General features: G+C 61.4%; 58 protein-coding genes (2 of these 58 only partly in view). 24 read left to right on the top strand and 34 right to left on the bottom strand.

The genetic code is table 11. From position 1 onward, the window contains the following. From fliF to ACQKP1_RS02955, 11 genes are all read right to left on the bottom strand, one after another. Nucleotides 1–705: the start of a flagellar basal-body MS-ring/collar protein FliF gene (gene fliF, locus ACQKP1_RS03005; protein ID WP_203019668.1), read on the bottom strand. 990 nt of this gene lie to the left of the window's left edge; 705 of the gene's 1,695 nt are visible here — the first part of the coding sequence; it begins with the start codon at nt 703–705; the stop codon falls past the left edge of the window. Nucleotides 706–876: 171 nt separating this feature from the next. Next, entirely contained in the window at nt 877–1,266 is a 390-nt protein-coding gene (gene cheT / locus ACQKP1_RS03000; protein ID WP_006726291.1) for a chemotaxis protein CheT, read from the bottom strand. 13 nt (nt 1,267–1,279) lie between these two features. Then, nucleotides 1,280–1,834 (bottom strand): chemoreceptor glutamine deamidase CheD, encoded by a 555-nt coding sequence (gene cheD / locus ACQKP1_RS02995; RefSeq protein ID WP_054150868.1) that lies wholly within the window; start codon nt 1,832–1,834, stop codon nt 1,280–1,282. Further along, nucleotides 1,831–2,220 carry a response regulator gene (locus ACQKP1_RS02990; protein WP_006726293.1) on the bottom strand — a complete coding sequence of 130 codons (390 nt, stop codon included), beginning with the start codon at nt 2,218–2,220 and terminating at the stop codon, nt 1,831–1,833. Before ACQKP1_RS02990 ends, cheD begins: the two co-directional genes overlap by 4 nt. Then, the gene (gene cheB, locus ACQKP1_RS02985; protein WP_427274143.1) at nt 2,220–3,266 is read right to left on the bottom strand and encodes a protein-glutamate O-methylesterase CheB; all 1,047 of its coding nucleotides are present in this window, start codon (nt 3,264–3,266) and stop codon (nt 2,220–2,222) included. Before cheB ends, ACQKP1_RS02990 begins: the two co-directional genes overlap by 1 nt. After that, nucleotides 3,266–4,168: a protein-glutamate O-methyltransferase CheR gene (cheR, locus tag ACQKP1_RS02980; protein ID WP_427274142.1), complete on the bottom strand. Its 903-nt coding sequence runs from the start codon at nt 4,166–4,168 to the stop codon at nt 3,266–3,268. Before cheR ends, cheB begins: the two co-directional genes overlap by 1 nt. Further along, on the bottom strand, nt 4,165–4,635 hold the full coding sequence (locus ACQKP1_RS02975) for a chemotaxis protein CheW (protein WP_203019661.1): 471 nt from the start codon (nt 4,633–4,635) through the stop codon (nt 4,165–4,167). The genes cheR and ACQKP1_RS02975 overlap by 4 nt, the downstream gene beginning before the upstream one ends. A gap of 4 nt (nt 4,636–4,639) precedes the next feature. Then, nucleotides 4,640–6,892 (bottom strand): chemotaxis protein CheA, encoded by a 2,253-nt coding sequence (locus tag ACQKP1_RS02970; protein WP_203019659.1) that lies wholly within the window; start codon nt 6,890–6,892, stop codon nt 4,640–4,642. Between the two features lie 16 nt (nt 6,893–6,908). Then, nucleotides 6,909–7,274 carry a chemotaxis response regulator CheY1 gene (cheY1, locus tag ACQKP1_RS02965; protein ID WP_006726298.1) on the bottom strand — a complete coding sequence of 122 codons (366 nt, stop codon included), beginning with the start codon at nt 7,272–7,274 and terminating at the stop codon, nt 6,909–6,911. Further along, on the bottom strand, nt 7,271–7,570 hold the full coding sequence (locus ACQKP1_RS02960; protein ID WP_006726299.1) for an STAS domain-containing protein: 300 nt from the start codon (nt 7,568–7,570) through the stop codon (nt 7,271–7,273). The genes cheY1 and ACQKP1_RS02960 overlap by 4 nt, the downstream gene beginning before the upstream one ends. A gap of 135 nt (nt 7,571–7,705) precedes the next feature. Then, nucleotides 7,706–9,343: a globin-coupled sensor protein gene (locus ACQKP1_RS02955; protein ID WP_427274141.1), complete on the bottom strand. Its 1,638-nt coding sequence runs from the start codon at nt 9,341–9,343 to the stop codon at nt 7,706–7,708. Between the two features lie 415 nt (nt 9,344–9,758). On the opposite strand from ACQKP1_RS02955, the gene ACQKP1_RS02950 reads away from it, so the two are divergent. Beyond that, nucleotides 9,759–10,601: a Ku protein gene (locus ACQKP1_RS02950; protein WP_427274140.1), complete on the top strand. Its 843-nt coding sequence runs from the start codon at nt 9,759–9,761 to the stop codon at nt 10,599–10,601. 1 nt (nt 10,602) lies between these two features. Next, a complete protein-coding gene (ligD, locus tag ACQKP1_RS02945; RefSeq protein WP_427274139.1) occupies nt 10,603–13,185 on the top strand; it encodes a DNA ligase D in 2,583 nt (860 codons plus the stop codon). A gap of 6 nt (nt 13,186–13,191) precedes the next feature. Here the strand turns inward: ligD and ACQKP1_RS02940 are convergent, their stop codons facing one another. Continuing rightward, nucleotides 13,192–13,998 (bottom strand): Ku protein, encoded by an 807-nt coding sequence (locus ACQKP1_RS02940; RefSeq protein ID WP_427274138.1) that lies wholly within the window; start codon nt 13,996–13,998, stop codon nt 13,192–13,194. A gap of 288 nt (nt 13,999–14,286) precedes the next feature. Between ACQKP1_RS02940 and ACQKP1_RS02935 the strand changes: the two genes are divergently transcribed. Together ACQKP1_RS02935 and glgA are read left to right on the top strand one after the other, a co-directional pair. Continuing rightward, nucleotides 14,287–14,550 carry a DUF2934 domain-containing protein gene (locus ACQKP1_RS02935; RefSeq protein WP_006726304.1) on the top strand — a complete coding sequence of 88 codons (264 nt, stop codon included), beginning with the start codon at nt 14,287–14,289 and terminating at the stop codon, nt 14,548–14,550. 128 nt (nt 14,551–14,678) lie between these two features. Continuing rightward, complete coding sequence (glgA, locus tag ACQKP1_RS02930; protein WP_427276385.1) at nt 14,679–16,130, top strand: glycogen synthase GlgA; 1,452 nt, start codon at nt 14,679–14,681, stop codon at nt 16,128–16,130. A gap of 72 nt (nt 16,131–16,202) precedes the next feature. Here the strand turns inward: glgA and ACQKP1_RS02925 are convergent, their stop codons facing one another. Both ACQKP1_RS02925 and ACQKP1_RS02920 read right to left on the bottom strand, forming a co-directional pair. Further along, the gene (locus ACQKP1_RS02925; protein WP_157790706.1) at nt 16,203–16,412 is read right to left on the bottom strand and encodes a hypothetical protein; all 210 of its coding nucleotides are present in this window, start codon (nt 16,410–16,412) and stop codon (nt 16,203–16,205) included. A gap of 2 nt (nt 16,413–16,414) precedes the next feature. After that, nucleotides 16,415–16,693, bottom strand: a complete 279-nt coding sequence (locus tag ACQKP1_RS02920; RefSeq protein ID WP_006726307.1) for a hypothetical protein — start codon at nt 16,691–16,693, stop codon at nt 16,415–16,417. A gap of 101 nt (nt 16,694–16,794) precedes the next feature. On the opposite strand from ACQKP1_RS02920, the gene ACQKP1_RS02915 reads away from it, so the two are divergent. Beyond that, entirely contained in the window at nt 16,795–17,115 is a 321-nt protein-coding gene (locus tag ACQKP1_RS02915) for a hypothetical protein (protein WP_427274137.1), read from the top strand. After that, nucleotides 17,112–17,306, top strand: coding sequence for a hypothetical protein (locus tag ACQKP1_RS02910; protein ID WP_427274136.1), 195 nt, complete (start codon nt 17,112–17,114; stop codon nt 17,304–17,306). The genes ACQKP1_RS02915 and ACQKP1_RS02910 overlap by 4 nt, the downstream gene beginning before the upstream one ends. Nucleotides 17,307–17,324: 18 nt before the next feature. On the opposite strand, the gene ACQKP1_RS02905 is transcribed toward ACQKP1_RS02910, so the two are convergent. Continuing rightward, nucleotides 17,325–17,555, bottom strand: coding sequence for a hypothetical protein (locus tag ACQKP1_RS02905; protein WP_203019645.1), 231 nt, complete (start codon nt 17,553–17,555; stop codon nt 17,325–17,327). Between the two features lie 62 nt (nt 17,556–17,617). Next, nucleotides 17,618–19,309: an HWE histidine kinase domain-containing protein gene (locus tag ACQKP1_RS02900; protein WP_427274135.1), complete on the bottom strand. Its 1,692-nt coding sequence runs from the start codon at nt 19,307–19,309 to the stop codon at nt 17,618–17,620. Nucleotides 19,310–19,410: 101 nt separating this feature from the next. Between ACQKP1_RS02900 and ACQKP1_RS02895 the strand changes: the two genes are divergently transcribed. Continuing rightward, nucleotides 19,411–19,686, top strand: a complete 276-nt coding sequence (locus ACQKP1_RS02895; protein ID WP_427274134.1) for a BON domain-containing protein — start codon at nt 19,411–19,413, stop codon at nt 19,684–19,686. 149 nt (nt 19,687–19,835) lie between these two features. Here ACQKP1_RS02895 and ACQKP1_RS02890 read toward each other — a convergent pair whose 3' ends face one another. Then, nucleotides 19,836–20,090: a hypothetical protein gene (locus tag ACQKP1_RS02890; protein WP_203019643.1), complete on the bottom strand. Its 255-nt coding sequence runs from the start codon at nt 20,088–20,090 to the stop codon at nt 19,836–19,838. Nucleotides 20,091–20,173: 83 nt separating this feature from the next. After that, a complete protein-coding gene (gene treZ / locus ACQKP1_RS02885) occupies nt 20,174–22,021 on the bottom strand; it encodes a malto-oligosyltrehalose trehalohydrolase (protein WP_427274133.1) in 1,848 nt (615 codons plus the stop codon). Between the two features lie 202 nt (nt 22,022–22,223). On the opposite strand from treZ, the gene ACQKP1_RS02880 reads away from it, so the two are divergent. Next, a complete protein-coding gene (locus ACQKP1_RS02880) occupies nt 22,224–22,400 on the top strand; it encodes a hypothetical protein (RefSeq protein ID WP_203019641.1) in 177 nt (58 codons plus the stop codon). A 22-nt stretch (nt 22,401–22,422) separates the two neighbouring features. On the opposite strand, the gene ACQKP1_RS02875 is transcribed toward ACQKP1_RS02880, so the two are convergent. Beyond that, on the bottom strand, nt 22,423–23,517 hold the full coding sequence (locus ACQKP1_RS02875; RefSeq protein WP_427274132.1) for a glycoside hydrolase family 25 protein: 1,095 nt from the start codon (nt 23,515–23,517) through the stop codon (nt 22,423–22,425). 269 nt (nt 23,518–23,786) lie between these two features. Between ACQKP1_RS02875 and ACQKP1_RS02870 the strand changes: the two genes are divergently transcribed. The 3 genes from ACQKP1_RS02870 (at nt 23,787) to ACQKP1_RS02860 (ending at nt 26,065) form a co-directional block, all read left to right on the top strand. Then, the gene (locus tag ACQKP1_RS02870; RefSeq protein ID WP_427274131.1) at nt 23,787–24,326 is read left to right on the top strand and encodes a histidine phosphatase family protein; all 540 of its coding nucleotides are present in this window, start codon (nt 23,787–23,789) and stop codon (nt 24,324–24,326) included. A 393-nt stretch (nt 24,327–24,719) separates the two neighbouring features. Beyond that, nucleotides 24,720–25,229, top strand: coding sequence for an acyl-CoA thioesterase (locus ACQKP1_RS02865; RefSeq protein WP_427274130.1), 510 nt, complete (start codon nt 24,720–24,722; stop codon nt 25,227–25,229). 80 nt (nt 25,230–25,309) lie between these two features. Then, the gene (locus ACQKP1_RS02860; RefSeq protein WP_427274129.1) at nt 25,310–26,065 is read left to right on the top strand and encodes an SDR family oxidoreductase; all 756 of its coding nucleotides are present in this window, start codon (nt 25,310–25,312) and stop codon (nt 26,063–26,065) included. Between the two features lie 24 nt (nt 26,066–26,089). Here the strand turns inward: ACQKP1_RS02860 and ACQKP1_RS02855 are convergent, their stop codons facing one another. Continuing rightward, entirely contained in the window at nt 26,090–26,740 is a 651-nt protein-coding gene (locus tag ACQKP1_RS02855; RefSeq protein ID WP_427274128.1) for a GntR family transcriptional regulator, read from the bottom strand. Nucleotides 26,741–27,115: 375 nt separating this feature from the next. Between ACQKP1_RS02855 and ACQKP1_RS02850 the strand changes: the two genes are divergently transcribed. From ACQKP1_RS02850 to ACQKP1_RS02830, 5 genes are read left to right on the top strand one after another with little or no spacing between them, the layout of a single operon-like run. Continuing rightward, on the top strand, nt 27,116–28,330 hold the full coding sequence (locus tag ACQKP1_RS02850) for an NRAMP family divalent metal transporter (protein ID WP_427276384.1): 1,215 nt from the start codon (nt 27,116–27,118) through the stop codon (nt 28,328–28,330). A gap of 22 nt (nt 28,331–28,352) precedes the next feature. Beyond that, nucleotides 28,353–29,117 carry a LamB/YcsF family protein gene (locus ACQKP1_RS02845; protein WP_427274127.1) on the top strand — a complete coding sequence of 255 codons (765 nt, stop codon included), beginning with the start codon at nt 28,353–28,355 and terminating at the stop codon, nt 29,115–29,117. Between the two features lie 22 nt (nt 29,118–29,139). Further along, on the top strand, nt 29,140–29,946 hold the full coding sequence (locus tag ACQKP1_RS02840) for a putative hydro-lyase (RefSeq protein ID WP_427274126.1): 807 nt from the start codon (nt 29,140–29,142) through the stop codon (nt 29,944–29,946). A gap of 7 nt (nt 29,947–29,953) precedes the next feature. After that, nucleotides 29,954–31,555: a 5-oxoprolinase/urea amidolyase family protein gene (locus tag ACQKP1_RS02835; RefSeq protein WP_427274125.1), complete on the top strand. Its 1,602-nt coding sequence runs from the start codon at nt 29,954–29,956 to the stop codon at nt 31,553–31,555. A gap of 47 nt (nt 31,556–31,602) precedes the next feature. Further along, nucleotides 31,603–33,339: an acetyl/propionyl/methylcrotonyl-CoA carboxylase subunit alpha gene (locus tag ACQKP1_RS02830; RefSeq protein WP_427274124.1), complete on the top strand. Its 1,737-nt coding sequence runs from the start codon at nt 31,603–31,605 to the stop codon at nt 33,337–33,339. A 122-nt stretch (nt 33,340–33,461) separates the two neighbouring features. Here the strand turns inward: ACQKP1_RS02830 and ACQKP1_RS02825 are convergent, their stop codons facing one another. The 3 genes from ACQKP1_RS02825 to ACQKP1_RS02815 form a co-directional block, all read right to left on the bottom strand. Continuing rightward, nucleotides 33,462–33,653 (bottom strand): CsbD family protein, encoded by a 192-nt coding sequence (locus tag ACQKP1_RS02825; protein WP_006726327.1) that lies wholly within the window; start codon nt 33,651–33,653, stop codon nt 33,462–33,464. 280 nt (nt 33,654–33,933) lie between these two features. Further along, nucleotides 33,934–34,761: a p-hydroxycinnamoyl CoA hydratase/lyase gene (locus ACQKP1_RS02820; protein ID WP_427274123.1), complete on the bottom strand. Its 828-nt coding sequence runs from the start codon at nt 34,759–34,761 to the stop codon at nt 33,934–33,936. A 48-nt stretch (nt 34,762–34,809) separates the two neighbouring features. Then, nucleotides 34,810–36,366, bottom strand: a complete 1,557-nt coding sequence (locus ACQKP1_RS02815) for an AMP-binding protein (protein ID WP_427274122.1) — start codon at nt 36,364–36,366, stop codon at nt 34,810–34,812. A gap of 165 nt (nt 36,367–36,531) precedes the next feature. Between ACQKP1_RS02815 and ACQKP1_RS02810 the strand changes: the two genes are divergently transcribed. Further along, a complete protein-coding gene (locus ACQKP1_RS02810; RefSeq protein WP_006726330.1) occupies nt 36,532–37,044 on the top strand; it encodes a MarR family winged helix-turn-helix transcriptional regulator in 513 nt (170 codons plus the stop codon). A gap of 62 nt (nt 37,045–37,106) precedes the next feature. Here the strand turns inward: ACQKP1_RS02810 and ACQKP1_RS02805 are convergent, their stop codons facing one another. Both ACQKP1_RS02805 and pobA read right to left on the bottom strand, forming a co-directional pair. After that, the gene (locus ACQKP1_RS02805; protein ID WP_203019909.1) at nt 37,107–38,552 is read right to left on the bottom strand and encodes an aldehyde dehydrogenase; all 1,446 of its coding nucleotides are present in this window, start codon (nt 38,550–38,552) and stop codon (nt 37,107–37,109) included. Between the two features lie 207 nt (nt 38,553–38,759). After that, nucleotides 38,760–39,932 (bottom strand): 4-hydroxybenzoate 3-monooxygenase, encoded by a 1,173-nt coding sequence (gene pobA, locus ACQKP1_RS02800; protein WP_427274121.1) that lies wholly within the window; start codon nt 39,930–39,932, stop codon nt 38,760–38,762. Nucleotides 39,933–40,034: 102 nt separating this feature from the next. Between pobA and ACQKP1_RS02795 the strand changes: the two genes are divergently transcribed. Then, nucleotides 40,035–40,958 carry a helix-turn-helix domain-containing protein gene (locus ACQKP1_RS02795; RefSeq protein ID WP_427274120.1) on the top strand — a complete coding sequence of 308 codons (924 nt, stop codon included), beginning with the start codon at nt 40,035–40,037 and terminating at the stop codon, nt 40,956–40,958. A gap of 3 nt (nt 40,959–40,961) precedes the next feature. On the opposite strand, the gene ACQKP1_RS02790 is transcribed toward ACQKP1_RS02795, so the two are convergent. Beyond that, nucleotides 40,962–42,563 carry a sulfatase gene (locus tag ACQKP1_RS02790; protein WP_427274119.1) on the bottom strand — a complete coding sequence of 534 codons (1,602 nt, stop codon included), beginning with the start codon at nt 42,561–42,563 and terminating at the stop codon, nt 40,962–40,964. Nucleotides 42,564–42,697: 134 nt separating this feature from the next. Between ACQKP1_RS02790 and ACQKP1_RS02785 the strand changes: the two genes are divergently transcribed. Next, nucleotides 42,698–43,618: a lysylphosphatidylglycerol synthase transmembrane domain-containing protein gene (locus tag ACQKP1_RS02785; protein ID WP_427274118.1), complete on the top strand. Its 921-nt coding sequence runs from the start codon at nt 42,698–42,700 to the stop codon at nt 43,616–43,618. Between the two features lie 8 nt (nt 43,619–43,626). Here the strand turns inward: ACQKP1_RS02785 and ACQKP1_RS02780 are convergent, their stop codons facing one another. From ACQKP1_RS02780 to ribA, 3 genes are read right to left on the bottom strand one after another with little or no spacing between them, the layout of a single operon-like run. Next, entirely contained in the window at nt 43,627–44,385 is a 759-nt protein-coding gene (locus tag ACQKP1_RS02780) for an FkbM family methyltransferase (RefSeq protein ID WP_427274117.1), read from the bottom strand. Then, entirely contained in the window at nt 44,382–45,194 is an 813-nt protein-coding gene (locus tag ACQKP1_RS02775) for a CDP-alcohol phosphatidyltransferase family protein (RefSeq protein WP_427274116.1), read from the bottom strand. The genes ACQKP1_RS02780 and ACQKP1_RS02775 overlap by 4 nt, the downstream gene beginning before the upstream one ends. A gap of 28 nt (nt 45,195–45,222) precedes the next feature. Continuing rightward, nucleotides 45,223–46,329, bottom strand: a complete 1,107-nt coding sequence (gene ribA / locus ACQKP1_RS02770; protein WP_427274115.1) for a GTP cyclohydrolase II RibA — start codon at nt 46,327–46,329, stop codon at nt 45,223–45,225. A 159-nt stretch (nt 46,330–46,488) separates the two neighbouring features. On the opposite strand from ribA, the gene ACQKP1_RS02765 reads away from it, so the two are divergent. Genes ACQKP1_RS02765 through ACQKP1_RS02750 form a run of 4 tightly spaced genes read left to right on the top strand, consistent with a single transcriptional unit; the run spans nt 46,489 to nt 49,736 of the window. After that, nucleotides 46,489–47,490: a zinc-dependent alcohol dehydrogenase gene (locus ACQKP1_RS02765; protein WP_427276383.1), complete on the top strand. Its 1,002-nt coding sequence runs from the start codon at nt 46,489–46,491 to the stop codon at nt 47,488–47,490. 13 nt (nt 47,491–47,503) lie between these two features. Next, a complete protein-coding gene (locus ACQKP1_RS02760; RefSeq protein WP_427274114.1) occupies nt 47,504–47,902 on the top strand; it encodes a 6-pyruvoyl trahydropterin synthase family protein in 399 nt (132 codons plus the stop codon). Beyond that, on the top strand, nt 47,899–48,942 hold the full coding sequence (locus ACQKP1_RS02755; RefSeq protein ID WP_427274113.1) for a glycosyltransferase family 4 protein: 1,044 nt from the start codon (nt 47,899–47,901) through the stop codon (nt 48,940–48,942). The genes ACQKP1_RS02760 and ACQKP1_RS02755 overlap by 4 nt, the downstream gene beginning before the upstream one ends. Next, nucleotides 48,939–49,736, top strand: a complete 798-nt coding sequence (locus tag ACQKP1_RS02750) for a class I SAM-dependent methyltransferase (RefSeq protein WP_427274112.1) — start codon at nt 48,939–48,941, stop codon at nt 49,734–49,736. The genes ACQKP1_RS02755 and ACQKP1_RS02750 overlap by 4 nt, the downstream gene beginning before the upstream one ends. On the opposite strand, the gene ACQKP1_RS02745 is transcribed toward ACQKP1_RS02750, so the two are convergent. The 3 genes from ACQKP1_RS02745 to ACQKP1_RS02735 form a co-directional block, all read right to left on the bottom strand. Beyond that, nucleotides 49,689–50,498: a RibD family protein gene (locus tag ACQKP1_RS02745; RefSeq protein WP_427274111.1), complete on the bottom strand. Its 810-nt coding sequence runs from the start codon at nt 50,496–50,498 to the stop codon at nt 49,689–49,691. The genes ACQKP1_RS02750 and ACQKP1_RS02745 overlap by 48 nt on opposite strands. 21 nt (nt 50,499–50,519) lie before the next feature. After that, nucleotides 50,520–51,056: a cytochrome b gene (locus ACQKP1_RS02740; RefSeq protein WP_427274110.1), complete on the bottom strand. Its 537-nt coding sequence runs from the start codon at nt 51,054–51,056 to the stop codon at nt 50,520–50,522. 143 nt (nt 51,057–51,199) lie between these two features. Beyond that, complete coding sequence (locus tag ACQKP1_RS02735; RefSeq protein WP_427274109.1) at nt 51,200–52,378, bottom strand: hypothetical protein; 1,179 nt, start codon at nt 52,376–52,378, stop codon at nt 51,200–51,202. Between the two features lie 328 nt (nt 52,379–52,706). Here ACQKP1_RS02735 and ACQKP1_RS02730 point away from each other — a divergent pair, with 328 nt between their 5' ends. Next, complete coding sequence (locus tag ACQKP1_RS02730; protein ID WP_203019605.1) at nt 52,707–53,669, top strand: transglutaminase-like cysteine peptidase; 963 nt, start codon at nt 52,707–52,709, stop codon at nt 53,667–53,669. A 32-nt stretch (nt 53,670–53,701) separates the two neighbouring features. Here the strand turns inward: ACQKP1_RS02730 and ACQKP1_RS02725 are convergent, their stop codons facing one another. Next, on the bottom strand, nt 53,702–54,358 hold the full coding sequence (locus ACQKP1_RS02725) for a ribbon-helix-helix domain-containing protein (protein WP_246754060.1): 657 nt from the start codon (nt 54,356–54,358) through the stop codon (nt 53,702–53,704). Between the two features lie 3 nt (nt 54,359–54,361). Continuing rightward, nucleotides 54,362–55,261, bottom strand: the 3' portion of a protein-coding gene (locus tag ACQKP1_RS02720; RefSeq protein WP_203019604.1) for an HlyD family type I secretion periplasmic adaptor subunit. Its footprint extends 393 nt past the window's final position; the window shows 900 of its 1,293 coding nt (coding positions 394–1,293); its start codon lies beyond the right edge, outside the window; the stop codon is at nt 54,362–54,364.

The raw sequence follows: 55,261 nt of genomic DNA, 5'->3' as shown, positions 1-55,261 counted from the left end.
GGACTGAACGACGCCCAGCGAACGAGAAGCTTCGCCGCCCGTCTCGTCACCAGCAGCAAGCAACTGGCCGGTGGAATCGAGAATCGTCACGTCCTCGACGTCGAGGCCCGGAACAGAGGACGCAACCAGCTGACGAATCGATGCGGCGGCCTTGCGGCCGGCGTCCGACGAAGCGCGGATCATGACGGATGCCGTCGGCTTCTGCTGCCCGCGGCGGAAGTTGCCGATGTCCGGCATGACGATGTGGACACGGGCGGCGGCGATGCCGGCGATCTGCTGGATGGTGCGTGCGACTTCACCTTCCAGCGCGCGGACACGCGTGACTTCCTGCATGAACGAAGTCAGGCCCAGCGAGCCGACATTGTCGAAAAGCTCGTAGCCGGCATTGGCGCTATTGGGCAGCCCACGCTCGGCGAGCAGAAGGCGCGCCTTCCCGGTCATGCCGGCACGCACACTGATGCTCTGGCCATCGGCACCGGTCTGAAAATCGACGCCCGATTCGGCAAGAGCGATGCTGATCTGGTTCATGTCGACCGGTTCGAGGCCGACATAGAGCGTCTCGTAGGAGGGTTTGTTGACGTAGAGTGCGCCTGCAATGATGATCGCGAAGGAAACGACAGCAACCCCGGCCATGGCCAGGATCTTCGTCTGGCCCATCGCCGCGAAATTTTTAGGTATCTGAAGTAATTGATTTAACAGATTCATTCTGTCTCGCACCATCTACAAGGAGGGTCTGGGCGCTTTTGCCCTTGGCGCGACAATAGAAATCGAAACTTGTGCGAACGTTTCGCGGGACGGGAAAGCCGAATTCATTTCGGCATATGGCAGATTCAGGATCTGCGGCCCGTGCGTATGGAGAGGGGTTTTGAAGGGAGGTTAAAAGAAGTCGAAGTCGCCTGCAGCCTTGACCAGCGGTTGCGAATGACCATGACGAAGGCCTGCGCCCAGCGCCTTCTGCATGTCGGCAAGCTTCACGAGGCTCAATGCCGTCGTCATGTCGATCATCCAGTCCGACGGGATCGTCCCGGTGATGGTGTCGACAAATTCGGCCAGTCCGCGCGCCTTCTGAACGGCCAGGTCAATGCCCTGCAGAACCTTGAGGCTGTCCGGATGCTCCAGTACCTTCGGGCCGCCGAGTTCGAGAAGGTGCGGTTCCACACGCTCGATCAGATAAGCCACGTCGTGTAGCTCGCTGACGATGCGCATGAGGATTTCCGGAAGTTCTTCCCGCGTATCCTGGTTTCCCGCCAAGTGTTCGTTTTGCATCCGATGTCCAGTACTAGAAGAACTCGATTGAGGTTTCCACCGGCTTCGAAACAGGAACCGGACGCTGCTCCAGCGCCACCGTCTTCTGCGTTTCTGCGCCCGTGAGCGGATACTGTCTTGCCCGGCCGCTGACCGGCCAGAATTCCAGCTTTCGGCCGTGGTCTCCGCCCGTGGAGGACCCGACGACCTTGATGCCTTCGTCGCGCAGGAATTGCTGAGCAAATGCTGCGTTCTGTTCGCCGACATTAGAGAACGTCGCTATCGTCTTGGCGCCACCGAAAACTTTGGCCTCCAAGCGATCCCTGCGAGCGCCCTGCTTCAGAAGGCCGTTGATCAAAAGCTCCATCAGGTGAACGCCGTAGCGGGTAGCGTCGCCGCCACCAGCACCGGGCACTGCCGAACCCGGAAGCAGGAAGTGGTTCATGCCACCTACTCCTGCAATCGGATCCCGAATACAGGCAGCAACACACGAACCGAGGATCGTCGACAGGACCACATTCGGATCCTTGCTGACCTTCCACTCCCCTTGAATAATGTGGACGCGCTTTGCTGCACCGTCTTCAGTCATTTCAGCGCTCCGAATACAGCCTCGATGGCCGCCTTCATCTTCTCGATGGTGAACGGCTTCGCCAAGACGTTGTTGGCACCCAGCTGTGCCGCCTTCTGGACGAGCGCACGGTCGCCCTGCGCGGTCAGGATGATGAAGGCCGCCTTCTTGGTGTTGGGATTGGTGCGAACCGCCTGAAGCAGGCCCAAGCCGTCCATCTTCGGCATGTTGAAGTCCGAGATGACCAGGTGATGGGGCTGCTGCTCCATGATCTTCATGCCCTGCTCGCCGTCACCGGCGGCAGTGATCTGCTTGAAGCCCAGCTGGGTCAGCGCGTCGCTGAGCAGCAGGCGACTTGTGACCTGATCGTCGACGATCAGAACTTTGATTTTTTCGGCTAGGGACATTATTCAATACCTTCTTTTCGGGCAGCAGTGAGTTTGAGGATTTCCTCGCCAATGGAGGTGAGAGGCAGTTGATGCTCGACAGCGCCCAGCTCATAGGCGACTCGTGGCATCCCATAGACCACACAGGTCTTTTCGTTCTGACCGATGGTACGAGCACCGGCGTGACGCATCTTCAGAAGACCGGAGGCGCCATCACGCCCCATGCCTGTCAGGATCACGCCGACCGCGTTGCGGCCAGCAAGCTCGGCAACCGAATCGAAGAGAACATCGACAGAAGGCCGGTGTCCGTTGACCGGCGCGCGCTCGACCAGGCGGCAGCAGGGCGCCGAGGCGTTGGACACCTGCAGGTGACGCTCGCCGCCCGGGGCAAGATAGATCTTGCCGATCTCAAGCCTTGCACCATCCGTGGCCTCCTCCACCACGGGAGCGCAAAGACGGTTCAAACGCTCGGCGAAGCTCTTCGTGAACGTTGGAGGCATGTGCTGCGTGATCACCGTCGGCGGGCAATTGCGCGGGAATTTCTGCAGAACGGCGATCAGCGCTTCGACGCCACCGGTGGACGAGCCGATGGCCACGATCTTACGGCCGACGCGGAAGTCTGCGGCAGGCGCGGCCGCGACGGGCCGGACTTGCGGTGCCGACTGATGCCGGTGCTGGGAACGCGCCGCTGCCTTGACCTTCTCGGCAAGCTCGCCGAACGGACGAGGCTCACCTGGCTGGGGCTTTGCCACACAGTCGAAGGCGCCGATTTCGAGTGCCGCAAGAGTGGCTTCCGCGCCGCGATGCGTCATGGTCGAAACCATGATCACCGGCATGGGCCGCAGCTTCATGATCTTTTCCAGGAACTCAAGGCCGTTCATGTTCGGCATCTCGATGTCGAGGGTTACGACATCGGGATTGAGTTGCTTGATCGCAGCGCGAGCTTCCATGGCATCGCCGGCCTGACCGATGACGCTGACATCCGGATCCTGGTTGAGGACGGCCGTGATCAGTCCACGCATCGTAGGGCTGTCGTCGACGACGAGAACGCGTGCAGGTGCCGCCATTACTTTCGCCCTCCGTTCTTGCCAATGTAGCGATAGGTGGTGATGCCGATGTTGTCGAAGTCGTTCTTCGAGTCACCCGAGACGCGCTCGGAGTGGCCGATATACAGGTGTCCGTCGACCGGCAGCAGATCGGCAAAACGGGTCCAGATGCGCATCTGCGTCGGCTCGTCGAAGTAGATCACGACGTTGCGGCAGAAGATGACGTCGAACTTGCCCTTGAAGGGCCACTGGGCCATCAGGTTCAGCTCGTTATAGGTGATCAGTCGCTTCAGGCGATCGTCGACCTGGAACTTGCGGCGTCCGCCGATCTCGACTTCCTTGAACCACTGCTTGCGGATGGCAGGCGACACGGTTTCGAGCGCCTGCTCGTCATAGGCACCCTGTCGGGCGATGGCGAGGATCTTCGGATCGATATCGGTGGCAAGGATCTTGAAGTCGTAGTCCAGCACGTTCGGAAAGGCCTGGAATACGGTCAAGGCAATCGAATAGGGCTCCTGGCCGTCCGAGCTTGCGGCGGACCAGATGCGTACGCGTCCGCCGGACTTCGCACGCTGAATGAGCCCCGGCAGTACCTCGTCACGAAGATGCTCGAAGTGATGGTTCTCGCGGAAGAAGCGCGTGAAGTTGGTCGTCAGGTGCGAGAGCATCTCGCGGCGCTCGGCCGATCCCTCCGGCGAGGCGACCAGCTGGCAATAGGCGCGGAAACCGGACAGGCCAAGATTGCGGATATGCTTGGACAGTCGCGAGTAGACGAGCGAAGCCTTGCTGTCGTTCAGCGCGATGCCCGCATCCGAGTAGATCATGGCAGCAATCTCGTTCAGGTCCCGTCGGGTCAGCGGGTATTCGCCGCTGGCGAGGACTTCGTCGTCCGATTGACGGGATGTACTCATTGCAAAGGTCATGCAGCCTCGCTTTCGGCGGCTTCGTTGAAAAGTGCACCAAGCTCGACCAGGCAGATCATCCGCTTGTCGATGGCGAGAATGCCACGGGCATATTGTTTTTCGAGGTCGGAGGAGACCTCCGGCGTCGGCTGAATGTCGGTATCGCTCACCGTGAGGATGTCGGAGACGGCATCCACCAGGAGACCCACGACCCGAGACTTGACCTGGGCCACGATGATGACGTGGCGGGCGGTCGGCTCGGCGGGCTTCATGCCCAGACGCAGGGACAGGTCCATGATCGGCAGGACGGCACCACGCAAGTTGATGACGCCCATAACGTAGTGCGGGGAATGCGGTAGCGGGGTTGCCGGGGTCCATCCCCGGATCTCGCGTACCGACATGATGTTTACGCAGAACTCCTGACCGCCAATACGGAAGGCGATGAGCTCCCGATCTCCCTGGACCAAGTTTTTGACCGCATACGACATACTATTACCCTGCGACGGCTAACGACATTTCCTGCTTGAGGGACTGACCACGCGAAGCGGCGACAACGGCATCCACATCCAGGATCAGTGCGACGCGTCCATCACCAAGGATGGTTGCGGCAGCAATGCCAGGAACGTGGGTGTAGTTGGCTTCCAGCGACTTGATGACGACCTGACGCTGCCCCTGGATGGCGTCGACCATCAGAGCGCGCTGGCCACCGCCTTCGGATTCCACCAGGAGGGCGACGCCTTCCATTGGGTTTGCCTGGGTGCCGCGAAAGTTCAGAATTCGGCCCACATCGACCAGCGGGCAGAAGGAGTTGCGGATCGAGATCAGGCGCTGGTTGGCGCCAAACGAATGGATGTGCTGGGCCTCAGGCTGCAGCGTCTCGACGATCGCCGTCAGCGGCACGACGAGAGTCTGCCCGGCGACCGTGACGACCATGCCGTCGAGGACGGCGAGCGTCAGCGGAAGGCTCATGGTGAAGGTCGAGCCCTGCCCCGGACGCGAGGTGATCGAAATGCGACCGCCAAGTGCCTGGATGGAGCGCTTGACGACGTCCATGCCGACGCCACGACCGGAAATGTCCGAGATCTTGTCGGCGGTCGAGAAGCCCGGCGCGAAGATCAGGTTGTCGATCTCTTCGTCGGTCAGGTTTGCGTCGGCTGCGATCAGCTCGTTGTCGATCGCCTTCTGGCGGACACGCTCGCGGTTGATACCGGCACCGTCGTCGACGAGTTCGATGACGATGCGGCCAGAGCGATGCTTCGCCGTCAGCTTGATCGTGCCTTCCGGCTCCTTGCCGGCGGCAGCGCGCTTTTCCGGGCTTTCGATGCCGTGGTCGACTGCATTTCGGATCATGTGGGTCAGCGGCTCGGCGAGCTTGTCGATGACCGTCTTGTCGACTTCGGTGTTTTCACCTTCCGTGACCAGACGGATCGACTTGCCGACCATGTCGGCGACTTCGCGAACGATACGCGACATGCGCTGGAAGACCGGCTTTACCGGCTGCGCGCGGATCGCCATGACCGAGTCCTGGATCTCGCGGGTAAGCTGCTGCAGCTCTTCGAGGCCCATGTTGACGGCCGACGTACCGGTCGCATCGTTTTCGATCACGCTCTGGGAAAGCATCGCCTGGTTGATGACGAGCTCGCCGACGAGGTTGATGAGGCGGTCAACGCGGTCGAGATCGACGCGGATGGTCTGACCGGCGGCGTTGTTGGCCTGAGCGGCGGCGGCGGCTGCGGCAGCAGCGGCTGCAGCAGGCGATTCCTTCTTCTCGGGCTTGGCGGCGCTGGCTGCCATCTTCATGACGTTGGAGGCAGTCTCGGCAGCCTCGACGGCAGCGGCGACGGGCTCCTCGGCGGCTTCCGAACCGTCGTCGAGCGCAGACAGATCGAACGGGACCGGGATCATCGGCAGTTCTTCGGTCGGGGCTGCTGCCTCGGCCTCACGCAGCTTGATGTCGAGGTCGCAATCCCATTCGGCGAATTCGAAGACCTGACGAATGCCTTCCTCGCCCTTTTCCGCCTTGATCTGGATGGCCCAGTGGAAATAGGCGCCTTCAGGATCGAGTTCTTCGAGCGACGGCAGGTCGTCCATGTTGCAGTTGATGCTCATCTCGCCGAGGCGGGACAGATCGCGCAGCAGGAGGGCGGATTCGTTGCCCTTCGAGTAGAGTTCGCGGCGTGGCTTGAAGGTCACGTCGAAGGTCGAGACGCTTGCTTCCTGCTCTTCACCGCCGAAGTCGTCGAAAGTGAAGGGGATCGGCTGGAAGCCGCTATCGTCGCTCGGTGCAGCCGCCGGTGCCGGCGCTGCAGCCTTTGCGACCGGCTTTGCGGCGGCAACCGGTGCTGCCGACGGGGCCGGCATTTCGCCGTTTGCCAGGGCTTCCAGTTCCTTGACCAGGCCGCTCGAGCGGCTTTCGTCGACACTGCCGCCGTCGCGGGAAGCGGTGACCAGGTCGGCCAGAACGTCGGCCGACTTCAACATCACCTTCATGACTTCCGGGCCGGGCTCCAGCTTGTTGGAACGAACGCAATCAAGAGTCGTCTCGAAGACGTGCGCGAAGGCAACCAGGTCATCAAGACCGAAAGCACCTGCACCGCCCTTGATGGAGTGAACCGCGCGGAATACGGCATTGACCGTTTCCGGATCGCGATCTCCATCATTCATTTTCAGAAGACCGGATTCCAGTTCCGCGAGCTGCTCCTCGCATTCCTGGAAAAAGATCTCTTTGATTTCGTTCATATCCATAGGAGAAAATCCCGGCTTAGGCGGTTACACGCTCAATGGCATCGATCAGCTTGGTCGGATCGAAAGGCTTGACGATCCAGCCTGTCGCACCGGCCTGGCGGGCGCGGTTCTTCTTTTCGGCATCGCTTTCCGTGGTCAGGACCAGGATCGGAACCGCACGATACTTCTCGTTCCGGCGAACACCCTCGATAAAACCGAAGCCGTCGAGACGCGGCATGTTGATGTCGGTCACGATGACGTCGGGATTGCATTCTTCGAGCACTTCCAGGCCCTCGACGCCGTCTTCGGCCTGAATGGTCTCGAAGCCTGCGTTGTTGAGGGTGACCAGAAGCATGTTTCGAATGGTTCTGGAGTCATCCACGGTGAGCACTTTTTTCTTCATTGCCGGATCTCCTTAGCGAGCAGATGATCGATGTTCACGCCAATCAGTTGAAGGGTTTTCAGGAAAGCCTCGGAGGCCTTTCCAAATGAGAAGGGATGCTTGTCAGCTTCCCAGGCCTTGGCGGCTGCCATCAGGACCTGCACGCACTGAGCACCGACGCGCTCGACACCGGAGGCATCGATCGTCAAAGGGGCACCACGCAAAGAGAGAATATTGGCCTTGAGATTGGATGCCTCGTTCAGGTCCAATATCGCGGCCAGCTTCAGACTCTTCTGATCGCCTTTCTTACTTGCCATCATTTCTTTCCTTATGTCCCAAGGCTGCGGCAACCAGACCCGAATTTGGTTCCCAGGAGAACCATTCCCCCGGATGGATTGCCGAACTTTCCGCCCTTAACTTCCTTGTGTAGCGCATGGTGGTAAACAATCCCCTCACCCTCCGAGCCCCGCGATGTGGACCGGGAAACCAAAGTCGGCGGATTCGTCTTCCATCGTGTCCGGAGCGGCATAAGCGGTGGCATTCGCAACCGGTGCCCCCTGCTCGCGCTGGCCGGAGAGCTGGATGCGTCCGGCTGTACTGGGCGCCCGGCGGGTCTGCCGCTCGATGTGAAATTCACGGATCGTCGCGCCCAGTTCCAGGATGACCTTGTGCAAATCGTCCGTGCCCTGGCTCGACTGGCGCGCTATAGTTGCTGTGTTGCCGATATCGGCACCGAGCGCCGCGACCGTTCCGGCAATGCCGGCGAGTTCTGTGGCCTGGCGGTCGGTCCTTTCGGCCATGTCGGAAACGGTTCCGCTGATATCGCCGACCTGAAGCACGATGTCGGCGATCGCACCTTGCGTCTTCGCCACCATTTCCACGCCGGCTTCAACCTGGTTTTTCGTCGTCGCAACAAGCGTCTTGATTTCACGGGCGGCGTCGGCGGAGCGCTGTGCGAGTGCGCGCACTTCCTGGGCGACGACGGCAAAGCCGCGGCCACTGTCGCCGGCACGGGCAGCCTCGATCCCGGCGTTCAGCGCCAGAAGGTTCGTCTGGAAGGCGATCTCGTCGATCGCGCCGATGATGTGGCCGATCTGCTCGGCAGATGCTTCGATGTCGGCCATGGCGGAAATCGCCTGTCCGACGACCGCGCCACTCGATTCAACGGAATTTCGGGTCGCGGCCACCGTGGCTTCGGCGCGCTTCGTCTGACCGGCACTTTCGCGCACGCTGCTGGTGAGGTCCTGCAGGGCACGGCTCGTCTCGTCCAGCGCACCGGATTGATCCTCGGCGCGGTTCGCATAGGTGCGGGCAGTTTCGGCCATGCGACCGGTTGCGTCTCGGGCGACTGCGAGCTTCTCCTCGGAGGAGAGGAAGGCGGTCTGGAGCTGCTCGAGCGCCTCGTTCATGCGGCCTGCGAGGTCCGCATAGGCTTCCGGCACATCTACTGCCGTGCGGGCGGTCAAATCGCCTGATGCCAACGCGTCGACGACCGGGCGGAAGACGCTCTCGAACTCGGCGCGATCATGCTCGCGCTGCGCCGCGAGATCGCGGTGGTGTTTCAGGCGCAATTCGTTGAAGCGAAGCGATACCGCTATCTCGACATCGACCATCACCAGTCGCACCAGGGCAGCCACCAGATCGGACACCTCGCGCTGGCGACGACGGCTCGATGGCAACAGGCCGGAGCCTGTCGCGTCGGCGATCGCGCTCGTTACTAGGTGTTCCAGAACCACCGCGTGACCCGCCACATGCCAACGAGGATCGAGACCCATGCGGCTTTCGCTGTCGGACAGAACCTTCACCCGTTCGGCATAGAGCGCATCGAAACGGGCATCGGTGAGGACATCCCAGTGGGATGAAAGAAGATCATGAAGCCGGTCATACTGGCGTTCGCTGCTGAACACACGCGCCGCATCCGGAGAGGACTGCAGCCGCTGGAAAAGATCGCGAAGTGCCGTCTTCAAGGGCTGCGAAAGAGTATGACGGTTCTGCCGGAGAAGCTCGCACTGCGCCTCGTCGAGGCCGGCAAAGCGCAAGCGATCACGCAGGCTGCCCGCCTGTGATCCCGTCGCCCGCTCCGTGGACATCCCCTGACCCGTCATTCGTCCCGCACTATGGCCGCCTATACGGCGGACCTTCCGTCGCTCGACAGTGCTGCAGGCCAGATGGCGGACGAAGGAATTCTGGGGAACCCGTTCCCGCTGCCGTCCGCATCATGGTCTGCCAGCTCATCGAACTGTTTCCATGTGAAATACAGACCGGACCAGAACCGGTACGACGGGATGGCGTCATGCCCGAAGGAAACTCTCAAGCGAGTCCCACTCCGACGTGTCTCCCAATCTTTATGGTTAATTCCTTGCTTGAAGGTTAATGAAATCTCCACTTCAAGCCGCAATCTCTAATATGAGAAAATAACGTTGTATTCCCATATGCCTGAGGTTGCAGCCGGCGGAACAAAGCCCGTCTCCGCGTCGTTGCGCCGAAAAGCGACAGGAGTGGAACGTGAGCGCACGGGCTATCTGGAAAGGGCATCTTGCCATCGGCGATCTCGGATGCGCCGTGGCTCTCTACTCGGCGGTCAATGCTCAGGAGCGAACCTCATTCCACATCATCAACCGAGACACGGGGAACCGCGTCCGACGCGAATATGTCGACGAAGACAGCGGTCGCCCCGTCGGCAAGGACGATCTGGTCAAGGGGTATGACACGGCGGAGGGCCAGACGGTCATCCTCGAGCCCGACGAGATCCGCGATGCTGTCCCCGAAAGCGACAAGCGGCTGGAGCTGTCGGCCTTTCTGGATTGCGACAAGATCGACACCCTCTACCTGGAGCGCCCGTATTTCCTGGCGCCGGCCGACCGGCAGTCCGTCGAGGCCTATGATCTGATCCGCAGCACGATGGAGACGAAGGGTGTCGCTGCCGTTGCCCGGACAGTGTTGTTCCGCAGAGTTCGCAGCGTCCTTGTGCGGCCCCACGGGCGGGGGATGATCGCCACGACACTCAACTACGACTACGAGGTGCGGGATCCGGCCGAGAGCTTTTCCGACATCTCCAAGGTTCGCATCGACAAGGAGATGATGGATCTCGCGCGGCACATCATCGGCACGAAGATGGGTGAATTCGACCCGAGCCAGTACGAGGACCGCTACGAGGCGGCCCTGACCGAACTCGTGAAAGCCAAGATTGCCGGGCGCAAACCGAAGAAGCTGCCGAAACGGAAGCCGGAGAATGTCACAAGCCTGCTCGATGCGCTGCGCAAGAGTGCTGGAGCCAAGGAGGAGAAGTCGGAACCGAAGCGGAAGACGGCCGCCGCATCGACGACGAAGCAGAAGAAGGCGAGCTGACATGTCGCTCTCCGAATATCGTCGCAAACGCGACTTCAAGGCCACGCCGGAGCCGAAGGCCGCAAAGGCCACGAGCAAGGGCAATAGCTTCGTCATCCAGAAACATGCGGCGAGACGCCTGCATTACGACCTGCGTCTGGAGATGGACGGCGTGCTGAAAAGCTGGGCCGTCACGCGCGGTCCGAGCCTGGTGCCGGGCGACAAGCGGCTGGCGGTGCATGTGGAGGATCATCCCCTCGCCTACGGCGATTTCGAAGGCGTCATTCCGCCCGGACAATACGGATCCGGTGAGGTGATCGTATGGGACCGCGGCACCTGGGAACCGATCCATGACATGCGCAAGGGCTATAAGAAAGGCCACCTCGAATTCACGCTGAAGGGCGAGAAGCTTGGGGGACACTGGCATCTGGTGCGCATGGCACGCAAGGAAGACGAAACACGCGAGAACTGGCTGTTGATCAAGGGAGAAGACGAGGCCGCACGGCAGCCTGATGATCCCGATATCGTCGAGGAAAAGCCGTTTTCGGTAAAGAGCGGCCGATCGATCGAAAGCCTGAAGGGCGATGGCAAGGCTGCGGTCTGGAACTCGCGGAAGACTGGAGCGAAGAAAGCCAAACGGCCTGCCGAACGCGGAGGATCGTCCTCGCCAAACGCAGCCTCGATCAAGGGTCGCAAGGCGGGCAGCTTGCCGGACTTCCTGGCGCCGGCGCTCGCCACCCTCGTGAAGACAGTGCCGAAAGGAAGCCGGTGGCTGCACGAGATCAAGCTGGACGGCTACCGGATCCAGGCGCGGATCGATCATGGCCGGGTGCAGCTCCTGACGCGGACGGGGCTCGACTGGACGGAGCGCTTCGGCGAGCGGATCGCATCGGCCCTCAAGGGGCTGCCTGTTCAGACGGCGCTGCTCGACGGTGAGATCGTGGTCGAAAGCGGCAATGGCAGCAGCGACTTCTCTCTACTTCAGCAGGATCTGAGCGATGGTCGCGATGATCGTTTCGCCTACTATCTTTTCGACATCATGCATCTCGATGGCATGGATCTGACCGGTGCCTCGCTCAGGGACCGCAAGGCTCTGCTGGAGCCCTTGATCAGCGAGGCCGGCATACCGCTCAGGTATTCCAGTCATTTCGACGAGAGCGGCGATCTCGTCCTCAAACATGCATGCCGCCTCAGTCTCGAAGGGGTGATCTCCAAGGTCGCCGATGCGCCGTACCGATCGGGCCGTGGGCGGGAGTGGGTCAAGTCCAAATGCACGGCCCGCCAAGAACTGGTCATCGGGGGCTATGTGCCGTCTTCCGTATCCGACAAGGCCATCGGCTCTCTGATCATGGGCGTCAACGAGGCGGACGGACTGCGGCATGTCGGGCGTGTCGGTACCGGATATAGCCGAACGGTGGCCCGACAGGTGTTCACCAGGCTCCAGCCGCTGTTGCGCGACAAGAGCCCGTTCAAAGACAAGCTGACGGGTGCCGAACGCAAAGACGCGGTTTTCGTCGAGCCGGAACTCGTCGCCGAGATCGAGTTTCGTGGATGGACAGGAGACGCTCACCTGCGCCATGCCTCCTTCCGGGGCCTGCGCGAAGACAAGGCCGCACGGGACGTGGTCCAGGAGGAACCGACAGGAAGGGGCTCTGCCAGGAAATCCGGCCCTGGCAATACTGGCTCGGCTGCAGAGAAGAAGCAGAGGGCGGCCGCGCAGGCGGCGCGCCGCGACATCACCCTTACGCATCCCGACCGGCTCTACTGGCCGGAGGCAGGTGTCACTAAGGAGGGGCTTGCGGACTACTACGCTCTGGTCTGGCCCCGGATCGCTCCGTTCATAGTAGACCGACCCCTCGCCTTGCTGCGATGCCCAGAGGGACATGAGAAGACGTGTTTCTTTCAGAAACATGGATGGCGCGGCATGCGCAAGGAGATCATCACCATCCGCGACCCACAAGACGACGAGGGTCACGTCGGCATCCACGATATTGAGGGGCTGCTGTCCCTGGTGCAGGGGGCTGCGCTGGAAATCCACCCCTGGGGCTCACGGGCCGGCGATCTCGAGCGTCCGGATATGGTGAATATCGATCTCGATCCTAGTCCCGATGTCACCTGGGAGCGGGTGATTGACGCGGCCTTCGAGGTGCGTCAACGATTTGAGGACATGGGCCTTACAGGTTTCGTCAAGACTTCGGGTGGGAAAGGCCTGCATGTGGTGGCGCCCCTCAAACCGAAGGCGAAATGGCCTGACGTCAAGGCGGCGATGAAAACACTGGCGGACAGCATGAGCGCTGACAGTCCGACCGATTATGTCTCGACGGTCAGCAAGGCGAAACGCAAGGGCAAGATCCTGATCGACTATCTGCGCAACGGCCGGGGTGCGACGGCGGTTGCGCCCTATTCCACGCGCGCCCGGCCCGGGGCGCCCGTGTCGATGCCGCTCTCGTTCGAGGAGCTCAGCCCCAACATACTGCCCAACCATTTCACGGTCGAAAACGTGCCGACACGGCTGGCGAGCCTCGATGCCGATCCGTGGGACGACTTCCGCAAGGCGGAAGCGCCGCTGGCATTCACCGCCGGGAGAACGAGAAAGACCCGCTAGGAAACGCTACTTCCGCGCCGTCTTTTTCTCCGAAGCGAGGCTTCGCTTGAGGGCTTCCATGATGTCGATGACATTGTCCTTGCGCTCCGGCTCCGCCGCCTTCTTCGGTTTCGTCCGCTTGGACTTCTTCGTGCGGCTTTCGATGATTTCGTGCAGGCGCTCCTCGACCGGATCGCGTACGAGTTTCGGATCCCAGTCTCTCAGGCGCGCTTCCATGAGCTTCTTCATCATGGTTTTGGCGCTGCTCGCGACGTCGGACCGGCCGGCCTCCTTGAAGAAAGGATCGGGTTCGCGAACCTCGTCGCCGTAGCGCATCGTCCAAACGACCATTCCATCGTCGCGGGGGACGAGAAGCACGGCGTGTTCGCGCCGGTAGAGCACCAGACGGGCGATGCCGCCGGTATCGGTCTTGCGCATCGCTTCGCGGATGACGGCGAAGGCTTCCTCGCTCACCTTGTCGGCGGGCGCCAGATAATGCGGGCTGTCGTACCAGATCCAGCCGATCGAACTGCGCGGGACGAAGCTTTCGATATCGATTGTCCGGGTGCTTTCCAGCGCCACATCCTCGAGCTCGTCATCCTCGAACAGGACATAATCGTCCTCGGCTCGCTCGTAGCCTTTCACCTGATCCTCATCATCGACGGGCTTGCCGGTTTCGGCGTCGACATAACGGCTGACGACCCGGTTGCCGGTCTTGCGATTGATGTTGTGAAAACGAAGCTTGTTGCTTTCGGTGACGGCGGGTGTCATGGCCACCCGACAGGTGACGAGGGACAGTTTCAGATAGCCTTTCCAGAACGCGCGCTGCGCCATTTGCCCTACCTCCCGAACGCCATCCAGCCGCGGCACTGCCCCGGAAAACGCCCTCGGCACGGAACAGTTCCGATCAGCGCTCAAATCGCCAGTTGCAACGGGAACCGTTTGCCCCCGATGGCGTTCATCTCTTGCCTGTTCCTCTCCAATGATGAGCCGGAGGATTTGAAGTCGGTATGGGGGTATCGAAGACAGATCTGACCGGGGAGCCGGCGGGTGCGACGAGACCGCGCTCGGCCGAGGACGATTGCGTGCGGAACGGGCATTGGGCGACGACGGAGAATTGCCATGCCTGAACGAGATTATGACTGGATTGCCCGGCGAGCCTATTCGCTTTGGGAAGAGGAAGGCCGTCCCGATGGTCGGGACGAAGCGCATTGGCAGACAGCACTCACCGACTGGGAAACCCTCCAGGCGGCGGCACGCCAGACCACGGCCAAGTCCGGCCAACGGATCGCAGCGGCCCAAACGTCGGCGGAGAACGAGGGGCTTGTCATCACCGAGGAGCCGGTCCTTCCGGCCAAAAAGGCTTCAAGGAGCCGGAAAGGGTGACCAAGGTGGCAGGAGTCGATCTTTCACTGGCGCTCAGCCGGGCGCAATTCATCCAGCGTGTGCGGGAAGCCTATCATCGGGATGAGGAGGAGCATGGACCGCGCCGGCATTACCCGACACGAGTTCCCCTGCATGTGCTGGCGGTAACCTCGGAAATCTATCCGCTGGTCAAGACCGGCGGTCTGGCGGACGTCACTGGAGCGCTGCCGAAGGCGCTTTCCTCCTATGGCATCGAGACCCACACGCTCGTGCCTGGCTATCCGTCGATCCTCGCGCTCGCCCGTCTTCATCCGCCGCTCATGGAGTTCGACGATCTTCTCGGCGAGAAGGCGACCTTGCGCCATCTGGAGATCGACGGTCTCAGCCTCTTCGTCCTTGATGCGCCCGCGCTCTACGATCGTCCAGGCGGTCCCTATGTCGACGAACATGGCGTCGATCATGCCGACAACTGGAAGCGGTTTGCGGTTCTTTCGCTTGCCGGCGCCGAGATTGCGGCCGGGGTCCTGCCAGGCTGGAAGCCGGATCTCGTCCACACCCACGATTGGCAGTCTGCACTGACCTCGGTCTATCTGCGGCAGATGGGCTCCGCAGTGCCCGTCGTGCTCACCATCCACAACCTCGCCTTCCAGGGACAGTATTCGGCATCGCTTTTGCCGCAGATCGGCCTGCCGCCGGAGGTCTATTCCGTCGAACAGATGGAATATTTCGGCGACATCAGCTACCTCAAGGGTGGCCTGGTGACGGCAGACCACATCACCGTCGTCAGCCCCACTTATGCGCGGGAAATTCTTTCGCCGACCTTCGGCATGGGATTGGACGGCGTGCTGAACGCGCGTATGGACAGACTGCAGGGGATCGTCAACGGGATCGACAAGGAGGTCTGGAATCCGGCCACGGATCCTTACCTGCCTTTCCGCTACGACGTGAAGACGGTGCGCAACAAGAAGAACAACAAGGCTCTGCTGCTCGAGCGCTTCAATCTGGAGCCGGGCGACGGGCCGCTCTTTTCCGCCGTTACCCGCATCACGTGGCAGAAGGGCATGGACATGCTGGCCGAGGTCGCGGACGAAATCTTCTATCGCGGCGGCCGGCTCATCGTGCATGGCCAGGGTGACCACGACATTGAGGATGCCTTGAAAGCGACTGCAGCGCGTTTCCCCGGACGCATGGCGGTGTCGGTCGGCTACAGCGAGCCCACGGCGCATCTTATTCACGGCGGCTCGGATGCCATCATCCAGCCTTCGCGTTTCGAGCCGTGCGGCCTGACACAGCTCTATGCGCTGCGTTACGGCTGCGTGCCGGTGGTGTCACGTACCGGAGGCCTGTCCGAGACGATCATCGACGCCAATGATGCGGCGATTTCAGCTCGCGCGGCCACCGGCTTCCAGTTCCATCCGGTTCGACCGGAGGGCCTGCGCCATGCCTTGCGTCGCGCAGTCGATGCCTATGGCGACAAGCGACAGTGGGCAAGGCTGCAGTTGCAGGCAATGCGTGCCGACTATTCATGGGATCGCAGTGCCGAAAGCTATGCCGAAGTTTATGGTCGTCTGACGGAAACCGGTGCCGAGCTCCGTCACTGACCCTTGAAGCAATTCTACATAAACAGAGGGCCCGGATGATACCGGGCCCTCTGTTCGTAATCGGCTGCAATATCAGGGATTGGCCTGCCCATCGGGCCTGCTCTGGCCGGCACCCCCGGTCCCTGTCTGCGGGGTGGGGTCCCTATCGGCTTCCATCGCCGGCAAGGTGTCGGGAGCCACGTCTTGCTGTGAGCCGGTGGAATTGCTGCTGCTGTTGTTGCCGCCATCGCCGCAAGCCGTCAGCAGTCCAAGGACGGCGAGTACGGCCGTCGTTCTCTTCACGTTCATCTCCAATCCTCTCTTTGATAGTCGCCATCGCCATTAACGCGCTCGCGAAAGGCGATGGTGCGTTCGAGCGCTGCAATGTCATCGCTGCTCGCAGGTACCGGGTCTTCGGCGATGGCCTCAAGCACAGCGGGATCGATCGCGCCAGAGCGGATTGCCTGGCGCAGTGTTTCGCGTGTCTGCCGTTCTGCTTCCAATTGGGCGAATAGCGCGACAATCAGCCGGTCACGCGGATCGGGAAAGCGACGCCAGCGTGGCGGGCGCACCGTCTCGGACATGATCCACTCCTTTTCGACAGAAGAAATTGCTCCTTCAGGAAACATTTGGGGCGTCCCAATGTTCCCCTTCCCATCGATGACCAACACAGGGAGTAGACATAGTGGACAGCGATTTGAAGACGCTGGAGGCCCGGCTGAACGCGCACCGGGAAATCCTGGTCTCGCTGCTGAGCGAAATCCTGATCTCACCAGAGGGCGCTCCCGAACTGCTGCGCAATCTCGAACAGGAAGTGCTCCTGCGCGACGGCGCAGAAGATCCCGGCGTAGAGCCGTCTGCCGGGATCGGGCGCGGTCATGAAAAGGGTGAAGCGATCCGGGATATCCTCGACACGGCCAAAGCGCGCGCAGAGGCCCTGAGGCGAACGGCAAGCGATCTCAATCAACCGAACGGTTTCACAGAGGCAATGAAGGAGAAGGAATGATGATGATCAGAGAGATGGTGACGAAGTGGCTTGCGCATATGCGCAAGCCCAAGCGTGACACAGCGAGCAAGGAACATCGGCAGGTTGCTATGCCATTGCGCGCCGACCTGCCGCTTCGGGAGCGCTCCCGCTCGCTCGTGGCGGTCCCCGCACAAATCAATGGTGCGCGGATGGGGTCAGGAAAATTCTGACCTGATCAACCGACCTAATCAACGGCGGTTGGTCTGTTCTCGGATGTCGAAATTGGCGTCCCAGTCTTTCGGCTTGTCTTCCTTCCCCGGAGGCCACTTGTTGACCGTGGCGTCTTCGGACCCTGTCACCACGGTCGGCTTAGCGCTTGCGACACCGTCGCTGTCGCCGCCGGCCTGCGTGCCAGCGAACTGCCCCTTCGCGTCGTCATGGATTTTAGCCTTGTCAGCTTCCCGGCGCTTGTCAGTCATGGTCAATCCTCCAAAGTGGTCATCATCAACCCGATGACGCACCGAAAGGTTCCTGTGCCAGCCTAGTCGGTGGACCCGGCGAGGAAGGAAGAGAGCGGCGCGACCAGCGTCCAGCGCAAGCCGGCGGGATCGAAATCGATCGTGACATCGCCGGCAAACGCGCTTGCCGCATGGCGCTCGATGACGGTCGATCCGAAGCCACGCCGTGTGGGCTTCGTGACAGGCGGACCGTATTGCTCGATCCATTGCAGCCGAAGTCGAGGCTCTTCCTCCTGCGTCTCGGGCTCCAGCACCTCCCATTCGATGCGAAGCCGGCCTTCGAGAACCGATAGAGCCCCGTATTTGACGGAGTTGGTCGCCAGTTCATGAAAAACCAGGCCGAGATTCTGGACGGCGTTCGCGTTGACCAGCAGATCCGGACCGCGACGATGGATGCGATCCACCGATCCCGTGACGGTGGTCAGTTGCAAGTCAACGAGCGACGCCAGCGGAATACCGCCCCATTGCTGCTTGGCAAGCGCTTCGATCGACCGTGCAAGCCCCGCCAGGCGCCCGCTGACGGCCCGCTGAAACTCCTCGACGTCATCGGTGCCGCGGGCCAGCTGCCGCATCATCGCCTGGACCAGCGAGAGGATGTTCTTGGTGCGGTGAACGAGCTCCTGCAGAATGAAGTGGATGCGTTCTTCCGCCTCTGCCCTGTCGAAGGAAGCATTCGACAGAGCCACAGCCACCTGGTTTGCCTCGAGGATCTTGGTGCGCTCCGGCGAGACGATCTCACCATGACCGATGCGCTCCGCCATGCATGCAATCCTTCGGATCGCCGAGCGCAGATGGTGGGCAGCGACCAGAACGATCGCAAGCAGCAAGGCCATGAGAACGAGGCTGCCGATCAGAAAGCTCTGCCAGAGGGAAATGAACGAGCTTTTGAGACTGTCTACGGGTCCCCAGACCAGAGCGCGCCATGGCCAGTCCGCAACTTTCGCGTATCCCATCAGATACTGTCGACCATTCTGGTAAAAGACGGCACTGTTGTTGGAGCCATACATCAGATCCAGCCAACTTTGCTCGATTTCAGTACCGGATGGCTTGTTCTCGGCGCCGTTCGACACGACGATCCGGCCATCGCCATCCACCAGCGCGGACGACCACCCGGCCGGCAACGCCTCGCGCGCGGCAAGGCTTGCAAGGCTTGCCGCATCCTGGGTGAGCACGACGGCGTTAATGCCGTCCGAAGTCCGCGCGGTGACAGGCATGGTCAGGTTGACCACCCAGCGCTCGCTCGTCGCGCCGAAGAAGACGCCCGAAAGCTCGACCTTGCCGGAGCGCAGGGCGGCCATCACCGAGTCCGGATTGGCCATGGGTTTCAGTGTGGCGCCCCAGGGCATCCGCGTGTTGAGGACTTGTACCCCGTCCCGCCGCGCCAGCATGACATAGAGAGAGCTCTCCTTGAGGCTTTCTCCGACGCGCGCATGGAATGCCTGCAGGTCGCCCTGCTGCAGCTCGACGGAATTCGCCACAAGGGCGAGCGTCGTTTCCATGTCGGCGATCTTGCGCTCGACGGCGCGGCTTATGGCCTGGGCATCGTCTGCCACGTCCGTGCGCATGGTCTGAAATTGCGATCGCTCGAGCTGCAACAGCAAAAAGGCGACAAAGGCGAGAAGCGGGACTGTTGCCAGAACGGCCATTGCGGCAAGGTATGAGCCGATCGACGCAGTCGGAAAGAGACCAGCGAACAACCTGCCAACGCGGTTCAAGGCACCGCCCTCCTGCAGCGAGGCCCAGAAATCATGGGGACTTCGGCGAACCAAATGCGCGTGCGGGCGTTAGGATGGTGACCGCGACACAGGAGGTTGCCATGATATTCAAGCCCCAGCGTTTCCATGGAGAGGCCCCCGAGGTGGCTGAAGAGTTTCCAGCCGAGGCTGAGCTCGAGCAACGGGTCGCCGACGCGCTGGCCGCTTCTGACGGTGTGGGGGCGGAAGGCCTTCGCGTCGTGGCGACCGGCAAGGAGATCTTGCTGTTCGGCGGCGTCGCGAAGCGCGAGGAGATGGACAGGGCCGTGGAAGTCGCGCTTGCGGTCCCAGGGGTCGAAAAGGTCACGGTCCGGATGGAAAGCGGCGAAGCGCCATGACACTGGGGAATGGGTCACGCACGTGCCGCGGCGTCGCATAGCGGCCGAACGCCGGGGACAGGCTGCACGCCACTCCCAAGGACCCGCCGGGATCACCTTTGCGTCAATCGGTTTCACCTATATTCCGATTTTTCTGGCCAGACGAAACGTCAGGCGCGTCCACCCATGCCGGTCGTGCCGTCCGGCCCCCATGCCTGCGCAATGCCGGCAATCTCCTGCATACGTCCCCGCAAATCCTGCTGGCGCAGAACCGTCACTTTGCGGATGGAGACTTTGCTCGCGGAATATTCTCGCGCAGCTTCCACCGCGAGCCGATAGCTCGGGTAAACGGCCGACTGTCCTTCCTCCGACAGAAAGCACCAGCCATTGGCTTGGGGAATAATATCGCAATACACCTCAGTCATGCCGCACTCCTCCTGATTTCACTAGAACGTGCGATCGGCTCGAGGGTTCCTGCCAAGGTGCAGTTTTTTTACGTCAGGGCCTTTTAGCCGCAGGCTACAATCAGGCTTGCCGCGGGAAAGCGTGAGAGATCCCGGATGTCTGACTGAGCTTCGGGCGGCATGGCATGGATGGTGGCTCCATGGACCGGCGGCAGCGTTGCAATCTCATCGCTGAAATTTGCCCGCAACTGCCAGCGATGCTCCCCCAGCTGCCAATCGATTGCCAGCCTCCCCTCCTCCGCCATCAGCACAAGGCCGACGCCGCCGCCGACATCTGCAAGCAGAGGCATCAGGTGACGCTTTCGTTTTTCGATCAGGTCACGGCAGATGGTTCGTGAAACCATCCCTCGTTCGGTTTCAGCCTCCTCCCAGTCGAGCTTGGAGGCGATGAAGGTCTCGAGATCATTGGGGTCGCGAATTTCCTGAAGCTCGAGGTCTTCCGTGCCGAAAGCTTTGGCTTCCCGCAGTCGATCCTCGGGAGAGTTCTGATCGAGATCCGGAGGGTAGTCGCTGAAAAAGAAGAACCTGCCGCGTGATCGAAATTCATCGCCCATGAAGAGCATCGGAATCTGCGGCGCGAGCAGCAAGATCGCCATTAACCGCTCGGCAAGATCGGGGTCGATGAGGCTCCACAAGCGATCGCCGCGGCCGCGATTGCCGATCTGATCGTGGTTCTGCAGAAAGTTGATGAAGGTGACGGGCGGCAGGTGGCCGCTTGGTTCGCCCACCAGTGCATCGCCTTTGCCCTCGATCCGCTCACCCTGGATGGCGAAGCCGGTTGCGAGCGTCTTTGCGATGCGTGGCCAGAAGTTCTGGGCGAAAACCTTGAAATGCCCAACATGCTCGCCGGTGGCCCAGGCATGGATGAGGTGGTGATAGCCATCATTCCAGACCGCATCATAGAGGCGGACTGCGTTGTCTTCGCTTCGCTCGTGGAGCGCGGTCATGTTGCGGCTGTCTTCGACCACCAGATGGACGTGACGCCCCGGCAAAGTCTTGCGGATAAGAAGCGCCAGCTCTTCGACGAAGTGCTCGTCGCTGTCTGCGTCTTCAATCCGGTCGACAGCATCGAAGCGGAGGCCGTCGAGGGCAAATTCTTCCAGCCAGTAAAGCGCGTTTTCCGCGATGAGGTCACGCATCGGCTTGCGGGACACATCCGGCCTCGGTCCCCAGGGGGTGCCTTCAGCCATGAAGAGATCCGGCGCGTAGACTTGCAGATGATTCCCATCGAGCCCCAGGTGATTGTAAACGACATCGAGCATGACCATCAGACCGAGGCCATGGGCGGCATCTATGAAGGCCTTCATGTCATCGGGGGAGCCATAAGACGGATGGGGCGTGTAGAGAAGTACGCCGTCGTAACCCCAGCCGCGCTTACCCCCGAAGGCGGCAACGGGCATCAATTGAACCACTGTCACCCCAAGATCTGCAAGGGCAGGCAATCTTGCCGCTGCCGCCGCAAATGTGCCTTCGTCGGTGAAAGTCCCCACGTGGATTTCATAGACTACGGCTTCAGACCAGGGACGGCCCGTCCAGCCTCTGTTCTTCCAGCGATAGGCGGTCGGATCGACAACGAGCGACGGACCGTGAACATCCGATTTCAGAGCGCGGCCGGCGGGATCGGGCACATGTCTCCCATCCGGGAGCACGAAGGCATAAGGCGTCCCTGGCGCGACGTTGGTCGCGAGGAGCTCCCACCAGCCATCGCCCATGGCCGTCATCGGCACCTCTTCATCGATCAGGCGAAGGTTGAGTGTCTCGATGCCCGAGGCCCACAAGCGAAACCTCACCTCGCCGGCAGCGATGTATTCCGCGCCCCAGCTTTTGGGAAACACCCGGTATTCCGGATCGACCGGACGCTCGTCTTCGGGCCTTGATCGCTGTTCGTCCATCCGCTCGCCTTCTCCCTCAGTTCATCCGGTGGATCGAACAATATGGACAAGGGTAAAGTTCCGGCACGGATGCGAGGAGCGCAGAACGGCGGCAATGAGGGCTGCCGGGTTTTCAGGAACAAAGTCGAGGGCGGCGGAATTGCTTCTTCATGATGCCGAACCCGGCCACATTCCGCGGCGGGCGGTTCTCAGGGAGATGATCATGACCACCCCAAACCCTTCGACGCCCTATGACGACCAGCCCCCGATGCCTGCTCCGACCTGGGCTCCGGAAGTCCCCATCGAGGAGCCGCAGCCGGACGTCTTGCCGGACGAGGTGCCGACACCCAATCCCGACGAGACGCGCGATCCGCCCGTGACGGAGCCGTCGCCTATCTGACACCCTTGTGTCGACGCGGGCCTCAACGCAGGCCCGCGACCCTCTCCCAGCTTTTCTTGCCCGCGACCCAATTCTGCCAGTCGGCGACCGAGCCATAGAAGACATTCAGATCGATCTTGCCATTGACGCCCTGGGAGAGGCCGGAGCCGGAATACTGCCAGAAGACCCACTTGCGGCCCGGATAGACCTTGGACGGATGGGCCGCGACCGAGCGGAGCCAGAAGGGGTAGTCGAGGAAGTGGCCGCGCAGATTGTCCTTGTAGAAGTCGGGGGCCGTGTAGATGACCGGCCGCTTGCCGTAATGCCGCTCGAGACGATCCATGAAGACCTGCATCTTTTCGCGCGCCTTTTCCGGCGAGAGGCGGAAGCGGCAGCTGGATTCGCCGTTGTATTCGACGTCTATGACCGGCGGCAGGGCATCCGGATCACGCGGGACGTTGCGGATGAACCAATCCGCCTGCTCCGAGGCGACGCGGCACCAATAGAAGAAGTGGTAGGCGCCGCGCTTGACTCCCGCCTCCTTGGCCCGCTTCCAGTTGGTGTGAAACATTGGATCGAGATGGTCGCCACCATCAGTCGCCTTGATATAGGCGAAGTTGGCGCCCTGGCTGCGTAGCGTCTGCCAGTCGATATTCCCCTGCCAGCGCGAAACGTCCACGCCGTGCACGGCATGATGCTTCGGTGTCACCTTGCCGAAGTTGATCGGCTTGGCATCGCTGAAGCGCTGATTGAAAACGCGATGGCGTCCGTTGGAGCGCTCAGTCGGGTCGCGGGGGGCAAGGACCGCGCGTATCGGCGACGACAGCATGGCCATTGGCCGCTGGTTGGGTACGGGCATGCCGGCGGTCATCTGCGGCGTATCGAAATGCGCCTGGTTCGGCGTGTCTCCAGCCCAGGACAAAGCCTGCGGGTCACTGCCGGATGTCGACGCTACGGATGCAATGGAACCTGTTTGCTCGTCGACGGCGACGGCAGGTGTCGGGGCCGCGGCAGTCTGAACCTGTTGGGGCGCCCGCTTTGAGCCAAGTTGCAGGGCTTCTATCGGATTGGTGCGAGCACTGCAGCCGGCAAGCACCAGACAGCCGATGAGGAGCGAAGGGACAACCTTGGAACGCATGGCACAAGAACTCAAACTAATGCCGGGCGCATTCGAAGTCGGACACCCGGGGGCCTCTGGGAATTGCTAACAAAGCTTTACCGGGAAAAGGTGAATGCAATCTTTACGGGCCGAGCCCAGGTGCCGTGCTTTGAGTTCGAATGTCCGCTCTTCACAGAGATGTGCACCGCGCCGGCGATCTCGATTGTTTCGCGCGCCGTAGAACAAGGTGTTCGGTTTTTCGTGGTGCCCGGGGAACGACAGCCATGCCTTCACGACGCGCTTTTCTGATGACTTCGTTTTTTGTCCTGGCGAGCAAGCCTGCGCGCAGCGCCGATCCCTGGGAGGCGTGGCGCGCCAAGCGGGCCTTCGTGCTTCTGCGGCATGCGATCGCGCCTGGAACGGGTGATCCTGCCGGCATGCGCCTGGGCGATTGCAGCACGCAGCGCAATCTCTCCAATGAGGGCCGGTCCCAGGCGCAGCGCATCGGCTCCTTGCTGCGCGAAAACGGGATCGACAGGGCGGCGGTCCATTCGAGCGAATGGTGTCGATGTCTCGATACCGCACGTCTACTGGACCTCGGGCCGGTGTCGCCGCAGCCGCTTCTCAATTCCTTTTTCGGCCGAGCGGAGAATGGCGCGACACAGACGGAAGCTTTGCGAACTTGGCTGTTAAGCCCGCCTGCGGACCTACCTCTTGTGCTCGTCACGCATCAGGTGAACATCACGGGGCTGACATCGATCGTCCCGCGCAGCGGCGAGCTCGTCTTAACGTCCATCAATCCAGCCGGCGCGGTCAGCGTCATCGGCCGGCAGTCCGCCGGGGCATGACAGGAAAAATCATGCGGCACAAATGGGGACCGCGCGTGATGAAAGGACTTGAAACAGGCTTAGGTGCGGCGGCAATCCAGACATGCCCCGGCGGACGCGCCGGCAGGGTCGGCGGTCGCATATTTCTCCAAATGCGGGCATGACGGGAGTCTAAAATCTGCATCGATCGGTGTCCCCGCGCATTCTGCCCTGTCAATGGGAACAATCCCGAGGTGTCATCGCAGTCACGGCAAAATCGTGCACGCTGTGCTGGCCTCGCAGAGTTGGCAGGAAGCGCGAAGTTCGGCTGCCTCAGGGGTGCTTCAACAACTCTTCTGCCTGCACAGTGTGACACTTGCGCCGATCGCGCCGCACAATACGATGGGGAGCAGAAAAAAGCGCAGAGGGCATTTCATGGACGAACCGCACGACACCAGCCAACTCGAGATGGTGGTCCTGATGACACCCGACATGGCCAATTTTTCCGGCAAGGTGCATGGCGGCGCGCTGCTCAATCTGCTCGATCGGGTGGCCTATTCCTGCGCTTCGCGCTACTCGCAGCAATATGCGGTGACCTTGTCGGTGGATCAGGTCGTGTTTCGCCAGCCGATCCATGTCGGCGAGCTTGTGACGTTTCGGGCGTCGATCAATCATGCCGGTCGGACCTCGATGGAAGTGGGCATTCGGGTCGAGGCCGAAAACATCCGGACCGGCGAGCGGCGGCACACGAATTCCTGTTACTTCACGATGGTCGCTGTCGATGCCGAAGGCAGACCGACGGCTGTCCCTCCCTATGCGGCGCAAACCGACATTCGCAAACGCCGCCAGCGCGCTGCCGAAACACGACGGGCGCTGCGTCTGGAGTTCGAAGCGCGCTTCAGGGAAGCGAGCCTGACAGCGGACGAAACGCTTCCAGCGAACTGAGTAGCCGTCCCCTTGCCTTGACTTTGTTTGAGCCTTGGCCAAGTCCGGGGTGACGATCATTGTGAGTGAGGGTGGATAGAATGCAGAAGCTTTTCGATCTTTCGGGCCGACGGGCGCTGATCACCGGGTCATCTCAAGGCATCGGCTTCGCCCTCGCCTCCGGCTTGCAGCAGGCCGGCGCGGAGATCGTGCTTAACGGACGCAGTCTGGACAAGCTCGAGGTGGCTGCAGCCAAGCTTGGATCCGGGGCGAGGGTCCTGCCGTTTGACGTGACCGATCATGTGGCCGTGCGTGAGGCAGTCGACCGCTTCGAGGCGGACGTCGGTCCGATCGACATCCTCGTCAACAATGCCGGCATGCAGCATCGGGCGCCGCTGGAAGACTTCCCGGCCGAAGCGTTCGAAAAGCTGCTGGCCGCGAATATCTCGAGCGTTTTCAATGTCGGTCAAGCTGTCGCGCGTCACATGATCGGCCGCAGGCGCGGCAAGATCATCAATATCGCCAGCGTCCAGACGGCACTCGCACGTCCGACGATCGCGCCCTACACCGCGACCAAGGGAGCCGTCGGGAACCTCACCAAGGGGATGGCTACCGATTGGGCACGGCATGGGCTGCAATGCAATGCGATTGCGCCCGGCTATTTCGAGACACCGCTCAACGAAGCCCTCGTGGCAGATCCGGAGTTCACGGCCTGGCTGTCGAAGCGCACGCCGGCGGGGCGTTGGGGCAAGGTCGAGGAATTGGCCGGGGCCTGCATCTTTCTCGCGTCCGACGCGTCGTCCTTCGTCAACGGCCATATCCTCTATGTGGACGGAGGCATTACCGCGTCCCTCTGAGCGCCCACCTGGAGGTATCTGTCTTCAGATCCGGGAGAAGGCCGCCAGCACCGTCCGTTCGGACTGCAGGAGATAGGCTTCCAAGGCGGCGGCGGCGCCCTTCGGGTCGCCCGCCACGAGTTTTTCGAGAATGGCCGCATTCATCTCGACATAGGGCGCGTGCAGCAGTTCGGGCTCTTTCAGCAGGCCGAAGCTCAAGCGCAGTTCGGCAGCGATCTGCGCATAAAAGCCCGTCAGTCTTTCACTGTCGGCCAGATCGACGATTGCTGCGTGGAATTTCATGTTCTCGCTACCGACCGCAGTCCAGTCGTTGAGCTTGCTCGCCGCACGGGCGGTCTCGACTGCCGCCTGCATGCGAGCAACTGCGGGATGGTTGGGATAGGCATTGGAAAGTGCCTGACACTCGACCAGGCGGCGAACGCGGTAGATATCGATGATCGAGGCCATGCTGGGCGTTGCGACGAAGACACCCCTGTTCGGTTCGTGCTGAAGCAGACCGTCTTTAGTCAAGAGCCGGAAGGCCTCGCGCAGCGAGTTCCGCGACACAGCAAAGTCGGCGCTCAGGGCAGCTTCCGACAAGCGCTGGCCGGGCTTTAGCTCTCCGCTGATCAATCTGTCGCGAATTGCTTCCGCCAGGCGTGGCGCCAAAGCCGCTGTCGTTTCCGTCTCTGCCATGCTCACTCCCCAAGGTGCCGGCCCCAAGGTGCCGGTTAGCCCGCTGCATCTTCACAAGCCATCCATCGATCGGTGGATAACTCCGCTGCCTTATCGTCCATGTGCGAAATCGCAGCAAGGCGGGAGCCAATCACGGCCAAAAATTGTTCTTGGACAGCGGGAAACTGCTTATCCGAGTATCAATTTGCTCAACATTGCGGCAATCGAGTAGAACGATCAAATAAAATCGTTGAACAATATTGACAGAATTGTGAAACCACGAGAGGCTACCCTTTGCAGGTGAACAACAAGCCCCGCGCAAAGCCGGGACAGGTCAACCGAGAGGGTAACATGGAACAGACTTCGACAGCTCCCGATGGAGCCGCATCCGGCGGTATGTCCGCAAAGACGCGCCGCGGCGCCTTGATCGCCGCAATCTTTCTCATGGCGACGTCCGCCATCGGGCCCGGTTTCATAACCCAGACCGCAACATTCACGACAAGGCTCGGATCCGCTTTTGCGTTTGCGATCCTCGCCTCGATCCTCATCGACTTCGTGGTCCAGCTGAACATCTGGCGGATCGTCACGCTGACCAAGATGCGCGCCTCCGACATCGCGAACGCCGCCATTCCCGGCACCGGCTATGTGCTGGCGATCCTCGTCATCGTCGGCGGGTTGTTCTTCAACATCGGCAATATCGGCGGCGGCGGCCTCGGCCTCAATGCGCTGCTGGGCCTCGACCCGAAACTGGGCGGCTCGATCAGCGCATTGCTTGCGATCGGCATCTTCCTGTCGCACCGAGCAGGTGTGGCGATCGACCGCGTCATCGTCGTCGCTGGCCTGATGATGATCGTATTGACCGTCTATGTCGCGTTTGTCTCGCAGCCGCCGGTGGGTGACGCCTTCTTCCAGACCTTCCTGCCGAGCACCATTGATTTTGCGACGATTACGACGATCGTCGGCGGCACGGTCGGTGGTTACATCACCTATTCCGGCGCCCACCGTCTGCTCGACAAGGGCACGGTTGGTATCGAGAACCTCGGCGCTGTCAACCGCGCGGCCCTGACCGGCATCGCAGTCACCGGCGTCATGCGCTACGTGCTTTTCCTTGCCATCCTCGGCGTCGTCGCAAGCGGTGTCGTCATCGACGTCACCGGCGCTGGCGCCAACCCGGCGGCCCAGGCTTTCCAAGCGGCGGCCGGCGATGTCGGCATGCGCATCTTCGGTGCGATCTTCTGGGCAGCCGCCATCACCTCCGTGATCGGCGCGGCCTATACTTCGGTGTCCTTCGTCACCGTCTTCAAGAAGGACATGACCGAACGCGCCCGCAACATCGCGACCGTCATCTTCATCGCTGTCTCGCTGTTCTTCTACATCATCATCACGACGCCGCCGGCGCAGATGCTGGTCTTCGTCGGTGGTCTGAACGGCCTCATCCTGCCCATTGGCCTCACCATCTTCATCTATGCCGGCTGGGCGCGGTCCGACCTGATGGGCGGTTATCGCTATCCGCGCTGGCTGCTGATCCTGGGCGCTCTGACTTGTGCGCTCACCTGGTACATGGGCTACAAGTCGATCGGACCGATCTTCGCGCTGCTGACCGCGGCCTGAGAACGAGAACAGGGAGGAAGACATGACTGCCATCGATCTGAACAGCGACCTCGGCGAAAGCTATGGCGCCTGGGCCATGGGCGACGACGAGGCGATGCTCTCCATCGTCTCCAGCGCCAATGTCGCCTGCGGTTTTCATGCCGGCGATCCGCTCGGCATCATGAAGACTGTGAAGGCTGCCGCCGAGCGCGGCGTTTCAATCGGGGCACATGTCTCCTACCCGGATCGCGTCGGCTTCGGCCGCCGCGACATGGATGTCACCTCGGCGGAACTCACCGCCGACGTGATTTACCAGATCGGCGCGATCAAAGGCATCGCTGCGGCAGCGGGGGTCAGTGTCGGATACGTCAAGCCGCATGGGGCGCTCTACAACCGCATCGCCCATGACGCCAAGCAGGGACAGGCCGTGATCGACGGCATCAAGGCGATCGATCCTGATCTTGTGATGATGGGGCTTGCGGGGTCACCGATCCTCGAGCTTGCCCGTGCCTCCGGCCTCCAGGTTGTTGCCGAAGCATTCGCCGACCGTGCTTACACACCCGCCGGAGCTCTTGTTTCTCGTCGGGAGGCAGGTGCCGTCCTTCATGATGCCGAACTGATCGCCAGGCGCATGCTGCAGCTGGCACATGAGGGTACGATCGAGGCGATCGACGGGTCCACGATCAAGATCGATGCGCAATCGATCTGCGTGCATGGAGACAGCCCTGGCGCCGTCGCGATCGCACGCGAGATCCGCCAGGCCTTCGAAAAGGACGGCATTGTTGTGCGGTCCTTCCTGACGCGCTGACACTCCAACCAGAGGACATTCGATGATCAATCTCGACACACTGCGGCATGTCGATATGGCGGCAGCGCGGGCGGCCCGAGAGCGCTATCGCAGCGGCGCCATTGAGCCGACTTCGGGCGTGGCACCGGGCTTCACCCAGGCCAATATGATCGTGCTTCCACGCGACTGGGCCTTCGACTTCCTGCTCTATGCCCAGCGCAATCCGAAGGCCTGCCCGGTGCTCGACGTGTCTGATCCGGGCTCGCATGCGACCGTGCTTGCCAAGGGAGCGGACTTGCGTCGTGATGTGCCGCTCTATCGAATCTGGCGCGACGGCCAGCTTGCCGAGGAGGTGTCGGACGCAAGTGCAGCTTGGGCGGAGCATCCCGATCTCGTCAGCTTCCTGATTGGCTGCAGCTTCACCTTCGAAACGCCGATGATGGAGGCCGGCATCGAGATCCGCCACATCACCGACAAGTCGAATGTGCCGATGTATCTGACCAATCGGGCCTGCCGGCCCGCGGGTCGGTTGCAAGGCAATCTGGTCGTCTCGATGCGGCCAATCCCCGCGGCGCGCGTTGCAGACGCTGCCACGATTTCAGGCCGCTTCCCGGCCGTGCATGGGGCGCCGGTGCATATTGGCGCGCCGGAAGAGCTCGGCATTGCCGATCTCGGCAAACCCGAGTTCGGCGACGCCGTGCGGATCGAGCCGGGCGAAGTGCCGGTCTTCTGGGCCTGCGGGGTGACACCTCAAGCGGCCGTGATGGCTTCGAAAGTTCCGTTTGCGATCACCCACGCACCCGGCCACATGTTCATCACCGATATACCCGATTCCGCCTATCACGCCTGAGGTCAAGATGCGTTTTCTTCCCGTCAGCCTGACCGTTCTGATCGTCGAATTGAAGGATCTCGACGAGACGCTCGCGCTCTTCGCCTCGCTTGAGGCGGAGCCGGTCGAGGGGGTTGTCGACATCGTGCCGGCCGCGCGCACATTGATGATCCGCTTTCGTCCGGAGACGCTGACGGCCGAAAAGCTGGCGGCGGCGATCAGCACGCGCGACCTTTCGGCCAAGATCGCGCCATCCGACATGCTGGTCGAGATCCCCGTCAGCTATGACGGTGAGGACCTTAAGGATGTCGCTGATCTGACGGGCTTGTCGATTGCGGAAGTGATCGAACGACATACCGCAAGCGAGTTCACCGTCGCCTTCTGCGGCTTTGCCCCCGGCTTCGGCTATCTCGTCGGTGGCGATCCGGCACTGCAGGTGCCGCGGCGGCAAAGCCCGCGGACAAAGATCCCTGCCGGCTCCGTTGCGCTTGCGGGTGCCTTTTCCGGCGTCTATCCGCAGGCGAGCCCCGGTGGCTGGCAGATCATCGGCACGACGCCCCTGAAAATGTGGGATCTGACGCGCGAGCCGCCGGCGCTCTTCCAGCCGGGATACCGGGTGCGCTTCTTTGATCTGGCCAAACGTGCGCAGACCACGATCGCGGCCGGCACTTCGGATACGGTCGCGACCGCTGCGGTCGAGCATTCAGCAGCAACCACCATCAAGGTCACGGCAGCCCCTGTGCCGGCGCTGGTGCAGGATCTCGGTCGCTTCGGTCAGACGGGCCAGGGTGTCTCCTCCGCAGGTGCGCTGGACCAGGGCGCGTTCCGGGCTGCGAACCGCATCGTCGGCAATCCCGTGGAGGCCGCCTGTCTCGAAGTGACGCTCGGCGGATTTGCGTTTGAGGTCTCCGGTCCCACTGTCATGGCACTCACCGGTGCGCCCTGCCCGCTTAAGATCCTTGACGTCAAGGGTCATGTGATCGAGTCTGCGGGCTATCAACCCATCTCGCTCGAAGCCGGTGATCGCGTGACCTTAGGCTTTGCCGCCCAAGGCGCACGCAGCTATCTCGCCTTTCGCGGGGGCATCGACGTGGCGCCGGTGCTTGGCAGCGCGTCGACCGATACGCTTGCGGTCGTGGGTCCGGAGCCGGTCGGGCTGGGCGCGGCGCTTGCCGTTGGCACCTCCGAGCGCAGCCTTTCACCCGTATCGCTCACCGAGGCGCCCGCCTTCGATTGTCCAGCACCGGGCGACATCGTCACGCTCGATGTGGTTATGGGGCCACGCAGCGACTGGTTCACCGAGCACGGGATCGAGACGCTTTCGTCCCAGATCTATGACGTGACGCCGCAGTCGAACCGGGTCGGCATCCGGCTTTCCGGCGCCGAACCGCTTGAGCGCAAGGACAAGGCAGAGCTTCCGAGCGAGGGCACGGCGACCGGCGCGATCCAGGTTCCACATAGCGGCCAGCCGGTTCTCTTCCTCGCCGACCACCCTCTGACAGGCGGTTATCCGGTCATCGGCACGGTCGCCGAATATCATCTCGATCTTGCCGGGCAGATCCCGGTGAATGCCAAAATCCAGTTCCGGCCCATCACGCGCTTCGCCGAGATCATGCCCGACAGGGCATGACCCGCCGCGCCGCGATGAAAGCCCAAGAAGACAGTGAGGAGACCCCGATGAAAAAAGTGCTGATTGCCAATCGCGGCGAAATCGCCGTGCGTATCATCCGCGCCTGCCGCGACTACGGGCTCCAATCCGTCGCCGTCTATGCCGATCCGGACATGGATGCAGTGTTCGTCAAGCTCGCAGACGAGGCCTATGGCCTTGGCGGCAGCCGACCGGCGGAGACCTATCTCGACATCGAGAAGCTCATCGACATTGCGAGGCGGTCAGGAGCCGATGCCGTCCATCCCGGCTACGGCTTTCTCTCCGAGCGCGCCGAGTTCGCCCGCGCCGTGCAGGAGGCGGGGCTTGCCTGGATTGGCCCAGACCCTGAAGTCATCGAAGCGCTCGGCGACAAGGTCGAGGCACGGCGGATCGCGCAGTCGGTCGGTGCGCCACTGGTTGCTGGCAGCGATGGCCCGGTCGAGACCGCCGAACAGGTTATCGCTTTTGCCAAGCAGCATGGACTTCCCGTTGCGATCAAGGCCGCCCATGGCGGCGGCGGACGCGGCCTGAAGGTTGCCTGGAAGATGGAGGAAGTGGCCGAGCTCTATCATTCGGCCGTGCGTGAGGCAGAGGCCGCCTTTGGTCGTGGCGAGTGTTTCCTGGAGCGTTTCCTCGACCGGCCGCGCCATATCGAGGCGCAGGTTCTGGCAGACAAACACGGCAATGTGCTCGTCCTCGGGACGCGTGACTGCTCGCTGCAGCGGCGCAACCAGAAACTCGTTGAGGAGGCACCAGCGCCGTTCCTGACCGACGCGCAACGCCAGTCGATCCATGAAGCGGCCAAGAAGATCTGTGCAGCCGCCGGTTACTCGGGTGCGGGTACGGTCGAGTTCCTGCTCGGGGTCGATGGCACCATCTCGTTCCTGGAAGTGAACACCCGTCTGCAGGTCGAGCATCCCGTAACCGAGGAAACCACAGGCATCGATCTCGTGGTGGAGCAGTTCCGTATTGCCGAAGGCAAGGCACTCGAGGTGCTGGAGACCCCTGCCCCGCGCGGCCACTCGATCGAATTTCGGATTAATGCCGAAGACCCCGGCCGCGGCTTTCTGCCGACGCCGGGTGCGATCACCCGCTTCGATCCGCCCTCGGGCCCCGGCGTTCGCCTGGATACCGGTGTTGTCAGCGGCTCGACCGTCCCCGGGACTTTCGATTCTCTCATGGCGAAGCTGATCGTGACCGGCTCGACGCGCGAGCAGGCGCTAGCCCGCGCGCGCCGGGCCTTGGCCGAGTTCAAGATCGAAGGCGTTGCAACCGTCCTGCCCTTCCATCGCGCGGCCATGGAACACCGCGATTTCACCGGAGAAGAAGGCTTCCGCGTTCACACCCGCTGGATCGAGACGGATTTCGCCGAGCCGCTTGCGGCCGCCTCCCGTCCGGAGCCGGTCTCAGATGCGTCCCTGATCCGAACCCATGTCGAGATCGATGGCAAAAGACACGAGCTGGCGATCCCAGCTCTGTTGCTATCCGGCCTCGGCAATGTGTCCGGCGTACAGGCTGGCGGTGCAGAAACCTCATCCGGCAAGACGGAAGACAGCATGAGCATTGCCGCGCCCATTTCGGGCACGTTGCAGGCGTTCAAGGTCGTGGAGGGTTCAGAGGTGCAAAGCGGCGAGCTGATTGCGGTGATGGAAGCGATGAAGATGGAAACCCAGGTCATCGCAGCGCGAGACGGGCGTGTCAGCTTCAAGAGCGAGGCAGGCGTCTATCTGGCTGCAGGACAGGAAATCGCGCGCTATCTGGACTAAGTGCTCATGCGTTTGGGCTGGTAGGGCTCGCCGAACGGTGTCGGCCAATCTGATCTGAAAGACTGCGCTTGAAACAGCAAAAGGCCCGCCGATGGCGGGCCAAACGCTGAAGTCGATGAGACTTAGGCCTTGTCGACGACGTTCTTCACGGCGTCCTTGGCTTCACCCTTGACCTGCTGGCCATGGCCCTTGGCTTCCTGAGCCGCGCCCTTGGCCTCCAGGCTGTGGTTGTCGGTGGCGTCACCGACGGCCTGCTTGGCCTTGCCTACGAGTTCATTCGTCTTGCCGGAAATCTTGTCGGATGTGGAACCCATTTTCGTTCTCCTTGTTGGCGGTAACGCACAGCTTTCAATTCGCTACCCGGTCATTTCCGCCGGGAAAGTCCATCTCGCGCTGCTCAACGATCCGCTTGCACCTACAATGCTTTAGGGCGCGGTTCGTTCCGATGCTTGAGGCCGAATACGCCGGATAAGGTGGGTTCATCTGGAACACGAATGTGTGAGGCTCCCCCTGTTGCTGCGCGTCCGCAGAACACAGAAAAACCGGTGATGAGGTCACCCATCACCGGTTCGTTTGATCCATTCAACCCGACAGTTAGCGCTTGTAGGCGCCGAGACCAGGACGGTAGGTCTTGTCGTCGAGGAACTGCTTCAGGCCCTCGGCGCGGCCGTTGCTCTTGTCGAGGAAGAGCATCTGCTCCAGCTTGGCGTAGATGTAGTCGTCGGCCTGTTCCCAGGGCATGTTGCGCACGCGCTTGAACGTGTCCTTAGCAGCCTTGAGCACGACGGGGTTCTTTTCGAGCAGGCTTGCACAGAGAGCACGGACGCGGGTGTCGAGATCGGCCAGCGGCACGGACTCGTTGACGAGGCCCATCTCGCGCGCCTTCTGACCGCCGAAGGTCTCGCCGGTCATGATGTAATAGAGCGAGTCCCGGTGGTTCATCACTTCCGCAACGGCGCGCGTAACATTGCCGCCCGGCAAGATGCCCCAGTTGATTTCCGAAAGGCCAAACGTGGCTTCATCAGCGGCGATCGCGAGATCGCAGGAAACGAGCGGCGTGAAGGCGCCGCCGAAGCACCAGCCGTTGACCATGGCGATGGTCGGCTTTTCGAAATACATCAGGCGGTTCCACCAGCCACCAGACTGACGGCGGCTTTTGAGGACAGCCGCACGGCCCTTGCCGTCGTTTTCGCGGAAGTACTCCTTCAAGTCCATGCCGGCCGACCAGGACTGGCCAGCGCCACGCAGAACGAGAACGCCGCAGCGATCATCGGCCTCCAATTCGTCCAGCACTTCCAGCATGCGGATGTTGAGCTTCGGATTCATCGCATTGCGCTTCTCCGGACGGTTCAGAGTCACGAAGGCGATGCCGTTGTCGAATTCGACCAGAACCGGCTCTGGCGTGGTGTTTGTCTCAGTCATGATGGCTCCTTGAGGCATTTCTTGGGGCATAGGCCCGGTCGAAGGTGTTCAGCTGTTGGCATGGGCCTGGCGCAGGATGTGCTTCTGCGCCTTTCCGGATGCCGTTCGCGGGATCTGGTCGAGAAAGACGATGCGGGCCGGGCGCTTGTAGGACGCCAGACGATCGGCACAATGGGCGAGGATTTCGTCGGCAGAGGGCAAGTCCGCCTGAGCAACGATGAAGGCGACGCCGCATTCGCCCCATTTCGGATCGGGCAGTCCCAGCACGGCAACATCGCGGACCTTGGGATGCGCGCCGATGACGGCCTCGATCTCTGCTGGGAAGACGTTCTCCCCACCGGAGATGTACATGTCCTTGAGCCTGTCCGGGACGTAGATGACGCCCCCTTCACCACGTCGGCCAAGATCCCCCGTGCGATACCATTCGCCAACGAAAGCCCGGGCAGTCTCGCCCGGATTGTTCCAATAGCCCGGCGTCACCGAGGGACCCTTCACCCAGATCTCACCGACCTCGCCATCCGGAACGTCCTGACCGTCATCACCGACCAGCCGCACGGCGAGGAGCGGTGCGGGATAGCCGACGCTGCCGGGATGCCGCGCGACCGCATCACGATCCAGAGGTACGTGAATGGTCGTGCCGGCTTCGCTCATGCCATAGCCGTTGACGAGCGGAATGCCGTCTTGGAGGAAGGTCTCGATCAGCGCCGGCGACAGTGGCGCCCCGCCGATGAAGATTGCCTGAAGCGCCTTCAGAGCCTTCGGGTCCCAAGCGGGAGCGTTTCGAAGGGCCGCGGCCATTTGCGGAACCGCGAAGTAGTGGGTGATGCCGAGCGCGGGATCACCCAGAACGGAAAGGGTGCGGTCGGGAATGAAGCGATCGGAGATGACCAGGCGTCCGCCCATCATCAGCGTCGTGCGTCCGATCGCGACCAGACCGATGGTATGGAAAAACGGCAGATCACACAGCGTGACGGAGTGGCTGGTGACTTCACCGACGAGCGAAAAGTTGACGGCCGAGGCAAAGGCATTGCGGCGAGTGATGATCACACCCTTGGGGCTCCCCGTAGTCCCCGAGGTGTAGAGCATGATGCAGGGCGCATCCGCATCGACCGCGGCTGGCTCTGCCCGCGGTGAAGACGCGACCATCTCGGCCCAGCCACCGCCGCCTTCAATCGGGATGGTTCGCGGCATTGCCTCGGAGATCTCGGCGAGGACTGACGCGAACTCTGCATCATGCAGCAGCAGCGAAGGCTCGCAATCGGCGATGATCTGCCCGAGTTCGGCTGCGCCGAGGCGCCAGTTCAAGGGCACGAAGACCAAGCCTGCGCGCTGGCATGCAAGGCACACGGTGATCTGCTCGATGGAGTTGCGCCCCAGAAAGGCGATGCGCTGCATGGCCGGCCGATTGCCAACGATCTCCAGAAGCCGGTAGGCGGCGCGGGCCACGGCGAGATCCAATGTCCCATAATTCAGGGTTCGTCCGGTCGCAACGTCGTAGACCGCTGGTCGCTCCGGCGTTACCTCAGCGCGGTAGATGACGGGATCGTCCGTCTCAAGGCCGACGGCTCCCCTGACTGCCAGAACAGACTTGATTTCAGGCTGCATGCTTGTCCTCCTCATCGCCACCCCTGAGGGGCCTCCTTGGCGAATTGTATGCTAAACATACTAATTGACCTCCGAATGTTTGACAAGCGGCAATTTGACTGTTGCAGTCGAAAGTGATCATGAATGAATCAGCAGTTAAGATGCCGCATGATTGGAAGAGCAGCCATGACTCGACACAATGACCTGAAGCCAGCGAATGACGACGATGTCTTCGAAGTGGGCTCACCATTACGCACAGGCCGCCTCGACGACATTCTCGGCTTTCACCTCAGGATGGCGAATGTCGCCATCTATCAGGACTACACGGCCGCCATGGGCGACATCGGGCTGACGCAGAAACAGTTTGCCGTCCTCGAACTGATCGCCGCAAATCCACGGGTGAGCCAGATCGACATCGCCAACCAGCTCAGCATGGACCGGGCCACGATGATGGCATTGGTGAACCGTCTGGAAAGCCGCGATCTTCTGGAACGGCAGCCTTCCCCCGTCGATCGGCGGCGCCAGGAACTGCTGTTGACCGAGGCGGGAGCTGAGGTCTTGAAGCAGGCACGCAACATCCAGCAACAGCACGAGCTGCGCTTCACCTCGCGGTTTTCGCCCGAGGAGCTGGAGCAGTTCATCGAAGGCTTGAAGCGTGTCTATGCCGACATCATCCCACGCAACAGCCAGACCGACTGATCGGTCTTGAGCGTAGCACAACATGAAACGGCCGCCCGTGGGCGGCCGTTTCTATTTGGAGATCAGAAGGGATAGTGCTGGTTCGGGTCTTCGATGGTGATCCAGCGCAGCTCCGTGAACTCGGAGATCGCGGCCTTGCCGCCGAAGCGACCATAGCCACTGCCCTTGACGCCACCGAACGGCATCTGCGGCTCGTCGAAGACCGTCGGGCCATTGATGTGGCAAATGCCGGACTCGATGCGCGCGGCAACGGCCAGAGCACGGCGGATGTCGCGGCTGAAGACGGCGCCGGAGAGACCATACTCGGTGTCGTTGGCGACGCGGATCGCTTCTTCCTCATCCTTCACGCGGATGATCGGCTTGACCGGGCCAAAGCTTTCTTCCTGATACATCCGCATGTCCGAGGTGACATTGTCGAGCAAGGTTGCTTCGACGACGCTGCCTTCCCGCTTGCCACCGGCAACGAGCTTCGCGCCCTTGGAGACGGCGTCTGCGATCAGCTCGTCCATCTTCTTTGCGGATTCGAGGCTGATGAGCGAGCCAAGCACGACATGGCCCTTCGGGTCACCGGCCGGCAGCTTGGAGGCCTTGGCCGCGAGCTTGGAGACGAACTCGTCGGCGATCTTCTCATCGACGATGATGCGTTCGGTCGACATGCAGATTTGACCCATATTGGCAAACGCACCGAAGGCGGCAGCGTTTACGGCCGCGTCGATATCGGCATCATCGAGGATGACGAGCGGCGCCTTGCCTCCGAGCTCCAGAAGAGCCGGCTTCAGATGACGACCGCACAGTTCGCCGATGATCTTGCCGACCTTGGTGGAGCCGGTGAAGTTGACGCGCTTGACTGCCGGGTTGGTGATCAGGGCTTCGACGATCTGGGCTGCATCCTCGGGCGCATTGGTGATGACGCTGATGGCGCCCGTCGGAAGGCCGGCTTCAACGAGGCACTGAGCGATGAGACGATGGGTGCCAGGGCACTGCTCCGATGCCTTCAGGATCACGGTGTTGCCGCAGGCGAGCGGCATGGCGACCGCGCGGGTGCCGAGGATGATCGGCGCATTCCACGGCGCGATGCCAAGGCAGACGCCAACGGCCTGTCGCATGCCCATGGACAGCGAACCCGGCTTGTTGGACGGGATGACTTCGCCCGAGATCTGGGTGGTCATGGAAGCGGCTTCGCGCAGCATGCTTGCAGCAACCATGACGTTGAAGGCGCCCCAATGGCCAGTGGCACCGGTTTCGGCAACCACGAGTTCGGAGAACTCGGCGGTCTTCGATTCCATGATGTCAGCAGCCTTGAGTAGGATCTTGCGGCGCTCACCGGGGCCGGTCTTCGACCAAGCCGGGAAGGCTGCAGCAGCTGCATCTACGGCTGCGTTGGCATCCTCGAGGCTCGCGGCCGAGGCCGTGGTCGCCACTTCCTGCGTAAAAGGATTGATGCGGGTAAAAGTGCGTCCGCCAGCGGCTGCCTTTTCGGCACCATTGATCAACAGCGAAACATGCATATTCATGGATCTTCCTCCTCCATTATCTTCAGGTTCAGAAATTGGTCCGTCGTTTTCTGCCGGCCCCGCCTGCTCTCTTGCGATCAGGTCTCGATCTTCCAGAGAGCAGGTTATTCCTAAACGGACCGGCAACCTCCCCGATCCGCTCTATTTTGTAAGTCTAGCAAACAATTGTTTTTTGACAAGTGGTGCCGCCCAGTCGGGACGTCAATAGGGCAGCCCGACATAGTTCTCCGCCATGGCCGTGGACGCTGCTCTCGAATGCGTGAGGTAGTCGAGTTCTGCTTCCTGGATTTTCTGGCCGAAATCTCCGGTATCCGGAAAACGGTGCAGCAATGTGGTCATCGACCAGGAGAAGCGAACCGCTTTCCAGACTCGGCTGAGAGCCCGCGCTGAGTAGGCGTCGAGTGCCGCATCGGACTTCTCCTGGTAATGTTCGAGAAGTCCCTCGATCAGGTAGTACACGTCGGATGCGGCAAGGTTCAGGCCCTTGGCGCCCGTCGGCGGGACGATATGCGCAGCATCGCCGACGAGGAACATCCGGCCGAAACGCATCGGCTCGGCGACGAAGGAACGCAGCGGCGCGATCGATTTTTCGAAGCTCGGTCCTGTGATCATCACCTCTGCGTGATGGGCCGGCAGGCGACGGCGTAGTTCGTCCCAGAAACGATCGTCGGACCACATCTCGACCTTGTCGTCGAGCGAGCACTGAACATAGTAGCGGCTGCGGGTTTCGGAGCGCATCGAGCACAGCGCAAAACCGCGCGGGTGGTTGGCATAGATGAGTTCATGGTTGACCGGCGGCACATCGGCGAGGATCCCCAGCCAGCCAAAGGGATAGATCTTCTCGAAGGTCTTGATCGCACCTTCCGGCACTGCCTTGCGGCTCGCGCCATGGAAGCCATCGCATCCGGCGATGAAGTCGCAATCGATCCGCTGCGTGACACCATCCTTCTCAAAGGTGACATGCGGGTGGTCGCCGTCGAAACCGGAAGGAACGACATTGACGGCATCGTAGATCACCACACCGCCATCATGCTCGCGGCGCTCGATGAGATCGCGCGTCAGCTCCGTCTGGCCATAGACCATGACGCGCTTGCCACCGGTCAGATCGAAGAGATCGATGCGATGGTCGCGGCCGTCGAACGCAAGGGAGAAACCGTCATGCGGAAGACCTTCCCGATGCAGGCGCTCGCCGACGCCGGCGCGATCCACAAGGCCGACGGTGCCTTCTTCGAGCACCCCGGCCCGCACGCGAGACAGGATGTGTTCCTTGCCGACGCGGTCGACGATGACATTGTCGATGCCTGCATTGGTGAGAAGCTGGCCGAGCAGGAGGCCGGACGGACCTGATCCGATGATGACGACTTTGGTTCGCATGTTTCCTCCCACAGTGCTGCCAATTTGTCTTTCGACAAGTTTTGACGTCGCGCGCGGTCGTCAACAATGGACGCATCGCGTCTTTTGTTGCACAAATCGAACATGACGAAACGCAAGCAGCCAACACGGGCATCGATCCCGACTTACGAGCTCTATGGCGAGGACGATCCGGCGGGATCGCGCTTCTGGGTTCATTGCGAGACGATTCCAGCGCGAAGTGCGCTTCATCACTGGGAAATCGGGCTACACAGACACGAACGCTATTTCCAGATCCTGCTCGTGACAGGAGGTTCCGGCGATGCGATCTTCGAGGGAGACATTGCCCGTTTCGAACCAACCTCGATCGTCGCCGTTCCACCCGCTATCGGGCACGGGTTCCGCTTTTCGCCGGAAATCGACGGCTACGTCTTTACGTTTCTCGCAAGTCGCCTGCCGGTTCGGCCGGGAGAGCCAAGCGTGCTGGGTCAGTTCCTGTCCAAGCCCAGCGTGACGCGGCTTGCCCCGCAGGATCCAGAGGGGCAGTTGATCCTCTCCCACCTGCTGAGGGTCGCCAGCGAATGGCAGGGGCGGCTTACGGGGCGTACGGTGCTGATGGAAACGGGGCTAGCAGCGGCTCTGGCGCTTGCCGCCCGCATCGCCGCCCAGGATCGAACTGAGACTGAAGAGATTGATGACAACGACCGAAGGCTCGAAGCTTTCTCCTCACTGTTGCATCGGGAGGTGCGCAACCATCGTCCAGCATCGTTTTACGCCCATGCTCTGGGGATCACACCGACCCACCTCAACCGTGTGCTGAAAGGCAAGACAGGTCTCGGTACACAGGAGCTCGTTGCGAGGCGGCTGATCGAGGAAGCACAACGCGAACTGCTCTTCACGCCCGGCAGCGTCAAGGAAGTCTCGTTCCGCCTCGGCTTTTCCGATCCGGCCTATTTCTCCCGCTTCTTCAGTCGTCAGACCGGGATGACGCCTGCCAACTGGCGCGCTCAGGAACAGTTGCGACTGGGATCCCGGACAGATAAGGCCTAGCCGTCAAGGCTGGCTGAAGAGGTCGATCAGAACCTGCCGCATCTCGTTCATCGGCCACTCCCTGGTCTGCGTCCCCGGGAGCATGCCGGTGAGGAAACCTTCGCGCTCGAAACGGGCAACGAGTTCCCTGTCAGCTGACACGACGTGGATCGGGACGGCGCGCGATGCGTTGGGACCGGTGATGATGGCCGCAGGCTGATGGTCACCGAGGATGACGAAGACGGTGTCTTCGCTGAACCGCGCCATATAGCTGCCGAGCGTTTCAAGGGAATAGTCGATCGTCTGGATGTATTGGGCGCGCACACGCTCCGGATCGGCCCAGACGACCCGAGGTGGGTCGCCGCTTTCCGCCTGTGCGTTGAAGATAGATCCGTCGCCGACCTCGTCCCAATCGATCAGGCGGGCAACAGGTGTCCAAGGGGCATGGCTAGAGATCAGCGCCACCTCGGCCATCACACGTTCGCCGGCAGCACGCGCGGGAGCGCGGCCCAGCCGTTCGAAGGCCGACAGGGTGTATTGGTCCGGCATGGTCACCCAATTGAAGGGTTTGCCCTGGTAATCGAGGTCGGCTGCCGCCAGGATCTGCCGGTATCCGTAATAAGCTGCTTCCGGCCAATCCATTGTGATTGCGGGCATGGCCGCGATGCTCTTCCATCCGGCTTCGGCAAACAGCCTGTTGAGGCTCGGCTGCTGGCTGATCATCAGGCGGTCATAGCGCGCCTGACTGTCAACCCAGAGGCCGGAGAGGAGCGTTCCATGGGCAAGCCAGCTCAGACCGCCGACGGTCGGGGAAGTGACCCAGGCACTGGCGGAGGCAAGACCGGCGCTTTCGATTTCGGCTTGAACTCTTTCAAGGCGAGGACGGGTAATCGACGCATATCGCGGATCCTCCAGCGCAGAGCGTCCGTAGGATTCCACGAAGAGCAGCACGAAGTCCTTGTCCTTGATGCGCCCGAAAAGTCCGGCTCCATTGCGAGGTCCCTCGCCCCGCGACAGAGCGGTTTCGAAGACATGCATGTCCTGAACGGAGCGGATGACAAGCGTCAGTCGATTGTTGAGGTAAGAGGGCATGCGCGCCTCGACACGGGGGGCATTCAGGAGGAACGCAGTCCCGCCGAAAAGCGTGACCGCCACCAGAGACAGAACCAGCCAAGAGCGTCCGGGGCGTTGGATTTCCGTCAGTCGCGCTGCGCCCCATAGGAACAGCAGAAGAACCACCAGCAGGCCGATAAGCGCGGCTGCGACCGCCGCAAAGGCGGCGAGCGTTCCGACGGTTCCGGAGAACAGGTTCCAGCCGTCCGCCATCATCTTGATATCGAGGTAAGGATTGAATGGGCGCTGAAAGGCCTCCCGAGTGCCAATGTCGGCTACCTTTAGGAAAAGGATCAGAAGTAGGACCAGCCCGCATAGAGCTCCGACCGGCCGGCGCAGCCTGCGTGGGACAGCGAGCAACAGCAGCAGCAGGAGCGGCCATTCGAGCGGCAGGCGGGCGAATGCCTGGAAGGTGATGGCATCGAGGCGATCCGGCAGGGTGAAGGCAAACCAGGCGATCACCGTTGCCACGACCGCGCCGAGATAGGGCTTCAGCGTTTCGGCCGACTTCATGACCCAGTCGCTCCGCTTCTGAAGGGGTTAGACCGATTGCACGCGAGAGGATTTGCCGTCATGAAGGTCCGCTGCCTCTCTTTCCCCGTATTGGACAACAAATACCCATTCACACTCGACGAAAGCCCTGCCGTTTGCCCATTCTGCGTTTCCTTGCTCCCGTCGCGCTGATTGCGCTCCTGGCATTCCTCCTGTCCAGAACGGATCTGACCGCGTTGCGAGACGCCTTCTCGCAAATCTCGGCTTTGCATGTGATCGCTGGTCTCGCTCTGGTGCAGATGCAGATTATCGTCTCGGCGCTGCGCTGGCGCTTTACCGCAAGCCGTCTCGGCGAACCGTTCCCGGCAAGCGTCGCGATCAGCGAATATTACGTCGCGAGCCTCCTCAACCAAAGCCTTCCGGGCGGCGTCGCAGGTGATGCCGTGCGCGCTTACCGCATGCGCAATGCCGGTGTCGGCGGTTGGAAAGGGCCGGCCAAGGCCGTGGTTTTCGAGCGACTTTCCGGCCAAGCCGCATTTTTCGTTCTGGCGCTCTCCGGCCTGTTCGCCTGGCCGCTTGTTCTCGGAGGGGAGGATGCCGGACGTCAGGCTCTGCTGCTGGTCCTGGGCTTCGTGCTGTTTGCTGCCGCGGTTGGCGCCGCCGTGTTCATCGTGAGACGCCGCTATGACGGGTTCAGCCGTATCGGAGATGACCTGTCTCGCGTCTTCATCCGCCGCGGCGCGCTGCCGGTTCAGGGCGGTCTGAGCCTGGTGATTGTCGGCAGCTACGTCGCGACCTTCTTTTTGGCGAGCCATGCGGTCGGCGCCTCGCTGCCATGGATCGCGGCCTTTACGATTATCCCGCTCTGTCTGATCGCCATGCTGATCCCGGCCGGTTTCGGAGGCTGGGGCACACGGGAAGCCGCGGCCATGGCGCTCTGGCCGCTGCTTGGCGCCACGGACAGTCAGGGGCTCGCAGCGAGCATCGTCTATGGCGGTCTCTCTCTTGCCGGCGCCCTGCCGGGTCTCGCGATCCTGTCGATCGAGGCTATCCGCAGAAAGCCGCGTCGCGCCTGAGCGCCCTGTCATCGGGTCTCTATGCGGGCGTAGACGTCGCCGGATTGGGTTTCGGGAGGCATTTGCGACAGCTCGACCAAAAGTTCGTCTGCCGACTTCCAGCGATCCGACACGAATCGATGTTGCTCTCCGACGACACGGTTGAAGCGATAGTTGCCAATGCCCATCAGTCGATCGATCGCGTTGGACGCAACGGAGGGCATGGCTGGAATGTATTCGAAGGCGATCAGAGGTATCGGCTTTGAGAGGCCGTAGAGAATTTCCGCCTCTGCACCCTCGACGTCGATCTTGCAAAAGGCCGGCAGGCCGTATTTCCCGACCAGATGGTCAAGCGTCACCATGGGTACCGTGACCTTTCGGTCCCAGACGACCTGCGAAAAACCCTTGCTCTGCTTCACCGTCTCGACGAAGCGGCTGGAAATGCTTGTGACCGTCGGATGGCGGCTCGAAATCAGCAAATCGATCTGCCCGGCGCTACGGCCAACGGCCACTCGTTCGAAGCCGGTCAAAGCGCCTGCAAAGCGCTGTTCGATGAAGTCCGCAAAAGCCGGTTGTGGCTCGACGGCAACGACTTTCGCTCCGAGCTTCAACAGCGTGCTGCTGCGGCTGCCGACATGGGCGCCGATGTCGAAGACGAGCTCACCCGGTTTGACGATCGATGCATAGAATTGCCGCAACGCCGATCTGCGCCAGGGCTGGCCGTAGTAAACAACAAGCGAGCGGGCGAGGCCGAATGATGTCGAGAGACGCTCGGTGAGACTGGTCATGGTGTGACGGGCCGGCGCAGGAGGTAGAGCACATCCACCGTAAACGAATAGGCGAGCACCAGGAGCGCGACCGCTGCGATGGCGGTCGAATAGGGAACGGTCACAAAGGGGATGAGGATCAGGCAGAGTGCCGATATCTGAATGACGCAGACAAGCTTGCGTCGGAAGGAGGGAAGGAGCTCGCCGTTCAGCTTCGGCATCACCCAGCCTGCGGCCACAAAGCCGTAGCGCATCAGGCCGATCAGCAGGACCCAGAGCCCCACCTTTTCCAGGAAGGCTGCGGCGACCGACAGGACCAGGATCAGCAGCGCATCGACTTCCATGTCGAAGCGGGCACCGAAGGGCGATTCATGGCCGTAGCTTCGCGCGAGATAGCCATCGACGCCGTCGAGCGCCAAGGCGATCAGAACCACGCCGGCGAGTGTCCAGAGTGCTGTATCGGTGGCGGCGAGACTGTCGAAACACAGCACGGTCGCGCCAGTCAGGCTGACGAGACAAGCGCGAAACGCGGTGACGAGATTGGCCGGGCCGAACTTGCGATGGGGGTGATCGGGCAGAGCATAGACCACGAGCGCAAACATCAGCGCGAGCGACAGAATGACCGATGCCACGAAATCCCAGCCGAGCGGCAGGTGAAAGGACACGACCACCGCGACGACCGATGTGCCGACAAGCAGGCCGGAGAGGCCGGCCAGCGTGTTCATCAGCAGTCCACGACGCTGTCGCAGCATTGCGACCCAATCGAGCTGAGCATCTGCCCATGGTCGACCGAAGCCATCGCCGCCAAGCCGTTCAGGCTCGCTTGCCATCTTGCAATCCTCCCTGCCCGCTTGGAGCTTATTCTGCCGCGACCAGAGTTTCCAGATCCAGCATGTGGCCGGCGCGCAAGGTCTTGGTGCGCAGATAGTTTTCGTTTTCCGCCGTGACGCGACCGGTGACCGGCGCCCTTGCCTCGACTTCGATGCCGCCGAGCTTCAGGCCGGCGATCTTGGTCGGGTTGTTGGTGTAGACCGCCACCTTCGCGATCCCGAGATGGCGGAGCATGGCAACGGCTGCTTCATAACGGCGATGGTCTTCGGTGAGCCCGAGCTCGGCATCCGCATCGATCGTGTCGAGGCCGAGATGCTGATAGCCATAGGCGCGCATCTTGGCACCGATGCCCGTGCCGCGCCCTTCCTGGTCGAGATAAAGCAGCACGCCGCCGCCCGCCTGCTTCAGCAGAGCAAGACCGTTGCGCAGCTGGTCGCCGCAATCGCATTTCAGGGAGCCGCAGAGATCACCGGTGAGGCAGGACGAATGAATGCGGATCGGCACCGTCTTGGTGACATCCGGCTTGCCGACGATGATGGCGACCTGATCCTTCTGAGCCAATCCACCGCGAAAGACGACGAAATCGGCATCACCAAGATCCTTCAAGGGAACGCGGGTACGCACGACCTGGTCGAAGCGCTGGCGGGCGGCATCCGCGCCTTTCAAACGGCTGGAGGCGATCTCGCAGCAACCGCCGAACCGATCTGCCATGGTCGTGACATCCGCCAGCACCATGGCCGGGAGCAACAGCGCCAGGCGGGCGAGTTCTGTCGTCTGCGTCGCCAGGGCATCCGCCGGCTGCCACAATGCAGGCTTTTCAGCGCCAAGTGTGTAAGCCAGTCGCGAGGCATCATCGAAAGACAGGCCGGCGAGCGGCGTGATGACATCCTGTTCGGCTCCGATCCCCAACCGACCGGCACGGGGCGCAGTCAGGAGGAGACCATGGCGGTTTTCGGTAACGGCCCCGAATTGATCGAAAAGCGAGGGTGCCACACAGTCGAGCGCCAGAACAGCAAGCTTTCGTTCCCCCTCCGTGACGACCACGGGTCGGCCATAGCGCAGCTCGGCGACGGCGCGTTCTACTTCGATTTCGGCGGTTGAGAATTGGAAAGCGGAATGGCTGGACTTAGACATGAGGCGTACTCTCCCTATCAGTGGCAACCATTACGCCGGAGTTTCAGCGACGGTTTGCGCATCCGCCATAAATTTATTTTGATGGCGGCTACGGAACAAAATGTCTTCTTCGGCAATACGTTCCATTGGTCTGCATATTTAGGGTGGGGGACACGCAGTTTGAAGCTTGAGGCAAATGAACAATCCGTATCCACCGGAGATACGGCGGCTGCGCTGTGGTTCGAGGCGAAGGAAAATTGCCGGCTACGGCATGAGCCGCTCGGCAACCCTGCTCAGGACAAAGTGCTCGTGCGGACGCTTTACAGCGGGATCAGCCGCGGAACGGAGGCCCTGATTTTCAAGGGCGCGGTCCCTGAAAGCGAGTTCGAACGCATGCGCGGACCGCATATGGAGGGGCAGTTTCCCTTTCCCGTCAAATATGGCTACGCAGCCGTCGGCGAGGTGGAGAAAGGTCCACCAGACCTGGTCGGTCGCAACGTCTTTGCCCTCCATCCCCACCAGGACCGCTTCATCCTGCCATCCGAGCAAGTCACCCTGTTACCGGAGGCGCTGCCGCCGCGGCGGGCGGTGCTTGCTGCCAATATGGAAACTGCGCTCAACATCACGTGGGATGCAGGGGTGCAGCCGGGCGACCGCGTCGCCGTCTTCGGCGCAGGCGTTGTCGGGACACTCGTCGCCTATCTCGCCTCGCGTATTGCCGGCACAGAGACTGTCCTCATCGACAAGGACCCCACGCGCCGCAAACTCGCCTCCGATCTGGACCTCACATTTGCCGAACCTGACATGATCGAGGGGGAATTCGACATCTTGATCAATGCCAGCGCAGCCCCGGCAGCACTGGAAAACGCCATCGCCCATGCGGGCTTTGAAGCAAGAATTGTTGAAGCCAGCTGGTATGGCGACCGCATGGTCAGCATTCCCCTGGGCGGCGCATTTCATTCCCGCCGCCTGTCCCTCGTCAGTTCGCAGGTCGGCGGCATCCCGTCCTCACGCCGGGCTCGCTGGACCTATCGTCGGCGAATGAGCAAGGCGCTGGAACTGCTCCTGGATCCGCGTCTCGAGCGCCTTATCTCAGGTGAAACCGCTTTTTCTGAACTGCCAGACGCCTACGCTCGTATCCTCTCCACACAGGACACCCTGTGCCATCGCATCCGTTACTGACGAAAGAGATCTCATGTTCGCTGTTGAAGTCCGAGACCATATCATGATCGCCCACAGCCTGCCGCGTCCGGTCTTCGGGCCTGCACAGGGGATGCATGGCGCAACCTTCGTTGTCGATGCGGCCTTTTTCACCAAGGACATGGACGAAGATGGCCTCGCCGTCGACATCGGCGCGGCGACCACCGTTCTGTCCGAGGTCTTGAAGCCCTTGAACTACCAGAACCTGGACGAGCTTGCGGTCTTCAAAGGTAAGGTCAGCACGACCGAAGTCATCGCAAAACACATCTTCGACCAGCTGGCGCAGGCTGTGTCCGACAAGCGCCTCGGTCCCGGCAGCCACCGGATCTGCCGCCTGAAGGTGATGCTGCACGAATCCCATGCAGCGCGTGGCTGGTACGAGGCCGATCTTTGAACCGTTCCCTCGTGTTCGCCTATCCGGGCGATCTTTCGCTGAAGACCGGCGGCTATGGCTATGATCGCCAGGTCCTCGATGGACTGCGTAAACTCGGTTGGCAGATAACACTCCTGCCATTGGGCGAGGGTTTTCCATTTCCCACTGCAGACACGCTGCGAGGGGCAGAAACTGCGCTGTCGTCGATACCGGACGGGACGCTCGTTCTGATCGACGGCCTTGCCTTCGGCGTCCTCGATGCCTGGGCGGGAGCCCATGCCGAACGGCTCCGGATCATTGCTCTTGTTCATCATCCGCTTGCGCTTGAAACGGGGCTGCCGGACGAGCAGCAGCAGCGCTTCCGCCAGAGCGAACAGAATGCGCTGGCAGCAGCCCGGCATGTGATCGTCACCTCGCCGATGACGGCACGTGAGCTTGCATCCAACTATGGGGTCGCGTCCTCCCGCATTACGGTCGCCCTGCCTGGCATCGACAAGAGCGACGTAAGGCGCGTCGTTAATGCGGCCCCGCAGATCCTCTCAGTCGGCACGCTTACCCGGCGCAAGGGTCATGACGTGCTGCTAAGGGCTCTCAAATCGGTCGAGGATCTCGACTGGCAGGCCGTGGTCATTGGCAGCAAGAGCCTCGATCCTTCGACGAGCGAAGCGTTGGCGCGACAGGTGGAAGCGCTGGGCCTGGAAGCCCGCGTTCAGTTGCGCGGCGAGGTTGATGATCCACAGGTCCACTTCGCCTCGGCGGACATCTTTGCGCTTGCGAGCCGGTATGAAGGCTATGGAATGGTGTTTGCAGAAGCGCTGTCTCACGGGCTTCCGATCGTGGCCTGCCACGCCGGCGCCGTTCCAGACGTGGTTCCTTCCGACGCGGGCATACTGGTGCCGGTCGATGACGCGCCGGCTTTCGGAGAGGCGCTCCGTCGTCTGCTGCAAAGCTCGCAGGAACGGGAGACGCGCTCTGCGGCGGCCCTTCAAGCGGGCAGCCTCTTGCCAACATGGGCTGACACGGCAGCAATCATCTCCAACACATTGGATGGTATTTCATGAGTGGCTTCAACAAGGACTGGCTGGCGCTGCGCGAACCTGTGGATATGAGGGCGCGGGCAAAGTCGCTGGTCGAGCATCTGTCGCAGCATCTCGCCGGCATAGAGCGCTCCTACATACTCGACATCGGCTGCGGCACCGGCTCGACCTGGCGGAGCCTGGCACATCGCTTCCCGGCCCATTCTAAATGGCAGTTGCTCGACTACGACCCGCTGCTGCTGGCGGAAGCCGAACGCCGTATCGGAGATCAACAGAATGTTTCTTTTCGCCAGTTCGATCTGAACGAGATCGACACGCTGCCGCTGACCGAGGTGAGCGTGGTCACGGCATCGGCTCTCTTCGATCTCTGTTCAGCAGAGTTTTGCGATCACTTTGCCGAGATACTCTCAGCAAGCAATACAGGGGTCTATGCCGCGCTGAACTATGACGGCGTCATGGAGTGGTCCATTGCTCATCCGCTCGACCAACAGGTCGCCAATGACTTCAATCAGCACCAGCATTTCGACAAGGGCTTTGGGCCGGCACTTGGTCCGGACGCGACCGCGCATCTGAAGCAAGCGTTCGAACGCTTGGGCTATTCAGTCTCTGTTGCCACGAGTCCCTGGGTCATGGGTCCGGATGAAGGTGACTTGCAGGCGGCGTTCCTCGAGGGGCTCGAACAACCGCTTTTGGAGATCGGTTCTCTGACAGACGTACAAATCAGGGACTGGCTGGGCTTCAGGCTCGAAAAGATCGCAGAGGCCGGAAGCTCATGCGTGGTCGGCCACTCGGATATGCTCGCGCTCCCCCGACACTGAAACAGCTGAGTTTTTCAGATCACAATCGAACAGGATGTCGCTGCCGAGGCTGTATACCTTGGCAGCCGGCCGATGAGCGCTCGAGAGCTTGTCGATCGGGGATAGCGCGATGCCGGCAGGTCCTGAGCCAATGATCAGCGGGGCAATTGCGACATGCAGGCGATCAACAAGATCGGCTTCGATGAAGCGGGCAATCGTGCGTGCGCCGCCTTCGACGAGGATGCGACGCAAGCCGCGGTCCGCAAGTGCGTCCAAAATGTCCTGAGGATCGAGGCCACCCTTGCCCCTGCGAACACGGATGACGTCGGCTCCATGCGATTTGACCGGTGCATCATGACCCTGCACGAGAATGACGGGTGCGCCGCCGTCGCGAAACAGGCGTTCGTCGCCGGTCAGTTCCGCGCGACAGTCAATCACAACGCGGACGGGATTGGGGCCTTTCACTGACCTGACGGAAAGCCTCGGGTCGTCGCATTTGACGGTGCCGACACCGACGACCACGGCTTCGACCAGCGCACGACAGCGATGAAGATGGGCGATGCCGTCGCTTCCGGAAATGTCGCGTGCGTCACCTGATGGCGTGGCCACGCGGCCATCGAGCGACTGTCCGACCTGCGCAAGCACAAAGCTGCGCTCGGCTGCGGCAATCGGGGCGTACAGCGCCATGACGGGATCGCCTTCGTCCGCACCGGTCTGGCTTGCGCTGCCGCGCATCGCAAGAAGGCGCGCCCAAAGCTGGTCCGTCATGTCGATCTTACGCATCGAGGTCCTGTCCCGGATAGTTTACAAAATGCGATAAAGCGTACCGTCGCGGCGGATCACGTGGTGAAAGACCACCGCCGCAATATGAAACGCAAAGAGAGCCAAAATGATCCATGCGCTCCATGTGTGGATCGCCGAAAGGGTAAAGGCGATTTCCGGTGACTTGCCGATCGGGCTCCAGACGGTGAAGAGACCAAACCACTTGAGCGGAAAGCCATGGGCATTGGTTGCCAGAAACCCGGACACCGGCATGACGATCAGGAACAAGTAGAGAAGCCCGTGCACCACGTGGGCAGCTGCCTTTTCCAAAGGCGGCGCCTCGACCAGAGGCGCCCCGCTCGTCAGCCTTGCGCCGATCCGCACCAGCATCAGCCACAGGACCAGGAAGCCCAGGCTTTCATGGATCAGATAGAAATCGAGTTTCACGTCGTCCTTCACGAATCCAATCATCTGGCCAAGCGGCCAGGTCATGAGAACGAGGACTGCAATCAGCCAATGGAGGATGCGCAGCGTGCCTGCGTAGCGTTGGCCCGCATCCATCGATTGTGCGCCGTTCATTATGCCTTGCTCCGATCCCAGACCGTTTGTGCGCCAGACCTCCTCGTCTGACACCCATCTTTCGTCCGTCACGCAGGATGTGACGGTTTAACGACAATGTAAACGGAGGATCAGGGGTCGTAGATCACGTCACACTGTGGTGATCACAGCGTCGGGGGCGCTTTCTGGAAGAATACATAGGAGCCCTTGGCGACCTTGAAGATATCACAATTGCGCCGGACCTTGCGATCGCCTTCGAGCCGGAAAACACCGAGCGAGCCTGAAAAGCCATTCGGCGACATGAGCTGCTCGGGTGTGAAGGCCGCCTCCCGGAAGCGGCCGGCGAGACCGATGGCCATCGCCATGGCATCGAAACCGTAGCCGGCCTGGGCCGAGGCCGGCATGCCGTAGCTTGCCATATACCGGCTGCCGATCCTTGCCTGGACGTTCTGGTCGTAACGACAGACGATGCTGCCGGTCAGCTTCGGTTCATTGAGGTCCTGCGCCGTCAGAACGGCACTTGCGACAATCTTGCGTCCCGGCCGCGGCGGCTTGGCGGCATCTGCCTTTTTCAGCACGTCGCCCGGCGACTTGATGCCGGGCATCAGTACCACCATGTCGGCCTTGCTCCACGAGTTCAGAGCCTTTGCAGGCAGCGTGCCGCCGCTCAATTCGACAACCGGCTCGACCTTGCCGCCAAAGGCCTTGATCTGGGTGGCGATGCGATCGGCCTGCGCTTTTTCTGCCGGAGACGAGGCGAGGATCACCGCATGGGTCGCCCCTTCGGCCATTGCAAAGGATGCGCTTTCGATCAGGCTGTCAGTAGGACTGGATACGAAGGGATAGACATTTTCAGGCAGGACCGCCTCGTTCGTCTGGAATGCGACCATGGGGACCTGCAGTCCGCCGAGGCCACGCTGGATCGCTTCAAATTCCGCACCACGGGCGGTGGTGACGATAAAGGATACCTGCTGGCGCGCCAGGGTCCTTGTCGCGGCCTCGATGGCCTCCGGCTTTTCCGTCGTCTCAAGCATTGTGAGTTTCACGACGTCGGATCCGAGCGTGTTCACGGCCAGAGCGGCACCATCCCGGTACTCGCTGTCCGCCTGGCGGCTCGGTTGATCGGCACGACGGACGCCGAGATAGGCAACCTTCACCGAACCGGATCCCAGTGTCTGGTTATAGAGCCCTGTATCGTTGGCAGGCGTCACGGCCGCAGAGGCTCCGCCTTCACCAGCGCTCGGCTTGAAATCATCGGTCTGACAAGAGGAGAGAGCGGCCAGCAGCAGAGCCGAAGCTCCGGCGCGCAGGAAGCTCCGCGTAAAGTGTTCTATTCCGACCATGATGGCGCCAAGTCTCGTTCCCGATGCGTTGGCGAACGTTAAGCATTGGCACTCGGTGAAGCAAGAGCGAAGGTGTTCCATATCTGGGCAGACTGCAGCAAAAGCAAGGGCTGGGCTCGAGTGGCAACACAGGAGAACGGCTTACATGCCGGACGCCTTGAGCGCCTCAGTTTCCTGCATTGTAGCCACGTTGGTTAACAAGAAATACCAATCATCCAACGCATTTTACTCTAATACTTCGACGCAAATTTAAAGTATAGAAGCTATCTATACGAACCGATAATTCAAGCATTGCCACTATTCTTCAAGCAAAGATTGGAGAATAGCGATGCTCAAGAAGAACAAGAACATTGTCGCAGTCTCAGCCCTTGTCGCGGCTACCCTGGCTTCATCGGGCTCGCTGGCCGCTCCCATGCTGCCACACACGATGACGTCTTACTCAAACGTTGCCCAGACACTCGTGCTCGGAATGAGCCCGTTTGCAGGCTCACTTGGCACCAATCTTTTCGGCAAGATCGAACAGCGCTGGGAGCAGACCGCAGAGGCCGTTGCCCAATCGGTCGCCACACAGATGGTCGCAATCGCGCCGATGCGCAACGAGCTCTCCACCGGCACCGTCGCCAAAGCGCCAAAGGAGGTAGCGCCGAACCAGCGCAAGACCCCGACCAACGACGTCTTCAACTCCGTGGCCATTCCCTTCAAGAAACTCGGCGCACTGAAGAAGGCGGCACCGACCTTTGCCGAGATCGCCAAGGGTACCGCGCTTCGGTGCGGCGGCGCCAATTGTTTCGACATGGATGCCGTCGTCCACCAGACATCGGCCGGCGGCGGCATGTCATCGCTCCGCGACAAGCTCAATCTCGTCAATCACGCGGTGAACCGCCGCATCAAGTACCGCAAGGACATCGACAGCCATGGTCGGGTGGATCAATGGTCCTCGCCGTCCCAGACCCTCGCCTCCGGCTATGGCGACTGCGAAGACTATGCCCTCTTGAAAATGGCGGTCCTCGAAGCACAGGGCTTTTCGCTGCAGGACATGACCATCGTCATCCTCTACGACAAGAAGCGGCAGTTCTATCATGCCGTCCTGTCGGTCGAGATCCAGGGAACACACTACATTCTGGACAACATGCGCGATCAGGTTCTCGCGGACAGCCGCCTGCCCGATTACCAGCCGCTGTTTTCCATCTCGAATGGCCGCGGCTTCCTGCATGGTACCCGCACCAAGGGTAAGGCTATGGCCATGAAGAGCTTCGACAGCATCGCACCGGGCGAAGGCGGGGAACTCTGAGCGGATCGTCCGCCCAGCCGCGCAGCTCGACTTCAGCCCCGCACGACGTAACCGATGACCATCTGCTTCTGATGGCTGGGAGCCATGGCGAGGTTCATTTGGCCGGTCAGCTGCTTTCCGGCACAGGTGGCGGTGAAGCCGGTGGTTATCATCTTGCCCCTGGACGACAGGCTCTGCAGCGCTTCATCGACCTGCGTGTCGAGAACAAAGCGGAAGCCGGCCGAGAGCTGGGCGATATTGCCCAGCACGAGCTTCTGCTTCAGCATGGTCATGAAGGGTTCGTTGAAAAACTGGATCTTCTTGTCACGCGTGAGCACGATGGCCGGCGTCGGACAGGCCTGGATCAGCGCATTCAGATTTTCCACCGAGTAGACATTTTCCATCAGTGATAGGCGACGCCACATCCAGCGGAACGCAAGGACGCGCAGCATGGATGCGAGGTTGCCATTCTCGCCCATCTGGCCGGCAGCCTGTTCCACGACATCGCCCAGGGATTGCCGCGAACCATTCAGCAGCCAGGCGAGGCCATCCCAGTAGACGCTTTCCAGCCGGATACCCCGCCGCGCTCCACCCTTGCCGATGATCGCGCGGAATTTAGGTTCCGCGTCATGCTCCTCGACATGCCGCATCGCGGCCGGGTTCACATCGGCCGGTTCTGAGTAAGACGCTTGCCGATCGGACAGGGCCATGGCTCACCGCTCGGTCAGGGCGACGGATTGCGCCTTGTTGATCGGCTTCATGAGATAGCTGAGGATGGTCTTGCGGCCGGTCATGATTTCCGCCGAGGCGACCATGCCCGGAATGATGGGGTAGCTCTTGTCGCCGCGCATCAGCTCGGACTGGTCCGTTTTGACATGGACCAGATAGAAGGTCTCGCCCTTGTCCTTATCGACAATACTGTCGGCGGAGATATTGGTTACCTCACCTTCTAGGCCGCCGAAGATCGAGAAGTCGTAAGCCGTGATTTTCACGATCGCCTTCTGGCCGCGCGTCACGAATGCAACGTCACGCGGTGAAATCTTGGCTTCGATCAGAAGCGTGTCTGCGGTCGGGACAATGCCCGCGACGACTGTGCCGGGGTCGACATAGGCGCCGATCGTATTGACCTCGAGCGTGTTGACGATGCCATCCACCGGTGAGCGGATATCGGTGCGGCTGACACGATCGGTCGCACCACGGATCGTTTCGTCAATGACCGAGAGTTCCGCGAGCGTCTGAGCCTTTTCCGTCAATGCCTGCTGACGAAGCTGAAGCGCCAGCTCATCCACCTGGAGACGCGCTTCCTCTACCGCGCCGCGCAGCCGCTCAAGGCTCTCCTGATAGACCGTGATCTGACCGCGCTGGTCCGTCAGTTCGCGCTCAAGCGCAATCAGCTCGGTCTGCGCCACAAGGCCCTTCTTGGCCAGCGGGCTCATCAGATCGTATTGCCGCGTCGCCTGGGTGATGTTCTGCTCGAGGCGCACGATATTGGCCTGCGCCTCGCTCAGTTCATTCTCGCGCTGACGCACGCGTTCCCGCAGCACGCCCGCCTTGTTGAGATAGGCGGCCTTGTTGGCGGCGAAGAGCCGCTCCTCATTTGCACAAACCTGGCT

Origin of the sequence: Allorhizobium sp. NPDC080224, assembly GCF_050281005.1 — a bacterium.
Lineage (GTDB): Bacteria > Pseudomonadota > Alphaproteobacteria > Rhizobiales > Rhizobiaceae > Allorhizobium.
Note: the sequence above shows the minus strand (reverse complement) of the source record. Positions and strands in the feature narration are given on the sequence as shown.

Bases quoted from the DNA above. Each gene is read 5' to 3' on its own strand.
- cheT (WP_006726291.1), bottom strand. From the start codon at position 1,266: ATGCAAAACGAACACTTGGCGGGAAACCAGGATACGCGGGAAGAACTT.
- cheD (WP_054150868.1), bottom strand. From the start codon at position 1,834: ATGACTGAAGACGGTGCAGCAAAGCGCGTCCACATTATTCAAGGGGAG.
- ACQKP1_RS02990 (WP_006726293.1), bottom strand. From the start codon at position 2,220: ATGTCCCTAGCCGAAAAAATCAAAGTTCTGATCGTCGACGATCAGGTC.
- cheB (WP_427274143.1), bottom strand. From the start codon at position 3,266: ATGGCGGCACCTGCACGCGTTCTCGTCGTCGACGACAGCCCTACGATG.
- cheR (WP_427274142.1), bottom strand. From the start codon at position 4,168: ATGACCTTTGCAATGAGTACATCCCGTCAATCGGACGACGAAGTCCTC.
- ACQKP1_RS02975 (WP_203019661.1), bottom strand. From the start codon at position 4,635: ATGTCGTATGCGGTCAAAAACTTGGTCCAGGGAGATCGGGAGCTCATC.
- ACQKP1_RS02970 (WP_203019659.1), bottom strand. From the start codon at position 6,892: ATGGATATGAACGAAATCAAAGAGATCTTTTTCCAGGAATGCGAGGAG.
- cheY1 (WP_006726298.1), bottom strand. From the start codon at position 7,274: ATGAAGAAAAAAGTGCTCACCGTGGATGACTCCAGAACCATTCGAAAC.
- ACQKP1_RS02960 (WP_006726299.1), bottom strand. From the start codon at position 7,570: ATGGCAAGTAAGAAAGGCGATCAGAAGAGTCTGAAGCTGGCCGCGATA.
- ACQKP1_RS02955 (WP_427274141.1), bottom strand. From the start codon at position 9,343: ATGTCCACGGAGCGGGCGACGGGATCACAGGCGGGCAGCCTGCGTGAT.
- ligD (WP_427274139.1), top strand. From the start codon at position 10,603: ATGTCGCTCTCCGAATATCGTCGCAAACGCGACTTCAAGGCCACGCCG.
- ACQKP1_RS02940 (WP_427274138.1), bottom strand. From the start codon at position 13,998: ATGGCGCAGCGCGCGTTCTGGAAAGGCTATCTGAAACTGTCCCTCGTC.
- ACQKP1_RS02935 (WP_006726304.1), top strand. From the start codon at position 14,287: ATGCCTGAACGAGATTATGACTGGATTGCCCGGCGAGCCTATTCGCTT.
- ACQKP1_RS02920 (WP_006726307.1), bottom strand. From the start codon at position 16,693: ATGTCCGAGACGGTGCGCCCGCCACGCTGGCGTCGCTTTCCCGATCCG.
- ACQKP1_RS02910 (WP_427274136.1), top strand. From the start codon at position 17,112: ATGATGATGATCAGAGAGATGGTGACGAAGTGGCTTGCGCATATGCGC.
- ACQKP1_RS02905 (WP_203019645.1), bottom strand. From the start codon at position 17,555: ATGACTGACAAGCGCCGGGAAGCTGACAAGGCTAAAATCCATGACGAC.
- ACQKP1_RS02895 (WP_427274134.1), top strand. From the start codon at position 19,411: ATGATATTCAAGCCCCAGCGTTTCCATGGAGAGGCCCCCGAGGTGGCT.
- ACQKP1_RS02890 (WP_203019643.1), bottom strand. From the start codon at position 20,090: ATGACTGAGGTGTATTGCGATATTATTCCCCAAGCCAATGGCTGGTGC.
- treZ (WP_427274133.1), bottom strand. From the start codon at position 22,021: ATGGACGAACAGCGATCAAGGCCCGAAGACGAGCGTCCGGTCGATCCG.
- ACQKP1_RS02880 (WP_203019641.1), top strand. From the start codon at position 22,224: ATGACCACCCCAAACCCTTCGACGCCCTATGACGACCAGCCCCCGATG.
- ACQKP1_RS02875 (WP_427274132.1), bottom strand. From the start codon at position 23,517: ATGCGTTCCAAGGTTGTCCCTTCGCTCCTCATCGGCTGTCTGGTGCTT.
- ACQKP1_RS02870 (WP_427274131.1), top strand. From the start codon at position 23,787: ATGACTTCGTTTTTTGTCCTGGCGAGCAAGCCTGCGCGCAGCGCCGAT.
- ACQKP1_RS02865 (WP_427274130.1), top strand. From the start codon at position 24,720: ATGGACGAACCGCACGACACCAGCCAACTCGAGATGGTGGTCCTGATG.
- ACQKP1_RS02860 (WP_427274129.1), top strand. From the start codon at position 25,310: ATGCAGAAGCTTTTCGATCTTTCGGGCCGACGGGCGCTGATCACCGGG.
- ACQKP1_RS02855 (WP_427274128.1), bottom strand. From the start codon at position 26,740: ATGGCAGAGACGGAAACGACAGCGGCTTTGGCGCCACGCCTGGCGGAA.
- ACQKP1_RS02850 (WP_427276384.1), top strand. From the start codon at position 27,116: ATGTCCGCAAAGACGCGCCGCGGCGCCTTGATCGCCGCAATCTTTCTC.
- ACQKP1_RS02845 (WP_427274127.1), top strand. From the start codon at position 28,353: ATGACTGCCATCGATCTGAACAGCGACCTCGGCGAAAGCTATGGCGCC.
- ACQKP1_RS02840 (WP_427274126.1), top strand. From the start codon at position 29,140: ATGATCAATCTCGACACACTGCGGCATGTCGATATGGCGGCAGCGCGG.
- ACQKP1_RS02835 (WP_427274125.1), top strand. From the start codon at position 29,954: ATGCGTTTTCTTCCCGTCAGCCTGACCGTTCTGATCGTCGAATTGAAG.
- ACQKP1_RS02830 (WP_427274124.1), top strand. From the start codon at position 31,603: ATGAAAAAAGTGCTGATTGCCAATCGCGGCGAAATCGCCGTGCGTATC.
- ACQKP1_RS02825 (WP_006726327.1), bottom strand. From the start codon at position 33,653: ATGGGTTCCACATCCGACAAGATTTCCGGCAAGACGAATGAACTCGTA.
- ACQKP1_RS02820 (WP_427274123.1), bottom strand. From the start codon at position 34,761: ATGACTGAGACAAACACCACGCCAGAGCCGGTTCTGGTCGAATTCGAC.
- ACQKP1_RS02815 (WP_427274122.1), bottom strand. From the start codon at position 36,366: ATGCAGCCTGAAATCAAGTCTGTTCTGGCAGTCAGGGGAGCCGTCGGC.
- ACQKP1_RS02810 (WP_006726330.1), top strand. From the start codon at position 36,532: ATGACTCGACACAATGACCTGAAGCCAGCGAATGACGACGATGTCTTC.
- ACQKP1_RS02805 (WP_203019909.1), bottom strand. From the start codon at position 38,552: ATGCATGTTTCGCTGTTGATCAATGGTGCCGAAAAGGCAGCCGCTGGC.
- pobA (WP_427274121.1), bottom strand. From the start codon at position 39,932: ATGCGAACCAAAGTCGTCATCATCGGATCAGGTCCGTCCGGCCTCCTG.
- ACQKP1_RS02795 (WP_427274120.1), top strand. From the start codon at position 40,035: ATGACGAAACGCAAGCAGCCAACACGGGCATCGATCCCGACTTACGAG.
- ACQKP1_RS02790 (WP_427274119.1), bottom strand. From the start codon at position 42,563: ATGAAGTCGGCCGAAACGCTGAAGCCCTATCTCGGCGCGGTCGTGGCA.
- ACQKP1_RS02780 (WP_427274117.1), bottom strand. From the start codon at position 44,385: ATGACCAGTCTCACCGAGCGTCTCTCGACATCATTCGGCCTCGCCCGC.
- ACQKP1_RS02775 (WP_427274116.1), bottom strand. From the start codon at position 45,194: ATGGCAAGCGAGCCTGAACGGCTTGGCGGCGATGGCTTCGGTCGACCA.
- ribA (WP_427274115.1), bottom strand. From the start codon at position 46,329: ATGTCTAAGTCCAGCCATTCCGCTTTCCAATTCTCAACCGCCGAAATC.
- ACQKP1_RS02760 (WP_427274114.1), top strand. From the start codon at position 47,504: ATGTTCGCTGTTGAAGTCCGAGACCATATCATGATCGCCCACAGCCTG.
- ACQKP1_RS02750 (WP_427274112.1), top strand. From the start codon at position 48,939: ATGAGTGGCTTCAACAAGGACTGGCTGGCGCTGCGCGAACCTGTGGAT.
- ACQKP1_RS02745 (WP_427274111.1), bottom strand. From the start codon at position 50,498: ATGCGTAAGATCGACATGACGGACCAGCTTTGGGCGCGCCTTCTTGCG.
- ACQKP1_RS02740 (WP_427274110.1), bottom strand. From the start codon at position 51,056: ATGAACGGCGCACAATCGATGGATGCGGGCCAACGCTACGCAGGCACG.
- ACQKP1_RS02735 (WP_427274109.1), bottom strand. From the start codon at position 52,378: ATGGTCGGAATAGAACACTTTACGCGGAGCTTCCTGCGCGCCGGAGCT.
- ACQKP1_RS02730 (WP_203019605.1), top strand. From the start codon at position 52,707: ATGCTCAAGAAGAACAAGAACATTGTCGCAGTCTCAGCCCTTGTCGCG.
- ACQKP1_RS02725 (WP_246754060.1), bottom strand. From the start codon at position 54,358: ATGGCCCTGTCCGATCGGCAAGCGTCTTACTCAGAACCGGCCGATGTG.